Below are 54,710 nucleotides of genomic sequence, written 5' to 3' on the forward strand. Positions count from 1 at the left end.
CCGGTGTCGCGGTGGGCGCGGCGGTGTCGGCCGGCCGCCGCGGCGGGTGACGCCGCCGGTACACAGGGCCTGCGTCTTGCCTGCTCGCAGGCCCAGGATCGCGCCGTGCCCGAGCTGCCGGCCGCAGCCCTGACCGGCCGCAGTAGGTCGGCCGCGACCCGCAGGCCGTCCACAAGACCGGCGTGCGCCGCTTCCCCGTTCTCCGCCCTGACGACCACCACGTCGGGGCGGACCACGCGCAGTTCGGCCGCAAGCCAGGGCCGGCACGCTGTCATCTCCTTCAGCGACGACGGCTCACGGATGCGGCGCCCGCCCTGGCGGCAGGTATCAGCGGCAGTCCGCCGCCTCGGCGCGGTGGGCGTACTGGAAGACCAGGCCTCCGACGCCGGCGGTGATGATGCCGAAGCCGATCAGGAAGAGCCAGAGCCCGTAGACGATGCCCACGGCGCTGACGGCCGCTCCGAAACCCGTGATCACCGGGTAGGGGCTGTGCGGGGGGAAGAAGTCGATGGGGCCGCTGCGGTCGGAGATCTCGCCCTGGCGGTCGTCCTCGGGCCGTGCGCCCTTCCTGCGGTAGTTCTGGGTGAAGAAGAAGCAGATGAGCGACGACATGAGGAAGGCGACCGCCAGCGCTGCGGTGCCGGCCGGCTCCAGGTCGGACCACCACCCATAACCCACACCGGTGACCAGGAAGAACGCGGCCACGCCGCCGAAGAGAAACGCCTCGGTCCTCATCCGGCGCTCTCCCGGTGCGTGCCGGGTGCCGGCCGGCGGGGCGGTGTGGTGGACGGGGGGAGCACCGCGGCCTCGGGGTGGTTCAGGTCGAAGGCGGGTGAGTCGGATCTGATCCGTGGCAGCGTGTGGAAGTTGTGCCGCGGTGGCGGACACGACGTCGCCCACTCCAGCGAGCGCCCGAAGCCCCAGGGGTCGTCCACCTCGACCCTGGGCGCGTACCAGGCGGTCTTCCACACGTTGTAGAGGAAGGGCAGGCTGGACAGACCCAGCAGGAAGGCACCGATGGAGGAGACGGTGTTGAGGGTGGTGAGACCGTCGGCGGCCAGGTAGTCGGCATAGCGGCGGGGCATGCCCTGCTCGCCGATCCAGTGCTGGACCAGGAAGGTGGTCTGGAAGCCGACGAAGAGTGTCCAGAAGTGGATACGGCCCAGGCGCTCGTCGAGCATCCGGCCGGTCCACTTCGGCCACCAGAAGTAGAAGCCCGCGAACATCGCGAAGACCACGGTGCCGAACAGCACGTAGTGCAGGTGGGCCACGACGAAGTAGCTGTCGGTGACGTGGAAGTCGAGCGGGGGTGAGGCGAGCAGGACCCCGCTCAGACCACCGAGCAGGAACGTGACCAGGAAGCCGATCGACCAGAGCATGGGGGTTTCGAAGGACAGGCTGCCGTGCCACAGGGTTCCGACCCAGTTGAAGAACTTCACGCCGGTGGGCACGGCGATCAGGAACGACATCAGGGAGAAGAACGGCAGCAGTACGGCCCCGGTGGCGAACATGTGGTGCGCCCACACCGCCGCCGACAGCATCGTGATGGCGATGGTGGCACCGACCATGCCGATGTAGCCGAAGACCGGCTTGCGGCTGAAGACCGGAATGACCTCGGTGATGATGCCGAAGAAGGGCAGCGCGACGATGTAGACCTCGGGGTGCCCGAAGAACCAGAACAGGTGCTGCCACAGGATCGCGCCACCATTGGCGGGGTCGAGGACGTGGGCGCCGAACTTTCGGTCGGCCTCCAGGGCGAACAGCAGGGCGGTCAGAACGGGGAAGGCCAGCAGTGCCAGGATCGAGGTGAGCAGGATGTTCCAGGTGAAGATGGGCATTCGGAACATCGTCATGCCCGGGGCGCGCAGGCACACGACGGTCGCGATGAAGTTCACCGAGCCCAGGGTGGTACTCAGGCCGGTCAGGACCAGCCCCATGGCCCACAGGTCGCCCCCCGCGCCGGGTGAGTGGACGGCGCTGTTGAGCGGGGCGTAGGCGAACCAGCCGAATGCCGCCGCGCCGCCGGGCACGACGAAGCCGGAGACGACGATGATCCCACCGAAGAGGTACAGCCAGTAAGTCAGCGCGTTCAGCCGCGGGAAGGCCACGTCGGGGGCGCCGATCTGCAGCGGCATCACGGCGTTGGCGAACCCTGCGAAGGTGGGAGTGGCGAACAGCAGCATCATGATGGTGCCGTGGATGGTGACCATCTGGTTGTACTGCGAGTTGCTCCACAGCTGCAGTCCCGGCCGGGCAAGTTCGGCCCGCATGCCCATGGCGAGCAGCCCGGCGAAGAGGAAGAAGCAGAACGCGGTCACCAGATACATCGCGCCGATGACCTTGTGGTCGGTGGTGGTGACATATCCCAGCAGCCGGCGCCCGAACGGGCTTCCCTGGTCCACGCCGACCGTCGGCTCCGGCACCGCTGCCCGGCTGTCGGTCCGCGTCATGGTGTCTTCCGTTCTGGTTGGGCCAGCACTTCCTCGATGTGGCGCCGCTGCTCCGGTGTGGCCGGCAGGGCCACCCGGTGCCGGAAATACCAGCTGTTCAGGGCCGCCCTCAACCGCTGGCGGCGCCGGGCGCCCGGACCCGGGGGCGGCTCAGGGGCCGGCAGGTCCCGTACCAGGAAGCGGTACAGCCGCCGGGGATCGGTGGGGGCGTGGCCGGGCCCCATGGCGCCGTGCACCTCCTGGGTCACCTCGCCGGTCTCCTCACCCTGCGTGAGAACCTGCCGCTCATGTGACTGCAGCGCGAGGCACAGCCGTTTGGTGACCGCGAACGCCACCACCGGGAAGACGAAGAACCCCACCCGGAAGAGCCACGTCAGCGTGTTGACGGACAGGCGGAAGGAGAAGGCCGTGACGTCGTTGCCGCCCGCCGCCAGCAGGACCGCGTAGGCGACGACGGCAGCCACCCCGAAGGCGGTCCGTACCGGCACGTCACGCGGACGGTCGCACAGGTGCCGCTCCCCCCGGTCGCCGGTGACCCACCGTTCGAAGAGCGGATAGCAGAAGAGCAGCGCGAACAGCACCCCGGGCAGCACCACCGTCGGCAGGAAGACGTTCCACATGACCGTGTGGCCGGCCGCCGACGTCTCCCAGCGGGGCGTGAGGCGCATCGCCCCTTCCAGGAACCCCACGTACCAGTCCGGTTGCGCGCCGGTGCTCACCTGGTCAGGACGGAACGGGCCGTAGGCCCAGACCGGGTTGATCTGCGCCACCGCCCCCAGTGCGGCTAGCAACGCCGTGACGAGGAAGAACAGACCGCTCGACTTCGCGACGAAGTGCGGGAACATCGGCTGGCCGACCACATTGCCGTTCGTCCGGCCGGGACCGCTCCACTGGGTGTGCTTGAGGTAGACCACCAGGATCAGGTGCAGGGTGACCAGGGCAATCAGGGCTCCGGGCACGAACAGCACGTGCATGATGTACAGCCGCTGGTTGAGCAGGTGGCCGGGGAAGGATCCGTCCCACAGGAAGAAGGCCAGATATGTACCCACGACGGGGATCGACATCACGATGGTGTGGGCGGTCCGCAGTCCCGTGCCCGACAGCAGGTCGTCGGGCAGCGAGTAGCCGCAGAAGCCTTCGAGCAGTGCGAGCATGAAGAGCAGGATGCCGATCATCCAGTTGGCCTCGCGCGGCCGGCGAAAGGATCCGGTGAAGAAGATCCGCAGCATGTGCACGCCGATCGCGGCGACGAAGAGCAGCGCCGCCCAGTGGTGCATCTGCCGTAGCAGCAGGCCTCCGCGGATCTCGAAGCTGATGTGCACCGTCGAGTCGTACGCCGCGGACACCGGCAGCCCAACGAGCGGCACGTAACTCCCCTGATAGGGAGCCTGCTTCGTACCCGGCTCGAAGAACAGCGTCAGCCAGGTGCCGGTGAGGAGAAGCACCACGAAGCTGTAGAGGGCGATCTCGCCGAGCAGGAAGCTCCAGTGGTCGGGGAACGCCTTGCGCAGCAGCACCTTTGCGGACTCGGCCACCGGCAGCCGCCGGTCCGCCACCGTGAAGCCTGTCCGGACCGCCTCCCGAACCAAGGCGTGCGCCCGCTCTCGTCGCCTGCGGAACAGGAGCATGCCTCACCACTTTCGACTTCACTGGAGTCGCAGGGCCACCGTCTGCGCTACACCCCACCGCAGACGCCCGCTCAGAGGCTCCATCTACACGTTCTTGAAGGGGACTCCACCCGATCGGACGCACCAGGCGTGCCCGAGGCCGGCCGCCGGCCTCCGGTGAGGCGGGTCGTGGCGGGGTGGTCGGCGCGGCGGGGGGTTGCGCGCTGCCTTCGCCATCGTCGCCGCCTGCGCCGCGTGGAGGAGCCCGTAGCCGAAGCTGTCCGCTCCCGCACCATGGGCCTCGCCGGCCAGCGACGCCGGCATACGGCTCCCGCAAGCCGGGCGGCCAGCCCCTTGACGGCGGCGCGGACGTCCGGGTCCGGGTCCTGCCGCCGCAGGCGGGCCACCTACGCGGGAAGCCGCCGGGCCGGTGGCGGGCAATCGGACACATCGATCCGGCCCGGCCGCCCGGGCGCGCCGGGCCGGCCGGGCCGGTGGATACGAGGGGGTCGGACCTGCTCCGGTCAGACCTGTCCTCGCCAGGCCCCGGACTCGAAGCCGCGGGACTCGATGTACTGCTTGAACCGCTTGAGGTCGCCCTTGGCCTGCCGGCGGACGAAGCCGAGCTTGTCGCCGACGGTCTCGGCGATGCCCTGCGGGTCGTGCTCCAACTGCAGCATGACCTTGGTGCGGGTGTCGTCGAGCCGGTGGAAGGTGACCACTCCGGCCTGACGGGCCTCGCCCTCCACGGTCGTCCACGCGACCCGCTCGTCCGGGATCTGCTCGGTGATCTCCGCATCGAACTCGCGCTTGGCGCCACCGATCGACGTCACCCAGTGGGTGAGGGTGGGCGTGCGCTGCTCGATGCGCTCGACGCCTTCCATGAACTGCGGGAAGTCCTCGAACTGCGTCCACTGGTTGTACGCGGTCGTCACCGGTACCTGGACCTCGACCGATTCCTCGACGACGGACATGTCCACGTTCCTTCCTGTCGTTCTGGATCCGTACCTGAGGCCGCGTGCCCGGGAAACACCGATCGACACAACCCCGGCCGGAGGGACCCGGAGACACCGCCCGACAGGCCGTCAGGTCGGCACCGTCACCGCGGCCGACGCCGTTTCGGGCACACGTGCTGCGGCGGTGACCGCACCGGCGCAGTGGATCTGATCCCGATCATTCCTTTTGTGGTTGTCTGGAAGGAGGTGGTGGGGTCGGCGCGGAAGGCGGGAGCGCAGCGTGGGCCAGGACAGGGATGCGGGCGGGCGGGCGATGCTCGCAGGGCTGCTGGACGCCAGTCACCTGATGCCGGTGGAAGCTCTCGCGGACAAGACCGCGGAGGAGGTCCGTGCGGCGGGGTTCAGCGAAGTGCTCATCTACGTCGCGGATCTCACCGCCAGAGGCCTGCACCTGCTGCCGGGCCGCCGGGGAGCGGGGGCGCAGGGCGAGCCCGCCATCGCGATCGACGGTACGGCGGCCGGAAGGGCCTTCCAGTACGGCGACCTCGTCCCGGCCGCACCGGCGGACGCGAGCGGTGCCCACTGGTGGGTGCCGCTGGTGGACGGCACCGAGCGGGTCGGGGTGCTGCGCGTCACTTCGCGGAACGACGACGCCCGCGCCCGCCAGGACGCCAACCGGCTGGCCGCGCTGCTGGCGCTGATCATCGTGGGCAAGCAGGAGTCCAGCGACACCCTGGCCCGGCTGATGCGGAACGAGCCGATGACCGTCGCCGCCGAGATGCAGTGGAACCTGATGCCGCAGCGGACCTACGCCGACGGGCGGGTCGTGATCGCCGCGTCCATGGAACCGGCCTACGAGATCAGCGGCGACGCCTACGAATACGCCCTGGACGGTCCGCTGGTCCACCTGACCATCTTCGACGCGATGGGTCACGACACCGCGGCGGGCCTGTGCGCCGGGCTGGCACTGGGGGCCTGCCGCAACGCGCGTCGGCAGGGCGCCGACCTGATCAGCAAGGGCGAGGCGGTGGAGGCCGCCCTGATCGGGCAGTACGGCCGGGAACGATACGTCACCGGGATCCTGGCCACCCTCGACACGCGGAGCGGTCTGCTCGCTTGGATCAACCGCGGGCATCTGCCGCCGATCCTCATCCGCGACAACCGCTGGACCAGCCACCTGGACTGCACGCCGGCTCATCCCATGGGCACCGACCTCGGTCTGGACACCACGGTCTGCCGCGCGCAGTTGCAACCCGGGGACCGCATCGTCCTGTTCACCGACGGCATCACCGAGGCCCGCCGCCCGGGTGGGGCCGAATTCGGCCGGGACCGCTTCACCGACTTCCTCATCCGCCACCACGCCGACGGCCTCCCGCTCCCGGAGACCTTGCGCCGGCTCGTCCACGCCGTGCTCGACTACCACCAGGGACGGCTTCAGGACGATGCCACCGTCCTGATGTGCGAGTGGCTGGGTGCGTCGTCGGACGACACCGCGCCGGCCGCCGCTCTGACCGGTCTTCCCGACACCACCACTCCGTCGGCAGGCAGGCGATCGTGAGCTGCGCCCTGCCTGTCCGCAGAGCTGCGGCCCGGCCTCCGGCTGCAGGAAGGCCGCGCGGTCAGCTTCCCGCCGCGTAGCAGCGCACCGTGACGGTCTGCTGCGGGCTCCACCGCTGCTCGACGGTGCCGAGCAGTTCCCAGCCGAGGCGCTCGTACAGCGCCACGGCCGAACTGTCGGAGGCCACGACGTCCAGCACGGGGTGCAGACCGTGCTCCCGGGCCTCCGCCACCACCTGCGCCATCAGGAGAGCTCCGATCCCGTGGCCGCGGGCGGCCAGAGCGACGAACAGCCGGCCGACGACCGCCGCCTCGCCGGCGCCCGCTCCCCCGCGGCGGTTCCACAGGGCGGCAGCGGCGTCACCCTCCTCACTCCGGGACAGCCCGGCGTGGCCGACGACGCGCCCGTCCAGCTCGGCAACCCATGCCGCGAGCTGCGCGGGCGGCGCCAACCACTGGGCGGGGCGGTCCGGCCAGTTCACCGGATAGCCGTCGCCCCTGTGGACCTCGCCAAGACTCCTGACGCAGGCGTCGAGGTCGGCGTCGGTCCTCCGGCGCACCCGGGGGCTCTCGGCGATGCTTTTCGGGGCGTTGCCACGGCTCATCCGGCCAAGTAAACACCGCCTGCCCTGGCCGGACGTGTGTGCGTGCGTGCGCGGCACAGCAATGGGCAGGCGCAGCAGGGACACGCCCGCGGCCAGGGAAGCGGGTGCGGTCCGTCCACGGCTCAGAGAGGCGACCACCATGCCCAGGGGATCGAGCGCCAAGCGCGAGCGGCAGTACGAGCACATCAAGGACAGCGCCAAGGAGCGCGGCGAGTCCGACAAGCGGGCGGAGGAGATCGCCGCGCGCACGGTGAACAAGGAGCGTGCCCGGTCCGGTGAGTCCAGGACCGCGAGCCGCACCTCGACCCAGGACATGTCCTCGTCCAAGCGTGGCGGGCAGCGCTCCCACTCCGGCTCGCAGGGGCCGACGAAGGACCAGCTCTACAACGAGGCCAGGCAGCGCAACATCAAGGGCCGCTCCCAGATGAGCAAGTCCGAACTGAGCAAGGCGCTCGGCCGCTGACGGGCACGCCGTCGCCGCCGGCCCGGAACGGAACGCCTGAGGAGGAACCGCCGTGCTCGGACTGTTCACACCGTCCAGGAAGCAGTCTCTGACAGGTCTGTCAGCAGTGGTGACCGGCGGTTCGCGCGGGCTCGGCCTGGTCATCGCCGAGCAGCTGGTCCTGCGAAGGTGCGCCGTGACCATCGCCGCGCGCGACGGGGAGGAGCTGGACAGGGCGCGCGAGTACCTGACGCGCGGCCGCACCGGAGCCGCCGTGCGGACCGTGCGATGCGATGTGACCGAGCGTAGCCAGGTGTCCGCCCTGATGGGGGAGGCGGCGCAGGCGCAAGGCGGCCTGGACGTGGTCGTGGCGAACGCCGGAATCATCCAGGTCGCGCCGCTGGACGCACTGGGTCCCGAGGACTTCGCGTCGGCGTCCGGCACGATCTTCATGGGTTCGGTGCACACCGCCCTGGAGGCGTTGCCCTGGCTACGGCGCAGCCCGGCCGGAGGGCGCCTCGCGCTGGTCGGCTCGGTGGGCGGCCTGGTCGCCGCACCGCACCTGCTGCCGTACTCGTGCGCCAAGTTCGCGGTGGCGGGGCTGGCCGAGGGGTTGCACGCGGAGTTGGCAGGCAGCAGCGTGAGCGTCACCGCCGTGCATCCCGGGCTGATGCGGACCGGCTCGCACCTGGCTGCCGAGTTCGGCGGGCAACACCGGCGGGAGTTCGGATGGTTCTCGGCTGCGGCCGGCAGCCCGCTGCTGTCGATGGACGCCCGCAGGGCCGCCGCGCGGATCGTCACGGCGGTCGAGCGTCGCAGGACCCGTATCGTGCTCACGCCCGCCGCGAAAGCCGCGGACCTCGGCCGTGGAGTGGCCCCCGTGCTCACCACGAAGCTCACCGGGCTCATGTCCCGTGCCCTGCCCTCCGCGCCCTTCGAGGGCGACGCCTCCCCGATGACGCCGGGTCGCGAAGTGGAGGAGGAAGCGGACCAGGGCCTGCCTCCCGTGTGGCGCCGGCTCCGGACCTGGGGCAGCGCCCTCAACGACCGGGCGTCGGCACGGCTGAACCAGCGCGGCCCGCGGCCCGGTCACACCGCAGGGTGACCTCGCCGCATACGGGCAGCGCTCGCGGGTACCCGTAGACGACCACAGCCAGGAAAGGAGCAGCCCATGGCAGGGAACGATCTCCAGGGGCGCAGGGTCCTCACGGTGGTGACCAACTACGGAGTCGAGCAGGACGAGCTGGTCGTGCCCGTCGAACGCCTCCGCGACAAGGGTGCCCATGTCGATGTGGCAGCCGTGTCGGAGGAGCCGGTGCAGACGCTTGTGGGCGACAAGGACCCGGGCCGCTCAGTCGATCCGGATACCACCATCGACGCGGCCGACACCACCTCGTACGACCTGCTGCTGGTGCCGGGCGGCGCGCTGAACGCCGACCACCTGCGGATGGAGCGTACGGCCGTCGCGGCGGTCCGCGCCTTCGCGGACTCCGGGCGCCCGGTCGCGGCGATCTGCCACGGCCCGTGGGCGCTGGTGGAGGCGGACGTGGTGCGCGGCAAGACCCTGACGTCCTACCCGTCGCTGCGCACGGACATCGGCAACGCCGGGGGTCAGTGGGCGGACCGCGCCGTCGTCAGCGACGCGGGCGGATGGACGCTCGTCACCTCCCGCACACCCGACGACCTCGACGACTTCCTGCGCGAGATCGGAGCGGCGCTGCGCGCCTGAAGGGCGCTCGAGCGGGGACGTCCGGATTCCGCTGTCCTGCGCCGTCTACGACACGGTCCTGCGGACCCGGGGAGCTGGGTTCAGACACGCGAAGGCGACACGAGATGGCGGGTCCTGGCCCCCGTCGCCAACCGTGCCGACGCCCTGCGCCTGTCCGTCACCGACGCCATGGACACGACGTGGACACCGCGCTGATGGCCACCCTGCTGTTCCACGCCTCCGTGGAACCCGCCGCGCCGGAGCGGACCTCGCCGAACAGGTGGGCCGAACCCACGAGACCCTCCTCGACCAGGGCGGCCGCCCCCACGGCCACCGGCCTGCTCGTGCGGATCGCACTCGACCGAAGCCGTGTCCGACTCGTCAATGCACCGGCCCGCCTCACCAGGGATTTTCTGCCAGAAGCGGTCCCAGGGGGCCGAGGTGGAGGTTGAGGTCCTCGCGGCGCAGGTCGTGGTGGGCGCAGAGGTCGGTCATGGCCTGGTCGAGGTGCATCAGGGCGGTCCCCAGGCGCTCCTCCTGCTCGGGGGTGAGGTCGGCCTGGTCGAGGCGGCGGACGGCCTGGCGTTCGAGCAGCTGGCGGATCAGCTCGATCAGGGTGAGCACCAGGGAGACCAGGTCACGGGCGGCGTTGTCGGCGTCGAGGTCGACGCGGCTGCCGGTCACAGCGGTCCTCCGTCGCCCCAGGGGGCGGGAACGCGTTCGCTGACCGAAGCGAGCAGGGCGTGCAGGGAGAGCCGGACGAGCGGCACGTCGGCGATGGCGATGACGAGGTCGCCGCTGATGACGACTCCGGTGGCGAGGACCCGGTCGAGCAGGTCGACGAGGGGCACACCGAGCGGCGCACCGCTGTCGGGACCCAGCCATGGGACGACATCGCTGCCGGCGGTCACAGCCCCGTCCCCTCGCCGGAACGGGTGAAGGAGTACGGCACCCACGGCCCGGACACCTCGATGTGGACGTCGAGTCCGGTGTGGGTGCCGTCGAGAGCACGGACGGCGGCGACCAGCTCGGCTGCCCTGGCGTCGTCCACGAGGTAAGCCGCGTTGAGCACCTGCGGCCGGTCCTTGCCGGTGATCTCGGTGCTGTGCGGTGTCCGGCGTACGGCGGCCACCGCGAAGGCCGCGGCGACCTCGTGGACGTGCCCTGCCACGCGCAGGACCGCCTCCTGGCGGGCTCGGCGGTCCCTTTCCCTGCCGCGTACCCGGGCCAGATACGCCGCTCCCGCGCCGGTCCCGACGGTCGCCGGGTCGGTGCCCTCGTCCGGGGCGGCCCTGGCGGGTTCGCTCGGCTCCACGTGGACCTTGACCGCCCATTCCGCGCGCCCTGTCACCCGGTCGAGCGCCGCGAGAAAGTGCGCCCGCTGGTCGGCGAGAGCGGCGACGGCCCGGTCGACGCCGGTGAAGAGGGTGGCCAGCGGCAGGGGGACAACCGGGCCGTCGGCGGCGGCCGCGGTGATCACCGCATGGTGGGTGCGGGCGCAGCGTTCGAGTTCGACCGGGTCGCTGAGCCGCCGGCGCAACGCCTCTTCTGTGAAGTCCGCGGCGGCCACCGGCTGGACGACGGCCTGCAGGCCGCCGCCCGGGAGTGCCAGCAGGCCGACGGGACCCCCTCCGGCATGGCCCGGACTCTCCGGCAGCCATTCCGGCGCGTCGTCTCTCCGCACAGCGAAGACGCAGGTGGCCGTCGCGTCCCCGCCCGCAGTGCCGGCGTGGGGCAGGCTCAGGTCTGTGGCGGTCATGCGCCCGCCTTGGCCCGGGTACGCCGCGGTGTGCCGGCCGGCCGGCCCTCCAGCTCGGCCAGCCGGCCGCGCAGATCCTCGTTCTCCCTGGCCAGTGCATTTTCCGCGGCGCGGGACGAGAGCGCGGGGTCGGTCTCCCACCAGTCGATACCGGCCTTCTTCGCCGTCTCCACGGATGAGATGAACAGCCGCAGCCGGATGGTGAGCAGCTCGATGTCCAGGAGTTCGATCTTGATGTCCCCTGCGATGACGATGCCCTTGTCCAGGATGCGTTCGAGGATGTCGGCGAGGTTCGCCGTGGAGGGCGTCGGGCTGTAGGTGCCGGCTGTCCCGGGGAAGTCGAGCGTGGTCATCTCCGGCTCCGCCGGCTCTTGCGAGGCTCGTCCTCTTCTTCGTCCTCGTCCTCTTCTTCCTCGTCGAGCTCCTCGTCCACGTCCTCGCCGTCCTCGCCGTCCTCGCCCTCGGCGTCCTCCTCGCCCTCACCGTCCTCCTCGTCCTGGTCGTACTCCTCGCCGTTCTCGTCGGTCTCGTCGTCCTCCAGGCCTTCCTCGTGGGAGCGCACGACCTCGCCGTCGCGGACCTCGCCGCGCCAGCCCTCCAGCTCCTCGTCCGCGTGGAGGGTGATGTGCCGCCCGAAGTGCTTGAGGTCGAGACGGAGCCGCCGGCCCTGCGCCCGCCACAGGTTGCCGGTCTTCTCGAAGAAGCCGGCGGGGCTGTACTCCACCACGACCAGGATCCGGGTCAGGCTGGGGCCGAGCTCGTGGAAGCTCACGCAGCCCGTCGTGCTGCCCTTGGCGCCCTCCGACGTCCACACGATCCGCTCGTCGGGGATCTGCTCCTGGATGGTCGCCTTCCAGCTACGGCTGGAGGGACCGACCTTGAGGTTCCAGGTGGTCTCGGTGTCGTCCTCCTGCGAGACCCCGCGCACGCCCTTGGTGAAGTCGCTGAAGTCCTCGAACTGCGTCCACTGGTCGTACGCCGTGCGCAGGGAGACCCCGACGTCGAGGGACTCGACGATGTTGACGGCCTTGACGTTGCCGCCCTTGCCGGCACCGCCTCCTCCGCCGCCTCCGAACGCGTCCTTGACCTTGCCGACCACCGAGTCCTTGGCGTCCTTCGTCTTCTGCCCGACCGCCGCCTTGAGCGGCGACTCGCCGTGCAGGACGCGGCTGCCGATGCCCAGCAGGCCGCCCGCGCCATCGCCCGTGCCTTCGGCCGCGTCGGACAGCCGGTCGGTCAGGCCCGACACCTTGTCGCTCGCCTTGTCGATCCACCCCTGCGTCATACCGGACAAGAAGTGGCCGAACTCCTCGCGGAGGTCGTCCAATCCCGTGGGAGCGCTCGACTTCTCCTTCTGCTTGGCCATGTCTGCCTACCTCCCGCGCCGGCTCGTCGTGGACCGCGACCGGCTCGGCGCGGTCTTCTTGGCCGCGGCCTTCTTGGCGGGCGCCGCCTTCCCGCGGGCGGCGGCCTTCTTCGCCGGGCCGGTCTTCTTGGCCGCAGCCTTCTTCGCGGGCGCCTTCTTCCGTTCCCTGGCGGGTGCCTGGCGGCGCTCGGAGGACTCCTCCTCCGGCTCGTCCGGCTCGTCCGGCTCGTCCGGCTCCTCCGACTCGTCCGGCTCCTCCGGCTCGTCCTCGTAGTCCTCGTCCTCCAGGTCCTCGCCCCCCGTGTCCTCGCGCCCGCGCTCGCGGAGGGTGTCGGCGAAGGCGGAGAAGCGGCGGTCGGCGGACGCGGAGGCCGCCGCTCGTGCCGCCTCGACGAGGTCTCCGCCGATCTGCTCGCGGAGCCCGGCCAGGTGGGGGGTCTCCCGGAGCTGGCGGACGCCTTCGGCGGCGAGGGACGCCGGGTTGAGTCCGAAGCGGCGGCCGGCGAGGAGGGTGCCGATGGCGAACGCCATCTTCGCCTTCCGCGTACGCCCGAGGACGTATCCGCCTGCCACTGCCGCGGCGATCGCGGTCCTGCACGTGCTGTTCATCAGCGAGCACCTTTCGAGGGGTGAGCCGTCGTCTACCGCCCGGGAGCGGGCCGTTCGAGCAGGTCGAGCAGCTGTTCTTCCGCGGCCTCGAACCGTTCGTCGTCGATCTCGCCCTCGTCGTAGGCACGGTGGAGGGCAGCCAGCCGTGCCCGCAGCACGGCAGGGTCGTACATCTCGGCAACCGCTGCGTCCTGCAGGACGCCGGTGATCCAGCTGACGCCCTGGACGGGGGCGAGCGGCAGGAACAGCAGGGCCTTGAGTACGCCCATGTCAGGCACCGGCGGGGGCGGGCAGTCCGGAGAAGCTGTAACAGGGCAGCGGTCCGGTCAGGCGGAGTTCGGCGCGGCCGGCGACCCGGTCGGCGGCGCCGTCGAAGGCGGCACGGCATTCGGCCACCCGGTCGGCGGCCACGAGGAAGGAGACGTTGAGGACGCAGCCCGGCACTTCGGGGCCTGCCTGCACCTCGTCGGCGAGTCCGCTGAGCACCGACGCCACCTGCTGCGCGGCGCCGACGGCCCGGCGCCGCAGCCCGGTCTCGACGGCCTCGCCGAGCCGGATGCTCACGTCGTATCCGGGACGCCGCCGGCTCTCCTGCCGCAGCCGCTGCAGGCGCGGGTCCTCGCGGACGAGGTCGGCGACCCCGGCTTCCACCGGCGAGGCCTTGAGGTTCATCTCGCAGCGGCCGGCCACCCGGTCCAGGGCCGCCGCGTAGCCGTGCGCGTCGGCGTGCAGCCTGCCGGTCACGGCCTCGTCGTCCGCGACGACGACGCCGAAGCGTGTGGGCAACAGCGGGCCGCCGGCGGCGAGCGCGAGCAGCACCTCCTGGTGGGCCTGCACATACCGGCGGCGGGCACGCAGGCCCTCGGGGGCGTCGCCGACCACGGCGGCCAGCCCGCCCGCAACCAGCTTGCGCAGCTTGCCCGGGGGGTCGCCGACGCCGCGGACGCCGCGGGGTACGGGCACCTCGGCCCGGGTCACTCCGTACAGATAGATGCTCACAGCTGCTCAGCCTTCGTCGTCGCGGTGCCGGGAGCGGGTGCGGCTCCCCGAACTGCGGGAGGCGGTACGGCGCCGGGGCTGCTTGTCGTCGTCCTCGTCGCGCTCATCGCGTTCGTCGTCCTCGTCGTCGTGTCCGTCGCCCATGCCGAGCGCGTCCTTGACCTTGCCGCCTACCGAGGTCGCGGCCTTCTTGGCGCCGACTCGGGCCGCAGAACCGGACGCGCCGCCGAACAGCTCCGGGACGGTCCTGCTCGTGGAGTCGTGGTCCAGGTCGAGCCTGTTGCAGATTTCCGCGAAGCGCAGATAGGTGTCGACGCTGGCCACGACGATGCGGGCGTCGACCTTCAGGATCTCGATCCCGACAAGGGACACCCGCAGGAAGACGTCGATGACGATGCCACGGTCGAGAATGAGGTCGAGGACGTCGTAGAGAGTGCCGGCGCGCGGAGCGCAGACGACTTCATCGGTTATGACGGTCACGGCGGCACGCTTCTTTCGGTCGGGGGGACTTCGCAGGGAGCACGAGCGGCTCGGGTCACGTGTCGACGGCGCCCCGTCGGTACCGGCGGACACGGCGGTAGCCGCGGAGCGTGCCGTCGTCGGCAAGGTCCACCTCGTAGGTCGCCAGCAGGCTCGTGGTGTCGGGGATGCGTGGGACCTCCACCACGTCCACGGCCACACGCCAGCCGTGGTCGTCTGCCGGTGTGACCTCCGAGCAGCCTTCGGTCTCGTGGCCGATCAGTTTGCTGAGACCGCGGGACGCGCGCAGGGCGGCGTCCTCGGCGCCCTTGACACGCGTGGCACGGCTGCCGCCGCGACCGGCGGTGGGCTTGGACGAGCGGGCACGCTGTTCTGCCATAACCCCAGCCTCAGGTGTCTCTCGGCAATCCGCACTCGTGAGTGGTCCACCCGGGGGCCGGGCGGGGCGGGATAGGGTCGGCGGGGGCGGCGCTGCGCATCGTGGAGCGCACGCAAGGGCGTCCACCTGACGGAGGTGGACGCCAAGCGGTGGTGACCGCCGCGGACCCCGGCGGCGAGCCGAACGGCTCAGTGGCGCACGGGCGGCGGGGTGCGCAGGCGTACGTACAGCCGGCCGTCGTCGACGCGGGTGTCGAAGGCCGGCTGGGGGGCGGTGGCGGGCCCGGTGGCGTTCCAGCCGTCGGCGAGACGGAAGGAGCTGCCGTGCCAGGGACACAGCAGGCAGCCGTCCTCGACGTGCCCCTGCGACAGCGGGCCGCCGTCATGGCTGCACACGTCGGCCAGCGCGCGGCAGGAGCCGTCGCCGTCGCGGACCACCGCGACCGCCACCTCCCCCACCATGCGGCGCACGGGCTGCTCGTGCGGAAAGTCCTCCAGCGGACCGACGGAGTGCCAGCCGGGCGGCACCAGATGGGGCACGGACTCGGCATGGTTCGCGCCGGCCGCCTGGCGGTAGGCCAGGTGGCCGCCCACCGCGGCGGCGGCGCCCATGGTGCACAGCCCTACGAGCGCGTAGGCCCGCCCGCGCAGGCCGTGGCCGGTGAGCCGCGCCGCGAAGGACGCCGTGTAGCAGGCGACGGCACTCACGTTGAGCGTGGCGTGCAGCAGGCCGACCCGCGCCTGCGGCCGTTCCAGCTCGGCCCAGTCGACGAGCCCGGCAACCGCGGCGGGCACGGCGCCGGCGAGCCCCACTCCGACGAGGAGCCCCGCGGCGCGGCCGCCGCCGGGCACGGTGTCCAGCACGGCTGCGGAGATCCAGGCGCCGACCGGGACCTCCACCAGCACCGGGTGCACCGGATGTCCCAGCCAGCGGCCGTGCAGGAGGTCCCTGCCCCTGCCCAGCGGAACCGCGCGCACCGCTTTCCTGAGCGCTTCCGCGAGACCGTCGAGTGACTCGGCCCGCTCGACACCGCTCATTAGCGCGAGGACGCGCCCGGGCTTCTCGGGGTCCGGCAGGACGCGCCGCAACAGCGTCCCAGCCGTCGATGATGTCTGCATCGGCCTTCACCTCTCTCCCGTTTCGACCATCGCACGGCCCCGCTCCCCCGGCGCGTCCGATTCGGCGCCGCGGGACCCCGGAAGGGGCAGGGCGTTCGCGCGCGGGCGGCCGCACGGGTGGTGTCAGCCGTCCCCGTCGCCGGAGCGGCCCGTCGCCGGGGCGGCCTCGTGCCGGTGTGTCCTCTCCGGCTTGCCGCCTGTGGTCTGCCGGCCGGCGGACCCGGGGCCGCCCTGGCCCTGCAGATCAGGTGTCACCACCGGCGGCGGCAGGTCGGGGGTCACGTGCGCCTCCCGGTACGCGCTCACCGTCTCACCCCGCCCCTTCAGTGGTGACCGTGCGCGGTGTCCGACGCACCGCCGAACAACCGTGCCAGGGCTCGGAAGGGCAACGTGACAACGGTCGCCACGGCCCCGCCGATCGATTTGAGAATGTCCGCAACGGCTCTCAACATGTGGGCTCCCTCGTTCCGGAAAAGGTCTTCGGCCGATCTGTCCTCGGCCGGCCCCCGACACCGTTCGCGTACCCGGCATGTGCAGGACCATGGGTCCTGCTGCCCTCCACAGGCGAGGCCCCAGGTCTGTTTCACGAACTATGTGCCGGGCACCCGCAGTGGAGGCCGCCGGAGTCCGGAGACGGGCCGAGCGGCCGGGAAGGCCGACACAGGCACGTCCGGAGGAAGGTGCAGGTATGCGCGCCACCGTATGGCACGGCAAGCGGGACGTCCGGGTGGAGCACGTCCCCGATCCACGCGTCGAGGAGGACACCGACGCCGTCATCCGCATCACGTCGTCCGGGCTGTGCGGCTCCGACCTGCACCTGTACGAGGTACTGACACCGTTCATGACGCCGGGGGACATCCTCGGGCACGAGCCGATGGGCATCGTGGAGGAGACCGGCAAGGCGGTGACGAACCTCAAGGCCGGCGACCGGGTGGTCGTCCCCTTCCAGATCGCCTGCGGAAGCTGCTGGATGTGCTCCCGCGGGCTCTTCACGCAGTGCGAGACCACGCAGGTCACCGAACACGGCATGGGTGCCCAGCTGTTCGGCTACACCAAGCTCTACGGGGCGGTGCCGGGCGCGCAGGCGGAGTATCTCCGGGTCCCGCAGGCGCAGTTCGGCCCGATCAAGGTGCCGCACGGCCCGGACGACGACCGCTTCGTGTACCTCTCGGACGTGCTGCCGACAGCCTGGCAGGCGGTGCAGTACGCCGACACGCCCAAGGGCGGCAGCCTCGTGGTGCTCGGGCTCGGCCCGATCGGCGCGATGTCCTGCCGGATCGCGAAACACCTCGGCGTCGGCACGGTCATCGGCATCGACCTGGTGCCGGAGCGGCTGGAGCGGGCGCGGACCGACGGCGTGACGGTGCTCGACCTGAGCGAGCACACCTCGCGGGACGCGCTGGTGGACGCCGTCAAGGACCTGACGGACGGGCGCGGCCCGGATGCGGTCATCGACGCGGTGGGCACAGAGGCGCACGGCAGCCAGGCCGCCCGCCTGGCGCAGAGCGCGGCCGGTCTGCTGCCCTCCTCGTGGGCGGAGAAGCTCATGCAGGTGGCCGGTGTCGACCGGATGGCCGCACTGGACCTGGCCATCGCGCTGGTGCGGCGCGGCGGCACCATCTCCGTCAGCGGTGTGTACGGCGGTGCGGCGGATCCGCTGCCGCTGCTCACGATGTTCGACAAGCAGATCCAGCTGCGCATGGGGCAGGCCAACGTGCGCCGGTGGACCGACGACATCCTGCCGCTGCTCACCGACGACGATCCGCTGGGCGTGGACGGTTTCGCCACGCACCATGTGCCGCTCGACGAGGCGCCGGACGCGTACGCGACGTTCCAGAAGAAGGAGGACGGCGCCATCAAGATGCTGTTCCGGCCCTGACCGGGGCTCGGCCGGCTGTCAGCGGGGGAGCTCCCCCGCTGACAGCCGGCCGAGCGGGCTGTCGTCGAGGTGGTCGAGGAGGTCGGCGGGCGAGCGGTAGACGCGCGCGGCGCCGGCGTCCAGCAGTTCCTCGCGGGAGAAGCCGCCGCCGGCGAGGACCCCCAGGCCCGTCACGCCGGCCATGCGGGCGGACTGCAGGTCCCACACCGCGTCCCCGACGAAGACGGCACGCTCGGCCGGGACGCCCGCCCGGTCGAGGGCCTGGCGCACGATGTCGGGCGCGGGCTTGCTGGACCCGACGTCGTCGGCGGTGGTGACCGCGTGGACGGCGTCGCCCGCGTCGAGTGCGCTGATCATCACATCGGCCTCCTTGCCCGACGCGGAGGAGGCGAGGACGACCCGCATGCCGCGGGCCGCGCAGGTGCGTACGAGGTCGGCGGCATGCTCCAGCGGGGAGAGGCGCGACCAGAACTGGGCGTAGAGCGCGTCGTGCGCCGCCGACAGGCCGCTGTCGCCCGAGCGGTCGCGGTCCTCGCCGGCAAGGGCGTCGAGCAGGTGGTCGCTGCCCATCCCGATGGCCCGCTGGATGTCGGTCATCCCGACGGTCCGCCCGCTCTGACGCAGCGCCTCCCACCACGCGACGGTGTGCAGCTGGACGGTGTCCATCAAGGTGCCGTCGATGTCGAAGAGCGCCGCGCTTGGGCCGGAAGGCCTGTCGCCTGCCATGTGCGCCTCCCTGGTTCGCCCGGTGTGCCGGGCCGTTTCCCGGCACACCGCTCTGTCCGCCGGGTACCCGTTGAGCAGGGCCGCATTCCCGTTCGGCATCCCGCGCCCGGGAACCCGGTGAGTCGGTAGTGGTGCCGGAAGGAGCGCGGTGAGCGTCGGCTCCTGCGCCTGCTGACGGTACGGACCGCAGCCTGCCGCTCAGCAGCGCAGCGCCGAGCGCCCGTCGCGCCAGGCGGCCAGCAGGTGGGATGACAGGCGGTCCTCGAGGAAGGTCGTGGCGTCCGCGCCGAAGGCGACGTCGGCGGACAGTGCGGGCTCGTCGGCGAGCAGGCCGTCGACGACCTGGTGCCGCACCACCTGCTCGTGCACCGCGTCGGCCTCGACGTGCTCGTCGTAGAAGTGCTGCGCCGCGCGCCCGGCGCCCACGCGGCGCAGCCCGGCGGCCAGGTGGCGTGAGGCGGGCGAGGAGGTGACCTCGACCCAGGCGAAGTGCCCGACCAGCGCGCCGCGCAGGTCGCGGTGGAGGCCGAGCAGCGACATCAGGTCGACCACCGCGAGCATCTGGGCCGGTGCCAGGTCCAGGTAGCGGCCGTACGAGGTGTCAAGGCCCAGGTCGGCCATGAGATCGGCGAACAGCCGCGCGTGCACCTGGTCGGCCCGGCCCGCGCCGAACTCGTCGTACTCGATCGCGGCCATCGCCGCCTTCGCCTGTCCGTGCAGCCGCGGGAGTACCCAGGCGTGCGGGTCGGCCTCCTTGAGGTGGTAGAGCGACCGCAGGGCGGCGTACTGACGGAAGTGGTCCAGGTCGCCGCGCCGCCTGAGGTGGTGGGAGACGGAGCCGGAGGGGTCGGCGGGCTCGGTGAGCAGTTCCGCGAAGACCTCCGCGGGGGTGCGCGGGCCGGGCACGTCCAGGCGCAGCGCGGTGAGGAAGCGGTCCTCCAGGGCGCGGCGCAGGGTCAGCAGGGCCGGGTCCCACTCGCGGTCGCCGCCGACACCGGCGAAACCGCGGTAGTGCAGCTCGTACAGCACGTACAGCGAGAGATGGAGGTCATCGCCGTACGGCTCGGCGTCCGCGGTACGCCGCCACAGGGCCGGGTCGGGCGCACGGGCGGTGCGCAGCGCATGCACAACGCCGTGGGAGAGCGGCCCGCGGGCCGTCGGCAGCACGGGGCCGGCGCGGCGGGCCGTCGCGGTCACCGCCCGCGGTCCTCTCCCCGGCCGCGTGATCGCGGAGGGCGCGCGCGGTGGCTGGTGTCGCACCACGGGTAGGCGGCACTGCGCCGGCAGGTGCAGACGGCGACGGCGAAGCGCCGCGACACGGCCACGGTGCCGTCCTCGGTGACGACCTCGACAGGGCCTTCCACCACCATGGGACCGTCGCGTTCGACGGTGATCCGGCGCGGTTGCGGGGACTCGGCGTACTCATCGGCGTTCTGCACGTATCACCACCAGCTCCTCCTGCTCGTCAGCGGCCGCCATCAGACCGCGGGCGCGCAGCCAGGGCAGCCGGGAGCGCAGCACCGGCCCGAGCGGGACGCGGGCGCGGCAGCCGACGCCGGCGGACAGGCCGAGGCCGGTCAGCAGGTCGACCGTGGCCTGCGTCCCGCTCATGGCGGAGTGCACCATCAGCAGGACGCCGCCGGGACGCAGCAGCTCCGCGGAAGCGGCGCACAGCGGGTCCAGCACCTGCCGGCCGTCGGGGCCGGCGTCCCACGCCCGTGCGCCCCGGTGCGCCGGGCCGGGGGGCGCGGGGACGTACGGCGGGTTGCTGACGACCACGTCGTAGGTGCGCCGGCTCGCGCGGCCTGGGGGGTGGCGGATGTCGCGCCGGTGCACCTCGATCGGGTGTCCGGCGCGCAGGGCGTTGAGGCGGGTCACCGCCACGGCACGCCACGAGATGTCGACGGCCTCGACGCAGCCGCCGAGGCGGGAGGCGTACAGCGCGAGCGCCCCGCTGCCGGTGCCGACATCCAGCACGTCGCTGCCCGGTACGACCTCGCGGCTCAGCGCGGCGGCCAGCAGGGCGGTGTCGGCCTGCGGACGGTAGACGCCCGGCAGGCGCCAGACCCGGTCGAGCGCAGGCGACGGGGGCGGCGTCGGGGCGGTGGAAGTCCGGTACAGCACGGCGGCTCCTGTGGTCTTGCGTGGGTCCCGGCACGGTCAGACGCGGTACTCGCCCAGCGCCTCGGGCACCTGCTCGGCCGGCAGCCGGGAGCAGGAGGCAGCGGGGCCGGGTACCAAGGGGCATATCCGGACAAGAGCCGATAATTCGTCCACATGGGTCATATCTCGCGGGTAACCGCAGCGCCGCGCACGAAACATCCGCGTGAGGCGGGCGGGCGCCGCGGGACGCTCACGCCGCATCCTGGAGCGCGGGCAGCACATGGCTGCGGTAGGCGTCGAAGAACTGCCGCTGGTCGGGGCCGACCTGCCCGACGTACACCTCGTCGAAGTCCGCCTCGGCGTAGGCGCGGATGGACGTCACGTGCTCGTCCGGATCGTCGCCGAAGGTGCCGGCCGCGGCGACGGTGTCCCGGTCGACGAGGGTGCGGGCCTGCTGGAAGTGCTCGGGTGTGGGCAGGATCTGGTTGATCTCGCCGGGCAGCTGCTCGGTGGCCCACAGCCGGTGCACGGTGTCCACCGCACGGTCGCGGTCGGTGTCCCAGCACACCTTCAGGCCGCCCACGGCGGGCTTGTCGCCTCCGCCGCCGCGCCGGAAGCCCGCCACCAGGTCGGCGTCGGGCCTCATGGTCACGAAGCCGTCGCCGACCCGGCCGGCCAGGGCCGCCGCCAGCGGGCCGAAGCCCGAGACGTACAGCGGCGGCGGCTCGTCGGGGAGGGTGTAGAGGCGGGCGTTCTCCACGGTGTAGTGCGCCCCGCGGTGGGTGACCTGCTCGCCGGTGAAGAGTTTGCGGATGACCTGCACCGCCTCCTCCAGCATCTGCATCCGGACCGGCGCGTCCGGCCAGGTTTCGCCGGTGATGTGCTCGTTCAGTGCCTCGCCGGTGCCGATGCCGAAGCGGAAACCGCCCTCGAGCATGGCTGCGGAGGTCGCCGCGGCCTGCGCGTTGACCGCGGGGTGGACGCGTACCGTCGGGCAGGTCACCAGCGTGGTCACCGGCAGCGACGTGACCTGCGAGAGCGCGCCGATCACCGACCAGACGAAGGCGCTCTCGCCCTGCTCGTCGGTCCACGGATGGTAGTGGTCGGAGATCGCCAGCGCCGTGAAGCCGGCCTGCTCCGCCATCCGCGCCTGTTCGAGCAGTTCCCGCGGGGTGAACTCCTCGCAGGACAGGAAGTAGCCGTAATGCGTCATCGGGGGCCTCCTTCGGGGTATGCCCGGCCGGTACTGCCCTGCGGGTGCCCGGTCGGCGGGTGGTCATGCGCCGGGGCGGTTCGTACCACCCGTCACACCCGTATTCCCCCGGCGATCTGATAGGGCCGATTACCTCGTGGGCCTTCGGGCAGCCGACCCTGCATGAGCATCGTCGAACGCCCCACTCCCGCAGCGGCCGCCGGCACCCCCGACCTCGCGGCGCTGGAAGCCGCTCTGCGTGCGGAGGTGGACGGCGAGGTGCGTTTCGACGCCGGCAGCCGCGGGGCCTACGCCACGGACGGCTCCAACTACCGGCAGGTCCCGCTCGGCGTGGTCGTGCCCCGCGACGTCGAGGCGGGCGCGGCGACCGTCGCGGTCTGCGCCCGCTTCGGCGCACCGCTGCTGTCGCGCGGCGGGGGGACGAGCCTGGCGGGGCAGTGCACGAACACCGCCGTCGTCGTCGACTGGACCAAATACTGCGACGGCCTGGTCTCCGTCGACACCGAGGCCCGCACCTGCGTCGTCGAGCCGGGCGTCGTGCTCGACGACCTGAACCGGCAACTGGCCGCCTGCGGGCTGATGTTCGGCCCGAAGCCGTCGACACACAGCCACTGCACCATCGGCGGCATGGTCGGCAACAACTCGTGCGGGGCGTCGGCGCAGGCGTACGGCAAGACCGTCGACAACGTGCGGCGGCTGGAGATCCTGACCTACGACGGCACGCGCTGCTGGGTGGGGCGGACCTCGCCGGAGGACTTCGACGCCATCGCGGCTCTGGGCGACCGGCGCGCGGAGCTGTACGCGGGTATGCGCGGCGTCGGCGACCGCCATCTCGCCGACATCCGCCGCGGATTCCCGAAGATCCCGCGCCGGGTGTCCGGTTACAACCTCGACGACCTGCTGCCGGAGAACGGCTTCCATGTCGCGCGCGCCCTGGTCGGCAGCGAGGGCACGCTGGTGACGGTGCTGCACGCCGAGCTGGAGCTGGTGCCGGTGCCTGCGGCGGACGCGATGCTGATCCTCGGCTACCCCGACATCTGCGCCGCGGCCGACGACGTCCCGCGCGTGCTGGAGCACAGCGCGCCCGCCCAACTGGAGGCCATGGACGACCGCATGGCGCAGCTCATGCACGAGGAGGGCAGCCATCTGGAGTCGCTGCGCGCCTTCCCCGAGGGCGGCAGCTGGCTGCTGCTCCAGTTCACCGCGGACGACCAGGAGGCCGCCGACCGGCAGGCCGAGCTGCTGCTGCGGGCGCTGGGCCGGGGCAGGGACGACCCGGACGTGGCGCTGTCCGACGACACCGCGCGCGAGCAGCGCATGCTCAGGGCACGCGAGGCGGGCCTCGGCGTGACCGCCCGCCCGCCGGACGAGCGCGAGACGTGGGAGGGCTGGGAGGACTCCGCGGTGCCGCCGGAGCGGCTCGGCGACTACCTGCGCGACCTCAAGGGGCTCTTCGACCGCTTCGGCTACGACCACCCGTCCCTCTACGGGCACTTCGGGCAGGGCTGCGTGCACACTCGTATACCCTTCGGACTGCGCACCGCCGAAGGTGTGGCGCGCTTCCACGAATTCCTGCGGGCCGCCGCCGGCCTCGTGGCGTCCTACGGCGGTTCGCTGTCCGGCGAGCACGGCGACGGGCAGGCGCGCGGCGAGCTGCTGCGCACCATGTACGGCGACGATCTGATGACCGCTTTCGGCGAGCTCAAGGCGCTGTTCGACCCGGGTGACCGGATGAACCCGGGCAAGGTCGTCGCGCCGAACGCAGCCGACCGGAACCTGCGGCTGGGGGCGGACTGGCGCCCGCGCGACGACTCCGACGCCCGCTTCGGCTATCCCGAGGACGGCGGGTCCTTCAACCAGGCCGTCATGCGCTGCGTCGGCATCGGCAACTGCCGCAGCCACCAGGGCGGCGTGATGTGCCCCTCGTACCGGGCGACGGGCGAGGAGGAGCACTCCACCCGAGGCCGGGCGCGGCTGCTGTTCGAGATGATCGGCGGCCACGAGGACTCCCCGGTCACCGGCGGCTGGCGCTCCACCGAGGTCAAGGACGCCCTCGACCTGTGCCTGGCGTGCAAGGGCTGCAAGTCGGACTGCCCGGTGGGCGTCGACATGGCCACGTACAAGGCGGAGTTCCTGTCCCATCACTACCGGGGCCGGCTGCGTCCGGCCGCGCACTACGCGCTGGGCTGGCTGCCGCTGTGGGCCCGCGCGGCCCAGGTCGCGCCGGGCGTGGTGAACGCGGTGCTGCGCGCGCCGGGACTGGCCGGGCTCGGCAAACGGCTGGCCGGGGTCGCCGACCGGGACGCGCCGCTCTTCGCCGGCGAGTCCTTCGTGCGCTGGTGGCGCGAGCGCGGCACCCCGCAGCCCGAACCCGGCGACGAGCGGGCGGTGCTGCTGTGGCCCGACACCTTCAGCACGTACTTCCACCCGGCGGTGGCCCGCTCCGCGGTGCGCGTGCTGGAGAGCGCCGGCTTCCGCGTGGCGGTGCCCGAGGAGGGTGTGTGCTGCGGGCTGACGCTGATCTCGACGGGGCAGCTGGACCGCGCCAAGCGGGTGCTGAAGCAGACCACGGAGAGCCTGCGGCCCTGGATCGAGGCCGGCACCCCGGTGGTGGGCCTCGAACCGTCGTGCACGGCCGTCTTCCGCGCGGACGCACCCGAGCTGATGCCGGACGACCAGGACGTGCAGCGGCTGGCCGGGCAGTTCCTGACTCTGTCCGAGGTGCTGCTGCAACGGGCGCCCGAGGAATGGTCGCCGCCGGCCCTGACCCGCGCGGCCACCGTGCAGACGCACTGCCACCAGCACGCCGTCACCGGCTTCGACGCCGACCGTGAGCTGATGCGCAGGGCGGGCCTGGACGCCGACGTCCTCGACGAGGGCTGCTGCGGCCTGGCAGGCAACTTCGGCTTCGAACGCGGCCACCAGGAGCTGTCGGAGGCGATCGGCGAGCTGGGCGTGCTGCCCGCGGTGCGGGAGGCCGCGCCCAGCGCGCTGGTCATCGCCGACGGCTTCAGCTGCCGTACCCAGATCGAGCAGGGCGGCACGGGCCGCCGCGCCCTGCACCTGGCCGAGGCGCTGGCGCTCGGCCTGGACGGTCATGCACCCGCCGACCACCCGGAGAAGGCCGCCGACCGGCCGGAGCCGCCGAGCGCGGCCCGCGCGCGGCTGGCAACCGCGGCGGCAGCGGCTGCCGCCGCCGGGACCGCCGCGGGCGGACTGTACGCCCTGCACCGGGCTCGGCGCTGAGCCGCACACATCCCCTGTACGCCCTTGCACGGCGCGACGACGAGAGGAACATCCCGTGTCGATGAAAGTGTCGGACTACGTACTGCACCGCCTGCGCGAATGGGACGTCGACCACGTCTTCGCCTACGCCGGCGACGGCATCAACGGGCTGCTCGCCGCCTGGGGGCGGGCCGGCGACAAACCGCGCTTCGTCCAGGCACGGCACGAGGAGATGGCCGCCTTCGAGGCGGTCGGCTATGCGAAGTTCTCCGGCAAGGTCGGGGTGTGCGCGGCAACCTCGGGACCCGGTGCCATCCACCTGCTCAACGGGCTGTACGACGCGAAGCTCGACCACGTGCCCGTCGTCGCGATCGTCGGCCAGACCAACCGCAGTGCCATGGGCGGCAGTTACCAGCAGGAGGTGGATCTGGCCGCCCTCTACAAGGACGTCGCGTCGGAGTTCTGCGAGACGGTCACCGTGCCCGAGCAGCTGCCGAACGTGCTGGACCGCGCGCTGCGCACCGCCTACGCGCGGCACACCGTCACCGCCGTGATCATTCCCGCCGACGTCCAGGAGCTGGAGTACAGCGCGCCGACGCACGCGTTCAAGATGGTCCCCTCCAGCCTGGGCGTCGCCCACTACGCGCCGGTGCCGTCGGACGACGACCTGCACCGGGCCGCCGGGATCCTCAACGCCGGCGAGAAGGTGGCGGTCCTGGTCGGCCAGGGCGCGCGCAACGCCCGCGCGGAGGTCGAGCACACCGCCGACGCGCTGGGCGCGGGGGTGGCCAAGGCGCTGCTGGGCAAGGACGTGCTACCCGACGACCTGCCGTACGTCACCGGCTCCATCGGCCTGCTCGGCACCCGGCCCTCGTACGAGATGATGCGGGACTGCGACACGCTGCTCGTGGTCGGGTCGAGCTTTCCCTACACGCAGTTCCTGCCGGACTTCGGGCAGGCGCGCGCCGTTCAGATCGACGTGGACCCCTTCATGATCGGGCTGCGCTACCCCTTCGAGGTCAATCTGGTCGGTGACGCCGCCGGAACGCTGAAGCGGCTGCTGCCGCTTCTGGACGCCAAGAAGCACGGCAAGTGGCGCAAGACGATCGAGCGCAACACCGAGCGCTGGTGGGAGGTCATGCAGCGGCGGGCCGCCGTGGACGCCGACCCCATCAACCCCGAGTACGTGGTGCACGCCCTGGACGCGCTGCTCCCCCACGACATCATGCTCGCCGCCGACTCCGGCTCCGCCGCCAACTGGTATGCCAGGCACCTGCGGATGCGCGGCGCCATGCGCGGGTCGCTGTCGGGCACGCTGGCGACGATGGGACCGGGCGTGCCGTACGTCATCGGCGCGAAGTTCGCGCACCCTGAGCGGCCCGCGCTGGCCGTCGTCGGCGACGGCGCCATGCAGATGAACGGCATGGCCGAGCTGATCACCGCCGCCAAGTACTGGCGGGACTGGGCCGATCCGCGGCTGGTGGTCGCCGTGCTGAACAACCAGGACCTCAACCAGGTGACCTGGGAGATGCGCGCGATGGAGGGCGCACCGCAGTTCCTGCCCTCCCAGGCCCTCCCCGACGTCCGCTACGCCGACTTCGCCCGCTCCGTCGGCCTGGACGGCGTACGCGTCGAGGAGCCCGGCGGGGTGCAGGACGCCTGGCAGCGCGCGCTGGCCGCGGACCGGCCGTTCGTCATCGACTTCCGCACCGACCCCGCCGTCCCGCCCATCCCGCCGCACGCCACCTGGGACCAGATCGAGGCCGCGGCCTCCGCGGTGCTCCAGGGCGACACCGACCGCGCGGCGATGGTCCGGCAGGGCGTCAAGGCCAAGATCCAGGAGATGCTGCCGGGCCGGAGGCGCCGCGAGGACCGGCCCGGGGCCGGGGACGAGGGGTGAACACCGGCTCCCGAGCGGGCGGCGGCCCGCCACGGGTGGAGAGCCTGCGGACGGCCGTCTACACCGTGCCGACCGAGGAACCGGAGGCCGACGGCACCCTGTCGTGGGAGGCCACCACGCTGGTGACGGTGCACGTGTCGGCGGGCGGTGCCACCGGTCTGGGCTGGACGTACGGCTCACCGGCCGCTGCGGAGGTGGTGGACGCGCACCTGGTCGCCGCCGTCGCCGGCCGCTCCGCGTGGGATGTGCCCGCCGCCAACGAGGCGATGTCCCGGGCCGTGCGCAACGCCGCGCGGCCCGGCATCGCCGGGCACGCGGTCTCGGCGGTCGACATCGCCCTGTGGGACCTCAAGGCCCGCCTGCTCGGCCTGCCCCTGGTGGACCTGCTCGGCGCGGCCCGCGAGGACGTGCCGGTCTACGGCAGCGGCGGCTTCACCACCTACGACGACGCCCGGCAGGACCGGCAGTTGCGCACCTGGACCGAGGAGTACGGCATACCGCGCGTGAAGATCAAGATCGGCGGGTCCTGGGGCACGGAGGAGGACCGGGACCGGCGGCGGATCAGCGGCGCCCGCCGCTCGGCCGGCGCCGCCGAGCTGTACGTCGACGCCAACGGCGCCTACACCGCCAAGCAGGCCGTGCGGCTGGGCCGGCACCTCGACGCGGAGGACGTCACCTGGTTCGAGGAGCCGGTCTCCTCCGACGACCTGCCGGGCCTGGCCCGGGTGCGCGACGCGGTGCGCTGCGATGTCACCGCCGGCGAATACGGCTACACCCTGGCCTACTTCCAGCAGATGCTGGCCGCGGACGCCGTCGACTGCCTCCAGGCGGACGCCACCCGCTGCGGCGGCATCACCGTCTGGCTGCGCGCCGCCGCCCTCGCCGAATCCCGCGGCCTGACCGTCTCCGGCCACTGCGCACCGCACCTGCACGCCCACGCCGCGGCCGCCGTCCCCAACCTCCGCCACCTGGAGTGGTTCCACGACCACGTCCGCATCGAGCAGCTGCTCTTCTCCGGCGCCCTCGACCCGTCCGGCGGCACGATCCGCCCCGGCTCCACGGGCTCCCCGGGCCACGGCATGGACCTGCGCGCCCAGGACGCCGAGGCCTACAGGACCCGCTGAGCCGGTGCGGCCCGGCGGACGAACGGGCGGAGCGCATCCACCGGGCGCCCTGCGCCGGGAGGCGTCACCGCGAAGGTGTCCGGCGAAGCCGTCGGGTACGCGAATGCGGCCTTCCTCCCCGAGCACCCTGCCGACCACGCCGCGGCCGGCTCCTACCTGACCGGCGTCGCGGTCGACCCTGGGTGGCGCCGCCGCGGCACAGCGGGCCTACTGACCCGATGGCGCATGGAGCGGGTCGTGCAACGGGAGCCGGCCCTCTGGTGCTTGGTCTCGGCCGCGAACCGCGCCTCGGTGGACCTGCACCGTGAACCCGGTTTCGCGCAGGTGTCCGTCGGCGCCTCGTTCCAGGGCGCCGCCTTCACCGGCGGAGGAGGCCGGCTCCTGCGAGCCGGCTTGCCGCGGTTGTCACGGCACGGGTGCGGGGGGCGGCGATCGGAAGGCTCCGGTCAGATCTGGGCCGCCAAGGCCGCCAGGAGGCCCGCGAGGCCGACCATCAGCCAGGCGACGTAGTCGCCGAGGCGGCCCGAGTGGAGACGGCGCAGGGGCACGATCAGGTGGCGGTCGGCGCCGCGGGCCGCTGTGCTCAGGGGGCGGAGGACTGTGGTGGCGGGGTGGAGCGCTGCGAAGGCGAGGGCCACCGCTGCTGCCGTCGACAGCAGGCCGAGCAGGACGCCGGGAGCGGTCCAGGCCGCCTCCGGGGGCGGGGCGAGCGGCAAGGGGGCGGCCTGGCCGACGACTTGGGCCAGGTAGCCGTTGCGGTCGGTGAAGGCGGTGGCCGCGGTGGCGAGCGCCCGGGCGGCGGCCGGCCACAGGCCGAGGGCGAGCGCCCCGAGCAGCAGTGCCGCGGGCACGGCCGTCATGGTGCGCGGCACCGCCCTGCGGGGGTCGCGCACCTCGGGCTCCTCGCCCGATCCGCTCGTCTCGACGTCGGAGGCGCGGGGCTCGGGCCGCGGCCCGGCGCCGCGGAAGATGCGCAGGCCCGCGCGCAGCACGGCGCCGCCGGTCAGCGCCGACACCAGGACGTAGAGCGCGGGCAGCCACGGCAGATGCTGCGCGGCGGCGTCCTCGGCGACGGCCTTGCCCAGGGCGGTGCCGAACGGCGGGAGCCCGGCGAGCGCGAGGGCGCCGGTGAGGAAGAGCGCACCGGTGTACGGCGAGCCGCGCTCCGTGCCGTACAGACCGTGTTCGTCGACCGACCCGTGCCGGTCGAGCAGCACGCCGGTCAGGCCGAAGAGAGCGGCCTTGACCCCGGCATGCCCGGCGACGTAGAGCGCGGTGCCGGCGGTCGCAGAGCTGCCGGACAAGCTCAGGCCGAGCAGCCACAGCCCTGCGTGCCCGATGGTGGAGAAGGCCAGCATCCGCTTGAGGTGCCGCTGCTGCCAGCACATGACGGCGCCGGTGAGGGCGGTCAGCGCGCCGAGCGTGCCCAGCGTGCGGGTGACGGCCTCGGCGGGAATGCCGCCGGGTCCCGCGAAGACCGTGAGGTGGACGCGGGCGGCGCCGTACAGGCCCAGTTCGACCATCACGCCGGACATCAGCATGCACACCGGGGTGGGCGCCACGGCGTGCGCGTCGGGCAGCCAGAAGTGGAAGGGCACGATCGCGGCCTTCACCAGCAGCCCCGCCATGACCAGGACGAAGGCGGTGACGGTGAGGGTGTCGGTGCGGTGTCCGGCAAGTGCCGCGCCGATCTGCGCCATGCCCAGCTCCCCGGTGCGGGCGTACAGCAGCCCGATGCCGAGCAGCGAGCAGTACGCGGCCAGCGAGTTGACGACGCCGAAACTGAGTGCCCCGTGCAGCGGGCGCGGGTCCTCGATGCGGAAGCCCGTCAGGGCGTAGGCGACGACGCCCATCAGCTCGAAGAAGACGAAGGCGTCGAACAGGTCGCCGGTCAGCGCGAAGCCGCACATGCCGGCCTCGAAGAGCAGCAGCAGCGCGGGGAAGGTGCCGCGGTGCCGGGTGGGCGGCTCGTCGAAGTAGCGCCAGGAGTAGACGAGTACGGCGGCTACCAGGACGGTGACGAGCAGGGCGATCCCGGCGCCGAGCCGGTCGGCGACCAGCACGACGCCGACGCTGTGCCCGCCGTGCGGCGTCCAGCCGCCGGCCCAGGACACCGCGCGCCCGCCTGCGTCCCCCAGCCGCGCCCACAGCAGGGCGACCTCGGCGGCGGTGGCGGCGGCGAAGGCGGTGGCCACAGCGTCGACGCCGGTACGCGGCAGCAGCCGCCCTGCCAGCACCAGCACCACCGCGCCCAGCAGCGGGATCGCGACGGCCAGCGGCAGCAGGTCGGCGGTCTCCCCGCCGGCGGGCAGCACCTTCGGTCCTCAACCTTTCAGGTCGGTCAGCGTCTCGGGGTCCAGCGTCCCGGTGCGCTTGCGGATCTGGATGACCAGGCTCAGCAGCAGCGCGGTGACGGTCGCGCCGACGACGACGTCGGTGAGCACCAGGGCCTGCACGACGGGGTCGACGACCGGCGTGCCGACGGGGATGTCGGAGAAGACCGGTGCGGTGCCGCCGCGGCGGTAGCCGACGCCGAGCAGCAGCACGTATGTCGAGGACTGCGCCACCGCGAGGCAGCCCACGGCGTGCACGAGGTTGCGGCTGGTGACCATGCCGTAGACGCCGACCAGGAAGATCCAGCCGGCCGCGAGGAAGGGCAGGACGCTCACCGGTTGCTCCCTGCGCCGCCGCCGCGCCGGCCGCCCGCGGCGGGCTCGTCGATCTCCACGGCCTGGTCAAGGAACTGCGCGACGAGCATGATCACGCCGGAGGCGACCTCCACTCCGACGGCGGCGTTCACCAGCGGCACCAGGCCGCCCGAGGACACCTGGTTGAAGGTGCCCAGCGGCAGCACGTTCTCCAGGAAGGCGCCGCCGGCCAGCAGCCCGGCGAAACCGAGCAGGGTGAAGGCGCCGGCGCCCACCGCGTCGAGCGCAGCGAACACCGCGAGCGGCCGGATCCGGCGCAGCACCCGGTAGTCGGCCGCGACATACGCCAGGTGCAGCCCCGTCGCGAGGATCACACCGCCCTGGAAGCCGCCGCCCGGGCTGAGTTGACCGTGCGCCACGACGTAGCCGCCGACGAGCACCGTCACCGGCAGCAGGCCCGCGCCGAGCAGCAGCGTGGACGGGAGTACGGGCCGCGGTTCCGGTTCCGCGCGGTCCTCGTCGCGCGCCCGGCGCAGCAGGACGACGGCGCCGAGCACCGCACCGAAGAGGATGGACTCCTCCCCGAGGGTGTCCAGGGCGCGCTGGTCGAAGTTCACCGACGAGACCACGTTCGCCGTGTGCTGCCGCACGGCCGCCGCGACCGACCTGCTGCCGTACGGGTGGTCGGCCGTGCCGAAGTGCGGCAACTCGGTGCAGGTGACCGCGAAGAAGACCGCGAAGACGGCTGCGGCCAGCGCGAACACGGTGCTGCGGACCCGCCGGCTCACCGCCCGCTCCCCCGCTCACGCTTCGCGGCCCCGTCCCCGTGCCCTGCTCCTGCGCGCGGTCGGCGGCGGACCTTGCGGACCGTCAGCAGGATGAGCAGCGGGGTGATCGCGCTGCCGACGGCGAGCTGTGACAGCGCCACGTCGGGCGCCTGCACCAGCAGGAAGAGCAGTGTCAGGCACACCCCGAGGACGGAGAGCACCACCGACTGCCGTACCGGGTCGCGGGTCAGAGCTGCGGCGGTCGCCGCGGCGACCACAAGGACGAGGGCGACGCCGACGAGGAAGTCCACAGCTCCTGGTGCGGTGTTCATACCGGCGGCTCACCCCGCTCGGCGCCCGCGTCCTGCCCGCCGGTGCGGATCATCGTCCGGCCGATGACGACGGTCAGGACAGGGCCTGACACCGCCGTGAGAGCGCCGACGAACAGCAGCTTGACGGCCGCCCGGCCCGCGCCCGCGTCGACGGCGAGCCCCAGGCACACCAGCGGGACACCGAGGCTGGTCGCCGGGGCGAGGGCGTGCAGCCTGCCGTAGGCGGTGGGCAGCACGGCGAGCGCCATGGCGGCCAGCAGCAGCGCGGCGGCGCCGCACCACAGGAGCACCAGGGCAAGGACGTGGGTCGCGCTCATCCCGCCTCCTCCTCCCGGTCGGCGCCGCCGGCGAGGCAGCGTGCGTAGACGAGCGTCGAGGTCGGTGCCAGCACGGCCGCCACGAGGGCGACGTCGACGTACGAGGTGCGGTGCAGGCCGCGGGCGGCGAGCAGCAGGACGGCCACGGCCATCGTCGCGGCCAGCGAGGTGGCGGTGAGGCGCTGGGCGGGCTCGCCACGGCAGGCCCGCCACACGCACGGGCCTGCGCCCGCGGGCAGCAGCACGCAGGCGGCGAGCAGCCACGCGTTCACGGCAGCCGCCTGATGCCGAGGGCGCGCTCGACGGCCGAGGGCGCGCCGTCGGCGGCGCCGAGCAGATGGACGCGCAACTCCCGCTCCTCGCCTGCTTCCTGGTCCGCGGCCGGCCCCCGGTCCGCGATGTCGACGACGCAGGCCCCGGGCGTCGCGGACAGCAGCACCGCGGCAAGCCCGGCGTCGACACCCGCGGGGAGGCGTACGGCTACGGGGACGTCCGGTGTGCCGGCGACCTGCCGGCGGTGGCGCAGGGCGCGGACGACGGCGGCGGCCAGTCGGACCGTCTCCTGCAGCAGGGCCGCCGGCATGGCAGCCAGCGCCGCGGCGATGCGCCGCTCGGCGTGCACCGCTGGCCGCTCCGCGCGGCGTACGACATCCGCAGCGCACCCGCCGAGGACGGCGAGGCTGCCGCCGACGGCCCACTCCAGCAGGCTGACCGCGGAGATCAGTACGGCGTAGAGGGCCAGGAGCAGCACCGCCCACGCCGCAACAGTCACGGCCGAGGCCGCGGTGCCGTGTGCGCTGCGCGCCATCGCCTCCACCTCCCGTCCTCGCCGTGCGGGCCGCCGCCCGCCGACCCGCGTCCTCGGCTGCATCCGGTGTACCGGTTCGGCTGTCCGTACCGGGCCGATCCGGGAGACACGCCACGGCGAGCCACTCCTATGCCCTGCGCACCGCCTGTCCGGGCTGCCGCTCCGGAAACCCGACGATCCCTCGTGCGCACCCACGGCACAGGGAAGTCGTCGGCGACGGGGGCCGCCCGGAGGCGGTCCCCGTCGCCGACCTGCTGCCCGAGAGCTACGTGTGGGCCGACCACCAGCTCGACGCCGGGTAGGCCGGCGTCAGCGGTCGGCCTCCTCGGTGAAGTAGAGGAAGGCGCCCAGCCCGTGGAGGTCGTTCGTCGCCTGGGGGCGGGCGACGTAGTACGCGTAGTCGCCGACGTTCGTGCCGACGGACGTGGACGTCAGATACGTCAGACCGTCGCCGTGCAGGGAGATCCGGTCCAGTTCACCGCGCCTTCCCGCGTCCACCGCGGGCTGGTAGGTGTCACGCGGGACGTATCCGCGGGTGATCGCGGTGTCGATGGTCAGCGTGAACATCGCCGAGCAGGACGTCTCGGTCCAGTTCCCCGCGCTGCCGCCCTTGTCCACGACCTGGAACCACCGTCCGCTCGCCGGGTCCTGGTAGGCGGCCATGCCGCGCACCAGGTTGCGGACGATCGAGATCAGCTGCGCCCGGCGCGGATGGTCGGGCGGGATCAGGTCGAGGATCTCCGTGGCGGCCACGCCGTACCAGCCGACCGCGCGGCACCAGTACTCCGGGGAGAGCCCGGTGTCCGGGGCGGCCCACGACGCGACCCCGGACGCGTCGTACGCGTGCTTCATCAGGCCGTTCGGCTGCTGCAGATGGCTCGCGTAGACCACCAGCTGCCGCGTCGCGATGTCGAACGACCGGGTGCTGTCGCCGACGTACGCGCCGTACTGCGCCATGAAGGGGTCGGCCATGAACGTGCCGTCCGACCACAGTTGACTGGCGCGGTCGGCGCTGTCGGCGTGCCAGAACCCGCCGTCGGCGGTGGTCGGGTAGCCGGCGCCGGGAAGGAGGCGGTCGTGGATCTGCTTGGCGGCCAGGCCGTACTTCGTCTGACCGGTCTCGCGGTACAGCGCGATCATCACCTGGCCCGGCATCATGCTGTCCAGGCTGCCGAAGCTGTTGGCGATGTGCCCCGAGGCGTCGACGAACCGGTCGGCCCACGCCTTGACGTACGCGATCAGGGCGGCCCGCCGCACGGGGTCCGCCGTGGCTTGCGCGAGCTGGTACTGCCCCATCATGTAGAGGGCGACCGGGTAGCTCCAGCCGCCGATGGTGGCCGGGGTGTACCGGCGCATCGTGGAGTCGGCCACGGCGTCAGCCCAGTCGGTGCCCTGCTGGTCGGCGACGGTGAGCGAGTCGAGGTCGGGCAGGCCGCCGGCCGTCGTGGCGGCCACCCGGATCAGGTTGGTGCCCGCCCGCAGGGTCACGGGTAAGCGGGCCACCGCCCAGGTGTCCCAGTCCGCGGTCGGGCCGAAGTCCGGTGCGGGCGCGGCCGCGCTGTCGACGCTGACGGTGGCGCCGCGTGCCGCGGCCGTACCGTTCGCGTAGCGCAGGGACAAGGTGGCGGCCCCCGCAGCCGGCCGGTCGACGGTGAACTCGACGTAGGCGCCGGCCTCGTTGGCGCTGTTGACGAAGCCGGTGCCGGTGAAGCCCAGGTGGTCGGTGTCCACGGTGCCGTGGAAGACGGTCGCGTCCTCCGCCTCGTAGACCGATGGTGTCGCGTGCGCGGAGCCCGGGGTCACCGAGCACATCGCTGCCAGCATCCCGATCACTGCTGCCACTGCCGTCCTGCTCATGAGGAGCCTCCTATTCGGTGAACCGGGCGACGAAGGTCTTCCCCGCCGCTCCCCCGACGGCCACCGAGAGGCGGACGTCCGGGGTGGTGGCCAGCACGGTGACGCCGGGGTCGGCGGACGTCACCGCGGAGACGTCACCGTCGACGGTGACGGTCACCGTCCCGGTGAGCTGCTGGGTCGGGTCGCTGACGGCGACGCTGAGCGTGCCGTCCTTGCGCCGGGTGACGACCGAGGCGGTCCTGTCGACCTGGATCCCGGCGGCCTTGGGTGCGCCGGCCTGCCAGACGTTGGCCATGGCGACACCCGGTCCGGAGCGGCTGACGGCCTGCACCTGGGCGGTGTTCGCGGCGACGGTGACGTCGTTGGAGGCGGCGAAGGCCGCGGTCTGGGCGGAGGTAGCGGCCGGCAGCTGAATGTAGCGGTAGCTGCCGCCGGTCGGGCTGACTCCGTGGTCGACCCACAGGGTGACGAAGCGGCGGGTGTAGGCGGTGGTGTCGTCGTAGACGCCGCGGTGGTCCATGTCGGTCCACCTGCCGGTGCGGTCCTCGCGCACCATCGTGACGTGGCCGCCGGCCGGGAAGACGTACCCGCCGAGGTTGTCGACGTAGATCCAGCGCGGCTGGACGACGGTCGGGGTGCTGCTCGGCGTGGAGAGCACCACGCTGCCGTCGACGTGGATGTTCGCGCGCCCGTCGGGGCCGGTGTTGCGGTTCTCGATGACCGACTCGACGGTGTGGCCGTCGGTGCTGGTGATCCCGGCGCCGAGGCAGATGACGGCGTCGTCGATGCAGAACCACGACTTGCGGCCGGTGAGCGTCTGCACCGCGAAGGACAGCCCCATGCCGGCGGCCACGTTCCCGTCCAGCAGCGCGCCGCCGGCCCAGGTGTTGGTGGAGCCGCGGTTGGTGCCCAGCGCGAGGGTCTTGGTGTCGAGGGTGACGCCGGGCACCCGGTACTTGTTCGCGGCCGGCCAGTAGCCGTTCGTCCAGTGCCCGGGCTGCGTGGCCAGGTAGAGGTAGGTGGCGCCCTCGCCGGTGTACCAGCCCTGGAGGTTCTCCTGGTTGGCGCTCTCGTACGGCTTGATGCGCGTGCTGTCCATCGCGATGGCGAACGCGAACGCCGGCCGCCGGTGCACGATCCGGGCCATCGACGTCGCGACGACGGAGGTGGTGGACTCCGCTCCCGTCGGCACCTCGGTGTCCGCGAGGACCGCCCGGGCGAGCGCGATGGAGGAGACCCGCACCTGTTCGAGCGGCACCGGGTCGTAGCGGAAGAAGTCCTGGTAGGTGTCGGCCGCGATCCAGCCCTTGACCTGCGAGCGGACGGTGCGCGCCTGGCCGGGCGGGAAGACGCCGGCGAGCTGGAGCAGGGTGGCGCCGGTGAGCCGCCCGATGCGGTGGTCGGTCTCGTAGAAGCGCGAGAGCGCCCGCCCGCGCACCATGTCCATGAACGCCCCGCGGTAGATCCACGGCAGGTAGTCGGCCTGCGTCCACGTGTGGACCCGCTGCACCTGGTCGGCCGTCGCCGCCCACGGGGTGCCCTGGACGGCGACCAGCAGGTACGTCAGGTACTGGAGCAGGGACACGCCGTAGGAGCCGTTGTAGGCGTAGACCTTGTGCTGGATGAAGCCGCCGTCGGGGTAGAACCCGTCGCCGCTGGTGCTGTACGGGAAGAGCGCCGCGATCGCCGTCATGGCGCTCTCGATCGCGGCGGCGTCCTGGCTCAGCGCGCCGCGTACGGTCGTGATGGCGCAGGTCCAGTTGAGGTTCGCGCCGGTGGCCGTGGCACCGCCGACCCGGCTGGGGTCCGGCAGGTAGCGGGCGATCGCGGTCGTCGCGGTGGCGATCTCGGCCGCGGTCAGCTGCGGGTACAGGGCGATGCAGGTGTCGTTGAGCGCCAGCGGGATGCCGATCTGGAAGTCCCACCAGTTGTCGTAACTCCCGGCGACGCCGTACTTGTGGGAGAGGAACCAGTCCAGAGCGGACCGGATGTCGGCCAGCAGCTGCGGGTTCCCGGACAGCGACGACCCGGGTGAGGCGTAGCCGAGGGCGAGCTGGCGCAGCCGTCCGACCGCGTCGCGCTGGACGGCCGAGACGGTGCTGCTGTCCAGGTCCGCCCACAGGTAGGTGCGCGAGCTCGACGTGTCCAGCGTCGACCACAGGCCGCTCAGCGTGTCGGCCGTTTCCTGCACGTAGCCGGAGATCACCGGGTCGGCGGTGTCGTAGCTGCCGATCAGGGTGTCGTGCCACTGGCTCCTGACCTTCGCGAAGTCCTCGGCCGTCGCCGCGGCGGCGCGGCGGTGGGTGCCGAAGGCCGGGCCGAGGAACCACGCGGGGGCCAGCGCGGCGCCGGCCAGCAGGGTGGAGCGGCGGGTGACGCCACGGGAGATGTGCTCAGCGGACATGGAAGGACCCTCACGGTAGGCGGAGAGGAGCGCGCGGGAGCGGCCGCAGCGGGCGGTACCCGGGGGCGTGACGGATGGTGGCGCCGTGCGCCCATGGAAGTCAAGCGGTAATACGTATTACCATGGGCTCCGGCAGAGACCGGCCGGATCGCACCGGCCGGGAGTTGATCGTCCGGAGGGCAGGGTGGCACTACGATGCGACACGTGACGCAGCGCCGGAAACGGGTGACCCAGGCCGAGGTGGCCCGCCTCGCGGGCGTCTCGCAGGCGATGGTCTCCCTGGTGCTCAACGACTCGGAGGGCGTACGCGTCGCACCCGAGACCCGCCAGCGCGTCGTGGAGGCGCTGCGCCAGACCGGCTACACCGTGGACATCATGGGCCGGCGCCTGCGCGGCAAGTCGAACCAGATCATCGGGGTGTTCACCTACGAGGCGGTCTTCCCCTCCGGTTCGGCCGACTTCTACGGCCCCTTCCTCGGCGGCATCGAGGAGGAGTCCGAGGCGCAGGGCTTCGACCTGCTGCTCTTCACCAGCCCGGGCCGCCGGCAGGGCCGGCGCAAGGTCTACGAGGAGGGGTCGAACCGGCTCGGCATAGCGGACGGCTGCATCCTGCTCGGACGGCACACCGACCGAGCCGAGCTCGACCGCCTGGTCGACGAGCGGTTCCCGTTCGTGTTCATCGGCCGGCGCGAGTCGTCCGCCGGGCCGGTGAGCTACGTCGGCGGCGACTACGCCGCGGCCACCGCGGCCCTGTACGAGCGGCTGTGGTCGCTCGGCCACCGCCGGGTGGCGCTGGTCGGCTACCACGAGGAGAGCGAGTCGACGGCCGACCGCCGCTCGGGATACCTGCGCGCCTGCCGGCGGCACCGCAAGACGCCGCTCGCCCTCACCGACGGCGATCCGCCTGCGGTGTTCGAGCGGCTGCGCGCAGACGAGGTCACCGCCGCACTGGTGGAGACGACGGAGATGGCAGCCGCGCTGCGCGCGCTGGCCACCGGCTCGGGCCTGCGCGTGCCCGAGGACCTGTCGATCGGCGTGCTCGGCGACACCGACCCCACGCAGACCTCGGCGTGGCCGCTGCGGACGGCGCCGGAGGCGGACTGGACGACCTTCCGGATCCCCCGCCGCGAGATGGGCGCCCGCGCGGTGCGCATCCTGGTCGCAATGCTGCGCGGCGAGATGGAGCCCGGCCGCAGGACGCAGGTCCTGCTCCCGTGCGAGCTGGTCGACGGCGCCACCGTCACCGACGCACCCCGCGCCCCGCGCCGCTGAGGCGGCCCGCCCGCGCGCAGGACCATGAGCTGAGCACGTGCGGCGGCGGCGCGAACCCGCCGTCCCGCACTTCCTCGAAACTTCTCGTTGACTTCTCCGTGATCCTTCCCTAGCGTGCGCTAATACGAATTATCAAGGAAGGACTCGCGGGTGAAGGAACTACGCACGGACGTGCTGGTCGTCGGCGGAGGGCTCGGCGGCATCGCCGCCGCCCTGGCCGCGACCGAGCACGGCGCACAGGTGGTGCTCACGGAGGGCCCGCGGTGGCTCGGCGGGCAGCTCACCGCCCAGGCCACCCCGCCGGACGAGCACCCGTGGGTCGAGATGCTCGGCGTCACCGCCTCCTACCGGTCGATGCGGGAGGGCATACGCGGGTACTACCGGCGCCACTACCCGCTGACGGCGCAGGCGCTGCGCGCCCGCCAACTGAACCCGGGCGCAGGCCTGGTGAGCCGGCTCTGCCACGAGCCGCGGGTCGCCGTGGCCGTCCTGGAGGCGATGCTCGCCCCAGCCCGCAGCTCCGGCCGGCTCACGGTGCTGCGGCCCTACCGCGCGGAGGCGGCCGCGGTCGACGGCGACACGGTCACCGCGGTGACCCTGGTGCCGGCGGGCGACACAGCGGACGGCCCGGTCACGGTGCACGCCCGGTACGTGATCGACGCGACCGAGACCGGCGACCTGCTGCCGCTGGCCGGCGCCGAGTACGTCACCGGCGCCGAGTCCCGGGACGAGACCGGCGAGCCCAGCGCGAAGGACACCGCGCAGCCGCTGAACATGCAGGCGGTGTCCTGGTGCTTCGCCGTCGACCACGTCGACGGCGACCACACCATCGACCGCCCGGCGACCTACGACTACTGGCGGTCGGTCCGCCCGGACGTCTGGCCGGGGCCGCTGCTCGCGTTCCGCTGGCCCAACCCGCGCACCCTGGAGCCGTCGAACGGCTGGCTCGACCCGAACCCGGACGACGACCCGCTGGCCGTCGAGGCGGACCAGAGCAAGGACGCCGGCACCGACGACCTGTGGCGCTTCCGCCGTATCGCGGCCCGCAGGCTGTTCGAGCCCGGCGCCTACGCCAGTGACATCACCCTGGTGAACTGGCCGATGATCGACTACATGGACGGCCCGCTGTTCGAGGTCTCCGAAGACGAGGCGGCCAAGCACCGCAACGGCGCGCGGGAGCTGGCGCTGTCGGCCCTGTACTGGATGCAGACCGAGGCGCCGCGGCCCGACGGCGGAACCGGCTTCCCGTCCCTGCGGCTGCGCGGCGACCTGCTCGGCACCGACGACGGGCTGGCCCAGGACATCTACGTGCGCGAGTCCCGCCGTATCCGGGCCGTCACCACGATCCGCGAGGACGACGTCTCGCTGGAGATCCGCGGCGAGCACGGCTCGACCCGCTACCGGGACTCGGTCGGCATCGGGATGTACCGGATCGACCTGCACCCCTCGACCGGCGGGGACACCTACCTCGACGTGGCGTCGGCGCCGTTCCAGATCCCGCTCGGCGCGCTGCTGCCGCAGCGGGTGACCAACCTGCTGCCGGCCGCCAAGAACATCGGCACCACGCACATCACCAACGGCGCCTACCGGCTGCACCCGGTCGAGTGGAACATCGGCGAGGCCGCCGGCGCCCTCGCCGCCCACTGCGTCGCCACCGGCCGCACGCCGCACGGCGTGCACGCCACACCCGAGCACCTCCACGACTACCAGTCCCTGCTGTCCCGGCGCGGCATTCCGCTGGCCTGGCCCGAGATCCGCGGCTACTAGAACCGAACCCTGTGGAGCAACGATGAGAACCAGACGCCTCCGGCTCACCTCCCTCGCCCTGTCCGCCGCCTCCCTGCTGGCTCTCTCCCTCGCGGGGTGCTCGAACGGGTCGGGCTCGGGCGGCGACGCGAACGTGTCGCTGCGGATGACCGTGTGGAGCAACGACCCGTCGCAGACGGCGCTGTTCAACAGCATCGCGGCGGACTACCGCAAGACCCACCCGGACGTCGCGTCGATCGCCTTCGACTACATACCGATCGACAACTACACCACCGCCCTGACCACCCAGATCGCCGGCAGCAACCCGCCGGACATGGCGTGGGTCCTGGAGCGCGACGCCCCCGACTTCGTCTCGTCGGGCGCGCTCACCGACCTCACCCCGACCCTGCAGAAGGCGGCCGGCTACCAGTACGACGACCTCACGCCCGCGGCCACCAAGCTGTGGAAGCAGGGCGGGGACCTGTACGCGTACCCCTTCTCCACCTCGCCGTTCGGGATGTTCTACAACAAGGACCTGCTCACGAAGGCGGGGGTGGCCCAGACCCCTGACCAGCTGCTGGCAGCCCACCAGTGGACGTGGCAGAACGCGGAGAAGATGGCCGCCCAGGTGGCCGCGCACACCGACAAGCAGGGCCTGGTGGTCCGGGACTGGGACTACAAGACCTGGGTCCAGCTCGCCGGCGTGTGGCGCGGGTGGGGCGCCGACGCGTGGTCGGCCGACGGGAAGACCTGCGGGTTCGACTCGCCGCAGATGCAGCAGGCGATGGCCTTCCTGCACGACGCGATCTTCCAGGACAAGGCGCTGCCGGGACCCGGCGAGACCGCCGACTTCTTCGCCGGCGAGTCCGGCCTGACCATCACCCAGATCAGCCGTGCCACGCTGCTGGCGACCCACCCGTTCGACTGGGGGATCGTCCCGCTCCCGTCCGGCCCGGCGGGCGCGTCGCAGGTCATCGGACAGGCCGGCATCGGCGTGATGACGAAGGGGTCGCACAAGCAGCAGGCGGCCGACTTCCTCGCCTACTTCTCCGATGCGGCCAACTCCACCAAGCTCGCCCGCTACTTCCCGCCGGCCCGCACCAGCCAGCTCACCACCGCCACCCTCGCCAAGGCCAACCCCATGTTCACTCCCCAGCAGTTGCAGGACGTGGTCATCGACGGCATCAAGACCGGCTCGGTCCTTCCGTCCCACAAGAACAGCGCAAAGATCGCCAACCTCGTCCAGAACGCGCTCGACCCGATGTGGAAGTCCGGCGCGGACGTCGACGCCGTCCTTTCGGGCGTGTGCAAGGCGATCGCACCGGCCCTGTCCGAATGACGACCGTGCACGAGACCGAGCCCACTGGCGAGCGGGCGAGCACCTCTCGCCCGCCGGCCGGGTCAGGGCGGTTCTGGACCCTGCGGCGGCAGGACACCCTCAGCGGCTGGCTGTTCGTGCTGCCGCAGGCCCTGGGGTTCCTCGCCTTCGTCCTCTACCCCCTGATCGCGGTCGTCTACTACAGCTTCCACACCTCCAACGTGCTCTCCGGTGTGACGAAGTACGCGGGCACCAGGAACTACTCGCAGCTGGTGCACGATCCGGCCACACCGTCGGTGGCGCGGGCGACGGTGCTGTTCTGCATCGGCCTCGTGGTGATCAACATCGCCCTGGCGATGTTGCTCGCCGTGCTGCTGAACCAGCGGCTGCGCGGCACCACGGTGTTCCGCACGCTGTTCTTCTCCCCCGTCGTCGTCTCGCTGGTGGCGTGGACGATCACCTGGAACTTCCTGCTGCAGAACAACGGCGGCATCAACTCGATGCTGCACGTGGTCGGAATCGAAGGACCCAACTGGCTGCGCGGTGACAACTCGGCACTGGTGTCGGTGGTGATCGTCCAGGTCTTCAAGAACGTCGGGCTCAACATGGTGCTGTTCCTCGCGGCCCTCCAGGGCGTCCCGCGGTCGCTGCTGGAGGCCGCCGAGATCGACGGTGCGGGCGCGTGGCGCCGGTTCCGCTCGGTGGTCCTGCCGTTGATCAGCCCCACGACGCTGCTCACCACGATCGTGACGATCAGCGGCTCCCTGCAGGTGTTCGCGCAGATCCAGATCCTCACCGAAGGCGGCCCGAACAACCGGACCAACGTCCTGGTGTACTTCTTCTACCAGCAGGCCTTCGACAACCACGACTTCGGATACGGCAGCGCCGTCGCCGTCGTGCTGTTCGCCATCATCCTGGTGCTCACCCTGGTTCAGTGGCGCCTGCGCAAGAAGTGGGTGTTCTATGAGTCTTGAGACAGCCGCCCGCCGGCCGGTCACGCTCCGGGACGCGGCCGCCGCACCCCGGACCCCGGGGCGGCGCCCCGGCAGCCGGTGGCGGAAGCCGCTGCTGTACGCGGCCATGGTCGTGCTCGCGATCCCGTTCGTGTTCCCGACGTGGTGGATGATCACCTCATCCCTGCTGCCGGAGAACGAGGTGCTCAGCTATCCGCCCAAGCTGCTGCCGCTGCACCCGCAGTGGTCCAACTACAAGACCGCGTTCGCGAACTACCCGCTCGCCCACCAGTACCTGAACAGCCTCTACATCGCGCTGCTCGTCACCGCGGGCACGATGCTGGTCGCGTCGCTGTCGGGGTACGCGTTCGCCCGAATCCCCTTCCCCGGCAACAAGGTGCTGTTCCCGCTGATCCTCAGCGGCCTGCTGATCCCGACCGAGGTCACCGTCATCCCGCTGTTCAAGATGGTCGACCGGCTGGGCCTGACCAACACCCACTGGCCGCTGATCGTCATCCCGATCCTCGGCGCGCCGAGCGTGCTCGGCACGTTCGTGATGCGGCAGTTCTTCCTGGCGATCCCCGACGAACTCGAGGACGCCGGCCGCATGGACGGCCTGGGCCGGTTCGGCCTGTACTTCCGGGTGGCACTGCCGCTGGCCCGGCCCGCGCTGGCGTCGGTGGCGATCTTCACCTTCCTCAACAGCTGGAACATGTACCTCGAACCGCTGGTCTACGAGACCGACAAGCGCAACTACACGCTCCCGGTGGCACTCACCCAGTACACCGACGCGTACGGCTCCCACCTGTGGAACATCCAGCTCGCCGCCTCCGTGACGACGGTGGTCCCCGTCCTGGTCGTCTTCATCGCCGCCCAGCGCCACTTCGTCGAAGGCCTTGCCCAGACCGGGCTGAAGGGCTGACCCATGCGTCCGGTGCTGCCAGGTGGGTGCCCGCGTTCAGTGCGCGTAGGGCCAGCCGGCGGAGTCGTAGTCGAGCCAGTTGACGCCCAGCAGGGGCGTGCCGTTGTCCGCGTAGTAGTGGTAGACGAGGATGTCGTGGTCGGTGTCGGTGAAGACGCCCTCGCCGCCGGGGCCGTGGATGCTGCCGTGGCCTGCCAGGATCTCGGTGCCGCCGCCGGAGGTCATCGCCGTGCCGTTGCGGTCGGTGTACGGGCCGGTCACGCCGGCGGAGCGGCCCACCATGATGCGGTAGGTGCTGGACGCGCCGCGGCAGCAGTAGTCGAACGAGACGAACAGGTAGTAGTAGCCGCCGTGGTGGAAGACGTACGGCGCCTCGATCGGGCCGCCGCCCCGGCCGGCCGTCGAGCGCAGCGAGGTGTCGGCGCGCAGGCCCGTGGCCGGGTTGAGCGCGATCGTCTTGATGCCGGACCAGAAGGACCCGAAGTCCAGCCACCAGTTGCCCTGCGCGTCCACGACGAGGTTGGGGTCGATGGCGTTGAAGTCGTCCGAGGTCTGCGAGGCGACGACCAGGCCGCGGTTGGTCCAGGTCCCCGGGTCCCCGCTGGGGCTCGTGGCCAGGAAGATCGCCGAGTGGTTGGAGCCGAACGTGGAGGCCGCGTAGTACATGTAGTACTGCCCGTTGCGGTACGAGAGGTCCGGCGCCCACAGGCTGCGGCCGTTATCGGTGTACGGGTACGTCCACGACGCGCCGCCGGGGAAGGCGGAGCCGGTGTTGTGGAAGGCGGTGCGGTCCTGCGAGGTCTTCAGCCCGATGTTGTCGCCCGTGTAGGCCACCAGGTAGCCGCCGTTCGGCCGCTTGACCATGGTCGGGTCGTGGACGCCGGTGTCACCGGTGACGGCCCCGGGATTCGGGTAGGAGGCAGCCGCCACCGGCGAGGGCTGCGCGAGGGCGGCCGCCAGCGCGGCGGTCACCACAGCGGCGAGAAGGGTGCCGATCCGGCGGCGGGAGGAGGCGGTGGGCGTTGTGCGGATCAGTCGCATCACGGTGGTGTCTCCTGGGCGCGGGGGCGGTTACCGGACCGGGTTCCAGCCGTCACCGCCGGCCAGATAGGCGGTGGCGGTGTACGAGGCGGCGGTGGCGGACGACAGTTGCGGCCGGGCGGAGGTGACGGTCGCACCGGGGCCCGTGTTGCCGTACTCGCCGTAGCGTCCTGAGGTCCAGGTGGCGCCGGAGATGCCGGTCCACGGCCCGGCGCTGCTGATCGCCGCGGGCAGCGAGGTCTGGCGGACGACCATCTGCGGGACGGCGTCGCCCGAGGGGGTCCAGGCCCGGCCGAGGTAGAGGCGTCCGGCGGCGAAGGAGCTGGTGACCGTGTCGCCGGTGAGCAGGATGCCGTACGGGTTGCTGCCGAAGGTCGCGGGGGCGGCCAGGTAGCCGCTGGTGAAGCCGTCGTCGCTGAGGACGTTGATGTGCGAGCGGTCCACGACCAGGGTGCCGTTGCCGAAGATGAAGTCGACGTCGCCGTCGATCTCGCCGCCGCGGACGTACTGCCGCAGGCTTCGCGACGAGGTGGAGTTCCAGGACAGCAGGGTGTCCTGGTGGCCGTAGAAGTCGCAGTCCACGTAGGTCTGCCGGTCTCCCTCCATGGCCAGCGCCACGGACTGGGTGCCGGTCACCGAGGGGTTGGCGAGCCGGCTGAACAGGTTGCGGAAGGTGAGGTGCTCGGCGGTGAAGTCGTTCGCCTTGACGTGCACCGTCGCGGAGCCCTCGGTGCCGTAGGTGCCGCCGCCGGGCTTGGCCAGGCCGTTGTAGCGGGACCCGTCGACCCGTACGTCGGCGGGGTTGCCGGTGGCGCCCGCCAAGGTCAGGTGCAGCTTGCCGGCGGGCACGGTCAGGTACTCGGCGTAGGTTCCTGCGGCGATGGAGATCGTGTACGCGGTCGCCGAGTCGTCCGGCACCGCGTTGACCGCGGCCTGGATGCTGGAGTACTGCGCGCCGCTGTGCGCCACGGTCAGCGTGACGGCGCTCGCCGCGGCGGCGGGCACAGGACAGCCGGCGGCCGGCCCGGCGGTGCACAACGCGCCGGCCAGGGCGAGGCCCAGGGTGCGCTTGCGGGGTGTGGGGTGCATCGGACCGTCCTCAGTGTGTGGGGGGTGAGGAGTGGTGCGTCATCGAAGCGCTTCGCCTAGGGCGTCCACCGGACGCCGGGGTTGATGTGGCCCGTCCAGTCGAAGACGGCCATGTTGTCCCAGCCGTCGCCGCTGTGGCTGATGTCGGCCGGGTCCCAGCCGTTGCCGGGGACGGCGTACCAGGTGGGTTCCCAGTAGAAGACGCCGACCGCCCCCGCGCTGCGGGCCGTGCTCTGCACGGCGTCGAACTCGGCGGCCTGGCCCTGCCAGGTGAGCGGGTAGCCCGAGCACCCGGAGGTGACCGAGTTGCCGGTCCCGTCGGCGTCCGCCGCGGTGAACGGATAGGCCGTCTCGGCGATCACGACGTCCTTGCCGTAGCGGGCCTTCATGTCGGAGACGACGCCGCCCATGGTGGACGGCGAGCCGTGCCACATGCAGTAGTACGAAAGACCGGTGACGTCCCAGGCGACGCCCTTGGCCCTGATCCCGTCGTAGAACCAGCGGGCGTGGGCGTCGCTGTCCGCGTCCGCCGTGTGGATGACGACCTGGGTGCTGCTGCTGCACGCCTTGGTCGCGTTGTAGCCGGACTTCAGCAGCAGGCCGATGTTCGTGAAGTCGTTGTTCACCACCTTGCCGTCGTTCCACAGCATCCCGGTGTTGATCTCGTTGCCGATCTGCACGCTGTCCGGTGTCGTGCCCTGGGCCTTGAGGCTGTTGCAGACGTCGTAGGTGTAGTCGTAGACGTCCGTCTGCAACTGGCCGATGCCGTGGCTCGCCCATGCCGCCGGCTTGTTCTGCTGCCCCGGGTCCGCCCAGCTGTCGGAGTAGTGGAAGTCGACCAGCAGCTTCAGCCCCTTGGCCTTGGCCGTCCTCGCGTACTGCAGCACCTTCGCCTTGTTGTTGTAGCCACTGGCCGGGTCGTTCCAGACGCGCAGGCGCACGTAGTTGACGCCGGCGTCCTTGAGGATGTCCAGCGGGTCCCGGGCGGTGCCGCTCGCGTCGTAGTACTTCGCGCCGAGGTCCAGTGCCCGCTGCGCCGTCGAGACGTCCGCGCCGCGCATGCTGAGCGAGTTCGCCGCGGACGCGGTCGTGGTGCCGCCGAGCATGGCCGCGGGCAGGACGAGGCCCGCCGCCAGCAGGATCGACCACGCTCTCCGGCCGGGTCGGTACGTCATCATGTCCGATCTCCCTTCAGCGATCCGACGAGAGGCAGTGCACGGGAAGCTTGTGGACGTGGGCGGGGGCAGGCCGGTCATCTGACGGCGCCCACGGCTATGCCACGGGTCAGGGTCCGTTGGAAGACCAGGAAGAAGGCGAGGGCGGGGAGCGCGCCGAGCAGGCCGGCCGCGTTGGTCATCGTCGCGTCCATCAGTCGCTGCCCCTGGAGGACGCCGAGTGCGACCGACACCGTCTGGTTGTCGTTCGACGGCAGCATCACCAGCGGCAGCAGGAACTCGTTCCAGGTCCAGACGAAGAAGAAGACGAGCAGGACGCCCAGGGTGGGACGGCTGACCGGCACCACGATCCGCCACAGCACCTGCCAGCTGCCGGCGCCGTCGATCCGCGCGGCCTCGATGATCTCCCGGGGGAAGGCCCCCAGGACCGAGGAGAGCAGATAGGTGCCGAACGCCGCCTGGATGACGCTGAAGACGATGACCAGGCTGAGCCTGGTGTCGTACAGGCCCACCTGCTTGGCCAGGTAGTACAGCGGGTAGACCAGCGCCTCCTGGGGCAGCACGTTGGCCAGGACGAAGAAGGCGAGCACCCAGGTCCTGCCCCTGATCCTGCCGATCCCGATCGCATACGCGTTCAGCACCGAGAGCACCACGCCCGCCACCGCCACCGAGCCGGAGATCAGCACCGAGTTGAGGAGCACCCGGCCGAAGTCGACCCGGTTCCAGAAGTCCTTCAGCGCGTCCAGGTGGATGCCGTGGGGCAGGCTGAGCGGGCCGTGGGCCGAGTAGTCGGCCGGCGACTTCACCGCGTTGTCCAGCACGATCAGAAGGGGCAGCACCATCAGGACGGCGCCCAGGACGATCAGCGCGAGCGCGGGAAAACGCCTGGCCGCGGTCACTGCGCCTCCTCCGCCCGGGTCTGGAAGCGCAGGCCCACCACGGCGAGCGCGAGGATGATCAGCGTCATCACGGTGGCGATCGCGGATCCGTACCCGACCTGGGTCTTCTCGAAGAACGTCGCGAACGAGAAGTACGAGGGCACGTTCGTGGCATCCGCGGGTCCGCCCTTGGTCAGGACGTAGACCGCGCCGAACACCTTGAGCGCCGCGATGGTGCACCAGAGCATCACCACATGGATCTCCGGGCGGAGTTGGGGCAGCGTCACGTGCCAGAACCGCCGCCACCAGGACGCCCCGTCGAGCTCCGCGGCCTCCTGCAGGGCCGGGTCGATCCGCTGCAGGCCCGCCATGAAGATCACCACGGGGAAGCCCAGTTGGACCCAGACCATCACCGCCATCACGCTGTAGAGCGCGAACTTCGGGTCGCCGAGCCAGTCCTGCTGCAGGGAGCGCAGGCCGACCGACTTCAGCAGGTCGTTGAGCGAGCCGTTGTCGGGCGCCAGTATCCAGCTCCAGACGATCCCCGCGACCGTGATCGGCAGGACCTGCGGCAGGTAGAAGCACGCCCGCAGCACGGAGGCGAGCCTGGTCCCGAAGTGCCTGGCGACGAAGTCGAAGAGCGCCGCCGCCAGGACCAGGCCGACGGCGGTGGGGATCACCGCCATGGCCAGGACCATGGAGAGGCTGTGCCGGAAGGACGCCCAGAACTGCGAGTCCTTCATCAGTGCGCGGTAGTTGTCCAGGCCGGTCCAGGTCGGGGTGCCGACCCCCTGCCAGCTGGTGAAGCTGTAGTAGAGGTTCATCGCGAGCGGGACGACGATGACGGCGAGGAAGGCGAGCGCCCCGGGTATCAGGTAGAGCACGTAGGTGTTGCGGGGATGCGGCGTCCGCGCCCTCATGACGTCGGGACGCCCGCGTCGTAGGCCTTCTGCAACTGGTCGAGGACGGCGGCCGGTTCCGCGCTGCCGGTGATGAGCTTCTGGACCGCGGAGACCAGCACGTCGTAGAAGCCGGGGACGGGCCAGTCCGGGTAGAACGCGAGGCCGTCGGCGGCGGTGACGGTGGTGAAGTCGTCGATCAGCGTCTTGGACTGCGGGTCGGTGATGGCGGCCGGGTCGGCGGCCACCGGTATGCCGCCGTTGTTGCCCAGCGCGTTCTGGATGCCCTTCTTCATCGTGATGTCGATGAAGTCGTAGGCGAGCTGCTTGTTCCTGGCGTTCTTCGGGACGACCCAGAGGTTTCCGCCGGAGCCGGGGGTGAGCTTCGATCCGGGCCACAGGAAGGTGCCCCAGGCGAACTTGTTCTCGGTCTTGAATCGCCCGTACCACCAGCTACCGGAGAAGAAGATCGGGGACTTGCCGCTGATGAACGAGACGCCGGCGTCCTCGGCCTTGGCGCCGCTCGAGGTCTTGGCGATGTAGCCCTTGTCGACCCAGTCCGCGAAGGTGTCGGCGGCGTAGGTCCAGGCGGCGTCGTGGAAGTCGGCCTTGCCCTTGTAGAGCTCGAAGGCGTCGACCCAGGCCCGGTCCGCCTTGCTCAGGGCCAGCTGGTAGAGGTACTGCTGGGCCGGGTACTCGGCGCCCGCGTCGGCCAGCGGGGTGATCCCCTTGGCCTTGAAGGCGGCCAGCGCCGCGGTGAACTCCTCAGGTGTGGTCGGGACCTTGACGCCGTTGCTCGCGAAGAGGCCCTTGTTGTAGTAGACCATCGCGTACTCGCCGAAGTTGGGCACGCCGTACCAGTTGCCCGAGCCCATGACGCCCGCGGTGTCGTACCGGCTCGTCGTGGTCACGCTGGGGCTGAGCAGCTTGTCCCAGCCGTACTTCGTGACCTCGGGCGTCAGATCGGTGAGCAGTCCCTGCTTGGCCAGCAGGCCGGCCGTGGCGTTGCCCTTGTTGTACTCCATGACGTCGGGAGCGCCGTCGGAGTTGAGGACCATGGAGGCGGTCTTCTGGATCTGCTCGAAGCCCTTGGCCTCGAACTCGACCTTCACGCCGGGGTGCGTCTTCTTGAACTCGGCGATCGCCTGGTTCCAGGCGATCCCCATGGCGCTGTCGGGAGCCTCGTAGTGCCAGAGCCGGAGGGTCCTGCCGTCGCCTGCACCGCCCCCTGAGCTCCCGCAGGACGCGAGCAGCAGGGCACCTGCCAGTGCCGTCGCGGTCATGGCTATCGGTTTGCGCAGCCTCGCCATTGCAGGCCTCCATGGGCTCTGACGGATGGAGATACGCACATCGAAGCGCTTCGACGCATCGGCCACACACGCTAGGAGCGGGGTGAGTGCATGTCAATGGCGAGGAAGCGCTTTCCGCGGGCGGGCGCGTTACCGGTCGCGCTCCCCGCCGACGGCCCGGGCTGCCGGCTTCGAAGCGCTTCAACTCCGCAGACCTCCTGCGTACCGGCCCCGCCAGCCGTGAGACCGCGCAGATTCACGGGCCGTGGAGTGACGTCGGGTTCACCGCGACGTACCGCGCGAGCAATGCGGCGCCGAGCGCCTTCACGCTGAACGGAGCCGGCTGCACCACCTGAGTGCCGGCCGGTCCGGCCCGCCGCCGCGCGGGCCGGACTCAACTGGACTCGCGCATCACCAGCTTGCAGGGGACCGTCTGGACGCCGGTGGTGGGGGTGCCGTCGATGGCTTCGAGGAGCCGGAGGGCGGCGACCCGGCCGATCTCGCCGAGGTTCATGTCGATGGTGGTCAGCGGGGGGCGGGAGGCCAGGGCCATGGTGTCCCAGTTGTCGTAGCCGACCACGGCGACGTCGTCGGGGACGCGGTGGCCCTCCTCCCGCAGGGTGTCGGCGACACCGCGGGCGATCTGGTCGTTGCCGCAGAAGAAGCCGTCGGTGTCCGGCGCGGTGCGCAGCACCGCGCGGGCGGCGCGGCGGCCCCACGCCTCGCTCCAGTCGCCGAACTGCACCCGGCCGCCGCACAGTTCGAGGTCCGCCTGGGCGAGCAGGTCCTCGGTCAGACGTGCCCTGTGCTGGGCGGCGGCGTGGTGGGCCGGCCCGGTGATGTGCGCGATGCGGCGGCGGCCGGAGCTGATGAGGTGCTCCACCGCCAGCCGGGCGCCGCCCTCGTCGTCGGACGCCACGGACATGTCCGCCGGGTCGCTGGAGGGGGACAGGGCGTAGACGGTGGGGACCCCGCCGAGGCCGGCCAGCGGGGCGCGCGGGTCGGTGCGGCGGCCGGTGACGATGATGCCGTCCACCCGGCGGCCGAGCAGGGTCTGCACGTAGTGGCGCTCCCGGATCGCGTCGCCGCGGGTGTCGCAGAGCAGGACGGAGATCTTGCCCGCGCCCAGTGCGTCCTCCGCGCCGAGCAGCACCGGGGTGCTGAACCGCCCGATGCCGTCGGTGGTGATCAGCCCGACCGTCCAGCTGCGGCCCGCCAGCAGGCTGCGGGCCTGCTCGTTGGGCTGGAAGTCCAGCCGCTGGGCCGCGTCCAGGACCCGCTGGCGGGTCTCGGGCCGCATGCGTCCGTTGCCGCTCAGCGCCTTGGACGCGGTGCCCACGCTCACGCCTGCCAGGTCGGCCACGTCGGTCAGCGTCACACGGGCGGCGGGGTGACGGCGGTCGGTCTCTGTCATGGACAATCCCTTGTTCAATCGCACTGCAGCTTCCATCCTGCCAGGGCACGGCCCTGAAATTCCCGTGCTCCGGTCAGAAAAACCATTGCGCAGGTCGGCGGTCCGCAGGGCGCGCGCCTGGTCGCCGGCACTGCCGGCCCGATGGCGTTCGACGGCGTTCAGTCCTTGACGGCTCCGGCGGTCACTCCGGCGGCGACGTAGCGCTGGGCGAGGACCAGCAGGACGGCGGCGGGGATGGAGGCGACCACGGCGGTGGCCATGATGGCGTTCCACTCCTGGTTGTTGTTGCCGATGTACTTGTAGATGCCCAGCGTGATGGGCCGCATGTTGCCGCCGGCGTCCAGGGTGTTGGCGAAGACGAAGTCCGACCAGGCCCACAGGAAGCTGAACAGCGACACCGTCACGACCGCGTTGCGGGAGACCGGCAGGACGATGGAGGTGAAGGTGCGCCACACGTTCGCGCCGTCCACCTTGGCCGCGGACAGCAGCTCGTCGGGGATGCCGGACATGAAGGCCGCGAAGATCATCACCCCGAAGGGCACCGCGATGGTGGAGTCGGCGACGACCAGGCCCCACCAGGTGTTCATGATGCCGAGGTTGAGGAAGATGCCGTAGAAGCCCATCGCCATGACGATGCCGGGCACCATCTGGGCGATCAGCAGCAGCAGGCCGAGCAGCCCGGCGCCGCGCGGGCGCAGCTTGGCCAGGGCGTAGCCGGCGGGTGCGGCCAGCACCAGGGTCAGCGCGACGGTGCCCAGCCCGATCAGCAGGCTGACCCACAGGTACGGCAGCTGGTCGTCGAGCACGGCCCGGTAGCCGGTGAAGGTCGGGTGCAGCGGGAAGAGGTCGGGCGGGGACTTGCGCATGTCCTGCTGCGGGGTCAGGGACACGTTCAGCATCCAGTAGACCGGGAAGAGCATGACCGCGGTCAGCACGACCCCGATGACGGTGTTGCGGCGGGAGCGGAGGACGCGGGAGGTCATGCCGGCTGGCTCCTCTGGAGTCGGATGTAGAACAGCCCGAAGGCCAGGGCGATGAGGATCAGGATGTTGCCGACCGCGGCGCCGGGGCCGAAGTCGGGCAGCAGCGAACCGAAGCCGTAGCGGTAGGACCAGGTGGACAGCGTGGTCGAGGAGTCGCCCGGGCCGCCCCTGGTCATGATCCAGATCAGGTCGAAGACCTTGAGGGTGTAGATCAGCCCGAGCAGCACGGTGATCGCGGAGACCGGCCGCAGCAGCGGGAAGGTGATCCGCCGGAACTGCTGCCAGCCGGTCGCCCCGTCCAGCGACGCCGCCTCGTACAGCTCGGCGGGGATGTTCTGCAGCCCGCTGTAGAGGATCACCAGGTTGAACGGGATGCCGATCCAGATGTTCGCGATGATCACCGAGGTCAGCGCCCAGTGCGGCGAGGTCAGCCAGTCCACCTTGCCCACGCCCACCAGGTGCAGCCCGTAGTTGACCACGCCGGACTCGCTGTTGAACATCCACGACCAGGTCGAGGCGGACACGATCAGCGGCAGCAGCCACGGGATCAGGAACAGCGCCCGCAGTGTCGGCGCCAGCCGGAAGCCGCGGTGGAAGAACACCGCGAGCGACAGCCCCAGCACGTACTGGAAGAGGATCGACACCAGGGTGAAGACCATCGTGTTGCGCAGCGCGGTGTCGAAGGTCGGGTTGTCGATCACCTGCCGGAAGTTGTCCCAGCCGGAGAACGGCGCCCCGCCCTGCACGAACGACCGCACCGTGTAGTGCCGCACGGACAGGTCCACGTTGCGATAGAGCGGATAGGCGTAGAAGGCCCCCAGGTACACCACGACCGGCGCGAGGAAGGCCCACGCGGCCAGTTGCGACCCGCGCGGCACCCATCGGCCGCGGCGGGCGGTTGCCTGCGGGGGGTCGGCGTCCTGCGACGGCGCCCGTGAGGTGGCCGCGGACCGGTGCAGGTCGTCGGCATGGGCGGTGGACATGCGGGGCTCCTTGGTCGGGCGGGTGCGGGAACGGGCTGCTCGGGGTCGGGGCGTGCGCACGGCGCAGAGGTTCTGGCCGTGCGCACCGGGTGGGCGGCGGTCAGGACTTGTGCGCGTCGGCGGCCTTCTGGGCGTCCTCCATCGCGGACTGCGGGTTCTTGCCGCCGGACAGCGCCCCCTGGACGGCGGTCCACATCTGCTCGGAGATCACCGGGTACTTCGTCCCGAGACCACCGCTGGTCCTGCCGCGCGCGGCGGCCAGCGCGGAGACCCACGGCTTCAACGCGGGGTTCTGCTGCACCTGCTGGTCCTGGACCGCGGGCACCGGGGCGATGTACGACAAGGTGGTGTCGGTCGACAGCAAGTTGGTGTTGCTGGTCAGGCACTCCATGATCTTCTTGTCCACGGCGTAGCGTGCCGTGTCCTTCTGCACCGGCACGGTCACGAACTCGCCGCCCGTCGGCACGGGGGCCGAACCGCCGTTCTGGCCGGGGATGTTGATGATCCCGTAGTCGAAGCCGACCTTCGCGGCGTTCGCCAGCTGCCAGGTGCCGTTCTCACCGAAGGCGTACTGCCCGGTGGCGAACTCCTGCCAGCTGGTCGTCTGGGTGTTGCTCAGCACGTCGTTGGGTGCCAGGCCCTTGGACACCCAGTCCTTCCACAGCGACAGCGCCGCGACGCCCTGGGCGCTGTCGAGCTTGGTGAGGTCGCCGCCTGCACCCCAGAACCACGGCAGGAACTGGAAGCTCCCCTCCTCGGTGCCTATCGCGCCGAAGGTGATGCCCTTCTTCCCCGCCGACTTCGCCTTCTCCAGCGCCGCCGTCAGCGACGCCCAGTCCTTCACGGTGCCGGGGTCGATGCCCGCCTGGGACAGGATCGCCTTGTTGTAGTACAGCGCCAGGGTGTTGGCGCCGATCGGGATGCCGTAGGCCGCTCCGTCGGTCGTGCCCGCGCCCACGATGTTCTTCTGCAGCGCCGAGGTGTCCAGGCCGAGGTCGCTGGTCTTGGTCAGGATTCCGGCCTGCACCAGCGTGGACACGAACGGGTTGTCCACCATCATCAGGTCCGGCAGGCTCCCCTGCTGACCGGCCAGCAGCGCCTTGTTGTTCAGGTCCGTGGTGTCCATCGCCGTCCGCTTGAGGGTCACGCCGGCCTGGGTGCCGCAGGAGGCGACCAGCTTCGCCCACGCGTCGGAGGAGTCGAACTGCGGGTACGGGTCCCAGAACGTGTACGTCCCCGAACCCGAGGAGGAGCCGCCCCCCGACCCGGAGCCCGAGCACGCGCCGGTGCCCACCAGCGCGCAACATGCCACCACGGCCGAAACAGCGGAACGCGAGATTCTCATGGCTTTGTCCTTGGGCTGTACGGAGTGATCCGGCGGCGGCGGATGTGCCGCGCCGGGCGGTTCGC

At 71.7% G+C, this 54,710-nt stretch carries 56 protein-coding genes and 1 pseudogene; 14 read left to right on the top strand and 43 right to left on the bottom strand.

Annotation, left to right across the window (positions count from 1 at the left end):
- The 5 genes and pseudogenes from NFU81_RS41025 to NFU81_RS26345 form a co-directional block, all read right to left on the bottom strand.
- A pseudogene (locus tag NFU81_RS41025) lies at nt 1-275 on the bottom strand (hypothetical protein); the annotation flags it as partial.
- Nucleotides 276-327: 52 nt separating this feature from the next.
- Nucleotides 328-735, bottom strand: coding sequence for a cytochrome c oxidase subunit 4 (locus NFU81_RS26330; protein ID WP_251494624.1), 408 nt, complete (start codon nt 733-735; stop codon nt 328-330).
- Nucleotides 732-2,450, bottom strand: a complete 1,719-nt coding sequence (ctaD, locus tag NFU81_RS26335; RefSeq protein ID WP_251494627.1) for an aa3-type cytochrome oxidase subunit I — start codon at nt 2,448-2,450, stop codon at nt 732-734. Before ctaD ends, NFU81_RS26330 begins: the two co-directional genes overlap by 4 nt.
- Nucleotides 2,447-4,078 (bottom strand): cytochrome bc1 complex cytochrome b subunit, encoded by a 1,632-nt coding sequence (gene qcrB / locus NFU81_RS26340; RefSeq protein WP_251494631.1) that lies wholly within the window; start codon nt 4,076-4,078, stop codon nt 2,447-2,449. Before qcrB ends, ctaD begins: the two co-directional genes overlap by 4 nt.
- 503 nt (nt 4,079-4,581) lie before the next feature.
- The gene (locus tag NFU81_RS26345) at nt 4,582-5,031 is read right to left on the bottom strand and encodes an SRPBCC family protein (protein WP_251494646.1); all 450 of its coding nucleotides are present in this window, start codon (nt 5,029-5,031) and stop codon (nt 4,582-4,584) included.
- Between the two features lie 295 nt (nt 5,032-5,326).
- Between NFU81_RS26345 and NFU81_RS26350 the strand changes: the two genes are divergently transcribed.
- Nucleotides 5,327-6,571 (top strand): PP2C family protein-serine/threonine phosphatase, encoded by a 1,245-nt coding sequence (locus NFU81_RS26350; protein WP_251494799.1) that lies wholly within the window; start codon nt 5,327-5,329, stop codon nt 6,569-6,571.
- A gap of 61 nt (nt 6,572-6,632) precedes the next feature.
- Here the strand turns inward: NFU81_RS26350 and NFU81_RS26355 are convergent, their stop codons facing one another.
- Nucleotides 6,633-7,175: a GNAT family N-acetyltransferase gene (locus tag NFU81_RS26355; protein WP_251494649.1), complete on the bottom strand. Its 543-nt coding sequence runs from the start codon at nt 7,173-7,175 to the stop codon at nt 6,633-6,635.
- Between the two features lie 139 nt (nt 7,176-7,314).
- On the opposite strand from NFU81_RS26355, the gene NFU81_RS26360 reads away from it, so the two are divergent.
- The 3 genes from NFU81_RS26360 to NFU81_RS26370 all read left to right on the top strand — a co-directional run bounded on the left by NFU81_RS26360 (nt 7,315) and on the right by NFU81_RS26370 (nt 9,346).
- Complete coding sequence (locus NFU81_RS26360) at nt 7,315-7,638, top strand: plasmid stabilization protein (RefSeq protein ID WP_251494652.1); 324 nt, start codon at nt 7,315-7,317, stop codon at nt 7,636-7,638.
- 52 nt (nt 7,639-7,690) lie between these two features.
- Nucleotides 7,691-8,722 carry an SDR family NAD(P)-dependent oxidoreductase gene (locus NFU81_RS26365; RefSeq protein WP_251494655.1) on the top strand — a complete coding sequence of 344 codons (1,032 nt, stop codon included), beginning with the start codon at nt 7,691-7,693 and terminating at the stop codon, nt 8,720-8,722.
- A gap of 66 nt (nt 8,723-8,788) precedes the next feature.
- Nucleotides 8,789-9,346 carry a type 1 glutamine amidotransferase domain-containing protein gene (locus NFU81_RS26370; RefSeq protein WP_251494658.1) on the top strand — a complete coding sequence of 186 codons (558 nt, stop codon included), beginning with the start codon at nt 8,789-8,791 and terminating at the stop codon, nt 9,344-9,346.
- Nucleotides 9,347-9,724: 378 nt separating this feature from the next.
- Here NFU81_RS26370 and NFU81_RS26375 read toward each other — a convergent pair whose 3' ends face one another.
- The 13 genes from NFU81_RS26375 to NFU81_RS26435 form a co-directional block, all read right to left on the bottom strand.
- Complete coding sequence (locus tag NFU81_RS26375; RefSeq protein WP_251494661.1) at nt 9,725-10,009, bottom strand: gas vesicle protein K; 285 nt, start codon at nt 10,007-10,009, stop codon at nt 9,725-9,727.
- Nucleotides 10,006-10,236: a gas vesicle protein gene (locus tag NFU81_RS26380; RefSeq protein ID WP_251494664.1), complete on the bottom strand. Its 231-nt coding sequence runs from the start codon at nt 10,234-10,236 to the stop codon at nt 10,006-10,008. The genes NFU81_RS26375 and NFU81_RS26380 overlap by 4 nt, the downstream gene beginning before the upstream one ends.
- Nucleotides 10,233-11,084: a GvpL/GvpF family gas vesicle protein gene (locus NFU81_RS26385; protein ID WP_251494667.1), complete on the bottom strand. Its 852-nt coding sequence runs from the start codon at nt 11,082-11,084 to the stop codon at nt 10,233-10,235. The genes NFU81_RS26380 and NFU81_RS26385 overlap by 4 nt, the downstream gene beginning before the upstream one ends.
- Complete coding sequence (locus NFU81_RS26390) at nt 11,081-11,437, bottom strand: gas vesicle protein (protein WP_251494670.1); 357 nt, start codon at nt 11,435-11,437, stop codon at nt 11,081-11,083. Before NFU81_RS26390 ends, NFU81_RS26385 begins: the two co-directional genes overlap by 4 nt.
- The gene (locus NFU81_RS26395; protein WP_251494673.1) at nt 11,434-12,450 is read right to left on the bottom strand and encodes an SRPBCC family protein; all 1,017 of its coding nucleotides are present in this window, start codon (nt 12,448-12,450) and stop codon (nt 11,434-11,436) included. The genes NFU81_RS26390 and NFU81_RS26395 overlap by 4 nt, the downstream gene beginning before the upstream one ends.
- Before the next feature lie 6 nt (nt 12,451-12,456).
- Entirely contained in the window at nt 12,457-13,059 is a 603-nt protein-coding gene (locus NFU81_RS26400) for a hypothetical protein (protein WP_251494676.1), read from the bottom strand.
- A gap of 32 nt (nt 13,060-13,091) precedes the next feature.
- Entirely contained in the window at nt 13,092-13,328 is a 237-nt protein-coding gene (locus NFU81_RS26405; protein WP_251494679.1) for a gas vesicle protein GvpG, read from the bottom strand.
- Nucleotide 13,329: 1 nt separating this feature from the next.
- Complete coding sequence (locus NFU81_RS26410) at nt 13,330-14,058, bottom strand: GvpL/GvpF family gas vesicle protein (RefSeq protein ID WP_251494682.1); 729 nt, start codon at nt 14,056-14,058, stop codon at nt 13,330-13,332.
- Between the two features lie 6 nt (nt 14,059-14,064).
- The gene (gvpJ, locus tag NFU81_RS26415) at nt 14,065-14,538 is read right to left on the bottom strand and encodes a gas vesicle protein GvpJ (RefSeq protein ID WP_251494685.1); all 474 of its coding nucleotides are present in this window, start codon (nt 14,536-14,538) and stop codon (nt 14,065-14,067) included.
- A 55-nt stretch (nt 14,539-14,593) separates the two neighbouring features.
- Complete coding sequence (gene gvpO, locus NFU81_RS26420; RefSeq protein ID WP_251494688.1) at nt 14,594-14,917, bottom strand: gas vesicle protein GvpO; 324 nt, start codon at nt 14,915-14,917, stop codon at nt 14,594-14,596.
- Nucleotides 14,918-15,105: 188 nt separating this feature from the next.
- The gene (locus tag NFU81_RS26425) at nt 15,106-16,035 is read right to left on the bottom strand and encodes a Rieske (2Fe-2S) protein (RefSeq protein ID WP_251494691.1); all 930 of its coding nucleotides are present in this window, start codon (nt 16,033-16,035) and stop codon (nt 15,106-15,108) included.
- A 123-nt stretch (nt 16,036-16,158) separates the two neighbouring features.
- Nucleotides 16,159-16,341, bottom strand: a complete 183-nt coding sequence (locus NFU81_RS26430; protein ID WP_251494694.1) for a hypothetical protein — start codon at nt 16,339-16,341, stop codon at nt 16,159-16,161.
- 17 nt (nt 16,342-16,358) lie between these two features.
- Nucleotides 16,359-16,487, bottom strand: coding sequence for an LPFR motif small protein (locus NFU81_RS26435; protein ID WP_251494697.1), 129 nt, complete (start codon nt 16,485-16,487; stop codon nt 16,359-16,361).
- A 236-nt stretch (nt 16,488-16,723) separates the two neighbouring features.
- On the opposite strand from NFU81_RS26435, the gene NFU81_RS26440 reads away from it, so the two are divergent.
- On the top strand, nt 16,724-17,914 hold the full coding sequence (locus tag NFU81_RS26440; RefSeq protein ID WP_251494699.1) for a zinc-dependent alcohol dehydrogenase: 1,191 nt from the start codon (nt 16,724-16,726) through the stop codon (nt 17,912-17,914).
- Between the two features lie 18 nt (nt 17,915-17,932).
- On the opposite strand, the gene NFU81_RS26445 is transcribed toward NFU81_RS26440, so the two are convergent.
- The 5 genes from NFU81_RS26445 to NFU81_RS26465 form a co-directional block, all read right to left on the bottom strand.
- Nucleotides 17,933-18,640, bottom strand: a complete 708-nt coding sequence (locus NFU81_RS26445) for an HAD family hydrolase (RefSeq protein WP_251494701.1) — start codon at nt 18,638-18,640, stop codon at nt 17,933-17,935.
- A gap of 198 nt (nt 18,641-18,838) precedes the next feature.
- Entirely contained in the window at nt 18,839-19,837 is a 999-nt protein-coding gene (locus NFU81_RS26450; RefSeq protein WP_251494703.1) for an iron-containing redox enzyme family protein, read from the bottom strand.
- Nucleotides 19,834-20,010 (bottom strand): CDGSH iron-sulfur domain-containing protein, encoded by a 177-nt coding sequence (locus tag NFU81_RS26455; RefSeq protein WP_251494802.1) that lies wholly within the window; start codon nt 20,008-20,010, stop codon nt 19,834-19,836. The genes NFU81_RS26450 and NFU81_RS26455 overlap by 4 nt, the downstream gene beginning before the upstream one ends.
- Nucleotides 20,011-20,062: 52 nt before the next feature.
- Nucleotides 20,063-20,761 carry a HemK2/MTQ2 family protein methyltransferase gene (locus NFU81_RS26460; protein WP_422665294.1) on the bottom strand — a complete coding sequence of 233 codons (699 nt, stop codon included), beginning with the start codon at nt 20,759-20,761 and terminating at the stop codon, nt 20,063-20,065.
- A gap of 232 nt (nt 20,762-20,993) precedes the next feature.
- Nucleotides 20,994-21,956: a TIGR03557 family F420-dependent LLM class oxidoreductase gene (locus tag NFU81_RS26465; RefSeq protein ID WP_251494707.1), complete on the bottom strand. Its 963-nt coding sequence runs from the start codon at nt 21,954-21,956 to the stop codon at nt 20,994-20,996.
- A 162-nt stretch (nt 21,957-22,118) separates the two neighbouring features.
- Here NFU81_RS26465 and NFU81_RS26470 point away from each other — a divergent pair, with 162 nt between their 5' ends.
- From NFU81_RS26470 to NFU81_RS26485, 4 genes are all read left to right on the top strand, one after another.
- The gene (locus tag NFU81_RS26470; RefSeq protein WP_251494709.1) at nt 22,119-25,202 is read left to right on the top strand and encodes an FAD-binding and (Fe-S)-binding domain-containing protein; all 3,084 of its coding nucleotides are present in this window, start codon (nt 22,119-22,121) and stop codon (nt 25,200-25,202) included.
- 61 nt (nt 25,203-25,263) lie between these two features.
- On the top strand, nt 25,264-27,081 hold the full coding sequence (locus NFU81_RS26475) for a thiamine pyrophosphate-requiring protein (RefSeq protein WP_251494805.1): 1,818 nt from the start codon (nt 25,264-25,266) through the stop codon (nt 27,079-27,081).
- The gene (locus NFU81_RS26480; RefSeq protein WP_251494712.1) at nt 27,078-28,205 is read left to right on the top strand and encodes an enolase C-terminal domain-like protein; all 1,128 of its coding nucleotides are present in this window, start codon (nt 27,078-27,080) and stop codon (nt 28,203-28,205) included. The genes NFU81_RS26475 and NFU81_RS26480 overlap by 4 nt, the downstream gene beginning before the upstream one ends.
- A 75-nt stretch (nt 28,206-28,280) precedes the next feature.
- The gene (locus NFU81_RS26485; RefSeq protein ID WP_251494715.1) at nt 28,281-28,715 is read left to right on the top strand and encodes a GNAT family N-acetyltransferase; all 435 of its coding nucleotides are present in this window, start codon (nt 28,281-28,283) and stop codon (nt 28,713-28,715) included.
- Here NFU81_RS26485 and NFU81_RS26490 read toward each other — a convergent pair.
- From NFU81_RS26490 to NFU81_RS26535, 9 genes are all read right to left on the bottom strand, one after another.
- On the bottom strand, nt 28,652-30,520 hold the full coding sequence (locus tag NFU81_RS26490) for a complex I subunit 5 family protein (RefSeq protein WP_251494716.1): 1,869 nt from the start codon (nt 30,518-30,520) through the stop codon (nt 28,652-28,654). The two genes, NFU81_RS26485 and NFU81_RS26490, sit on opposite strands and share 64 nt — an antisense overlap.
- Nucleotides 30,521-30,529: 9 nt before the next feature.
- The gene (locus tag NFU81_RS26495; RefSeq protein ID WP_251494718.1) at nt 30,530-30,874 is read right to left on the bottom strand and encodes a sodium:proton antiporter; all 345 of its coding nucleotides are present in this window, start codon (nt 30,872-30,874) and stop codon (nt 30,530-30,532) included.
- Nucleotides 30,871-31,641, bottom strand: a complete 771-nt coding sequence (locus NFU81_RS26500; protein ID WP_422665292.1) for an MnhB domain-containing protein — start codon at nt 31,639-31,641, stop codon at nt 30,871-30,873. The genes NFU81_RS26495 and NFU81_RS26500 overlap by 4 nt, the downstream gene beginning before the upstream one ends.
- Nucleotides 31,638-31,952 (bottom strand): Na(+)/H(+) antiporter subunit B, encoded by a 315-nt coding sequence (locus tag NFU81_RS26505; protein WP_251494720.1) that lies wholly within the window; start codon nt 31,950-31,952, stop codon nt 31,638-31,640. Before NFU81_RS26505 ends, NFU81_RS26500 begins: the two co-directional genes overlap by 4 nt.
- On the bottom strand, nt 31,949-32,269 hold the full coding sequence (locus tag NFU81_RS26510; protein WP_251494722.1) for a monovalent cation/H(+) antiporter subunit G: 321 nt from the start codon (nt 32,267-32,269) through the stop codon (nt 31,949-31,951). The genes NFU81_RS26505 and NFU81_RS26510 overlap by 4 nt, the downstream gene beginning before the upstream one ends.
- Nucleotides 32,266-32,541, bottom strand: coding sequence for a monovalent cation/H+ antiporter complex subunit F (locus tag NFU81_RS26515; RefSeq protein WP_251494724.1), 276 nt, complete (start codon nt 32,539-32,541; stop codon nt 32,266-32,268). Before NFU81_RS26515 ends, NFU81_RS26510 begins: the two co-directional genes overlap by 4 nt.
- Entirely contained in the window at nt 32,538-33,077 is a 540-nt protein-coding gene (locus tag NFU81_RS26520; RefSeq protein WP_251494726.1) for a Na+/H+ antiporter subunit E, read from the bottom strand. Before NFU81_RS26520 ends, NFU81_RS26515 begins: the two co-directional genes overlap by 4 nt.
- 309 nt (nt 33,078-33,386) lie before the next feature.
- Nucleotides 33,387-34,934 carry a glycoside hydrolase family 88 protein gene (locus NFU81_RS26530; RefSeq protein WP_251494728.1) on the bottom strand — a complete coding sequence of 516 codons (1,548 nt, stop codon included), beginning with the start codon at nt 34,932-34,934 and terminating at the stop codon, nt 33,387-33,389.
- 10 nt (nt 34,935-34,944) lie between these two features.
- Nucleotides 34,945-37,338, bottom strand: coding sequence for a polysaccharide lyase 8 family protein (locus tag NFU81_RS26535; RefSeq protein WP_251494730.1), 2,394 nt, complete (start codon nt 37,336-37,338; stop codon nt 34,945-34,947).
- A gap of 204 nt (nt 37,339-37,542) precedes the next feature.
- Here NFU81_RS26535 and NFU81_RS26540 point away from each other — a divergent pair, with 204 nt between their 5' ends.
- From NFU81_RS26540 to NFU81_RS26560, 5 genes are all read left to right on the top strand, one after another.
- Nucleotides 37,543-38,610, top strand: a complete 1,068-nt coding sequence (locus NFU81_RS26540) for a LacI family DNA-binding transcriptional regulator (protein ID WP_251494732.1) — start codon at nt 37,543-37,545, stop codon at nt 38,608-38,610.
- A gap of 150 nt (nt 38,611-38,760) precedes the next feature.
- The gene (locus tag NFU81_RS26545) at nt 38,761-40,377 is read left to right on the top strand and encodes an FAD-dependent oxidoreductase (protein ID WP_251494734.1); all 1,617 of its coding nucleotides are present in this window, start codon (nt 38,761-38,763) and stop codon (nt 40,375-40,377) included.
- A gap of 22 nt (nt 40,378-40,399) precedes the next feature.
- Nucleotides 40,400-41,695, top strand: coding sequence for an ABC transporter substrate-binding protein (locus NFU81_RS26550; protein ID WP_251494736.1), 1,296 nt, complete (start codon nt 40,400-40,402; stop codon nt 41,693-41,695).
- Nucleotides 41,692-42,648, top strand: a complete 957-nt coding sequence (locus NFU81_RS26555; protein WP_251494738.1) for a carbohydrate ABC transporter permease — start codon at nt 41,692-41,694, stop codon at nt 42,646-42,648. The genes NFU81_RS26550 and NFU81_RS26555 overlap by 4 nt, the downstream gene beginning before the upstream one ends.
- 106 nt (nt 42,649-42,754) lie before the next feature.
- Nucleotides 42,755-43,549, top strand: coding sequence for a carbohydrate ABC transporter permease (locus NFU81_RS26560; protein WP_251494808.1), 795 nt, complete (start codon nt 42,755-42,757; stop codon nt 43,547-43,549).
- A 36-nt stretch (nt 43,550-43,585) separates the two neighbouring features.
- Here NFU81_RS26560 and NFU81_RS26565 read toward each other — a convergent pair whose 3' ends face one another.
- The 10 genes from NFU81_RS26565 to NFU81_RS26610 form a co-directional block, all read right to left on the bottom strand.
- Complete coding sequence (locus NFU81_RS26565; protein WP_251494740.1) at nt 43,586-44,590, bottom strand: arabinan endo-1,5-alpha-L-arabinosidase; 1,005 nt, start codon at nt 44,588-44,590, stop codon at nt 43,586-43,588.
- A 30-nt stretch (nt 44,591-44,620) separates the two neighbouring features.
- Nucleotides 44,621-45,679 carry a pectinesterase family protein gene (locus NFU81_RS26570; protein WP_251494742.1) on the bottom strand — a complete coding sequence of 353 codons (1,059 nt, stop codon included), beginning with the start codon at nt 45,677-45,679 and terminating at the stop codon, nt 44,621-44,623.
- Nucleotides 45,680-45,735: 56 nt separating this feature from the next.
- Nucleotides 45,736-46,857 carry a glycoside hydrolase family 53 protein gene (locus tag NFU81_RS26575; RefSeq protein ID WP_251494744.1) on the bottom strand — a complete coding sequence of 374 codons (1,122 nt, stop codon included), beginning with the start codon at nt 46,855-46,857 and terminating at the stop codon, nt 45,736-45,738.
- Nucleotides 46,858-46,931: 74 nt separating this feature from the next.
- Nucleotides 46,932-47,696 carry a carbohydrate ABC transporter permease gene (locus NFU81_RS26580; protein ID WP_251494811.1) on the bottom strand — a complete coding sequence of 255 codons (765 nt, stop codon included), beginning with the start codon at nt 47,694-47,696 and terminating at the stop codon, nt 46,932-46,934.
- A 53-nt stretch (nt 47,697-47,749) separates the two neighbouring features.
- A complete protein-coding gene (locus NFU81_RS26585; protein ID WP_251494746.1) occupies nt 47,750-48,652 on the bottom strand; it encodes a carbohydrate ABC transporter permease in 903 nt (300 codons plus the stop codon).
- Nucleotides 48,649-49,941 (bottom strand): ABC transporter substrate-binding protein, encoded by a 1,293-nt coding sequence (locus tag NFU81_RS26590; protein ID WP_251494749.1) that lies wholly within the window; start codon nt 49,939-49,941, stop codon nt 48,649-48,651. Before NFU81_RS26590 ends, NFU81_RS26585 begins: the two co-directional genes overlap by 4 nt.
- Before the next feature lie 373 nt (nt 49,942-50,314).
- Nucleotides 50,315-51,334 carry a LacI family DNA-binding transcriptional regulator gene (locus NFU81_RS26595; RefSeq protein ID WP_251494751.1) on the bottom strand — a complete coding sequence of 340 codons (1,020 nt, stop codon included), beginning with the start codon at nt 51,332-51,334 and terminating at the stop codon, nt 50,315-50,317.
- Between the two features lie 158 nt (nt 51,335-51,492).
- Nucleotides 51,493-52,317 carry a carbohydrate ABC transporter permease gene (locus NFU81_RS26600; protein WP_251494753.1) on the bottom strand — a complete coding sequence of 275 codons (825 nt, stop codon included), beginning with the start codon at nt 52,315-52,317 and terminating at the stop codon, nt 51,493-51,495.
- Complete coding sequence (locus NFU81_RS26605; RefSeq protein ID WP_251494754.1) at nt 52,314-53,300, bottom strand: carbohydrate ABC transporter permease; 987 nt, start codon at nt 53,298-53,300, stop codon at nt 52,314-52,316. Before NFU81_RS26605 ends, NFU81_RS26600 begins: the two co-directional genes overlap by 4 nt.
- Before the next feature lie 100 nt (nt 53,301-53,400).
- The gene (locus NFU81_RS26610; protein WP_251494761.1) at nt 53,401-54,645 is read right to left on the bottom strand and encodes a sugar ABC transporter substrate-binding protein; all 1,245 of its coding nucleotides are present in this window, start codon (nt 54,643-54,645) and stop codon (nt 53,401-53,403) included.
- Between the last annotated feature and the right edge of the window lie 65 nt (nt 54,646-54,710).

It is taken from the genome of Actinacidiphila cocklensis (assembly GCF_907177275.1).
Lineage (GTDB): Bacteria > Actinomycetota > Actinomycetes > Streptomycetales > Streptomycetaceae > Actinacidiphila > Actinacidiphila cocklensis.

What these genes read in the sequence shown, in the direction of transcription:
- NFU81_RS26330 (WP_251494624.1), bottom strand. Translation starts at nt 735, where the DNA reads ATGAGGACCGAGGCGTTTCTCTTCGGCGGCGTGGCCGCGTTCTTCCTG.
- ctaD (WP_251494627.1), bottom strand. Translation starts at nt 2,450, where the DNA reads ATGACGCGGACCGACAGCCGGGCAGCGGTGCCGGAGCCGACGGTCGGC.
- qcrB (WP_251494631.1), bottom strand. Translation starts at nt 4,078, where the DNA reads ATGCTCCTGTTCCGCAGGCGACGAGAGCGGGCGCACGCCTTGGTTCGG.
- NFU81_RS26345 (WP_251494646.1), bottom strand. Translation starts at nt 5,031, where the DNA reads ATGTCCGTCGTCGAGGAATCGGTCGAGGTCCAGGTACCGGTGACGACC.
- NFU81_RS26350 (WP_251494799.1), top strand. Translation starts at nt 5,327, where the DNA reads ATGCTCGCAGGGCTGCTGGACGCCAGTCACCTGATGCCGGTGGAAGCT.
- NFU81_RS26355 (WP_251494649.1), bottom strand. Translation starts at nt 7,175, where the DNA reads ATGAGCCGTGGCAACGCCCCGAAAAGCATCGCCGAGAGCCCCCGGGTG.
- NFU81_RS26360 (WP_251494652.1), top strand. Translation starts at nt 7,315, where the DNA reads ATGCCCAGGGGATCGAGCGCCAAGCGCGAGCGGCAGTACGAGCACATC.
- NFU81_RS26370 (WP_251494658.1), top strand. Translation starts at nt 8,789, where the DNA reads ATGGCAGGGAACGATCTCCAGGGGCGCAGGGTCCTCACGGTGGTGACC.
- NFU81_RS26385 (WP_251494667.1), bottom strand. Translation starts at nt 11,084, where the DNA reads ATGACCGCCACAGACCTGAGCCTGCCCCACGCCGGCACTGCGGGCGGG.
- NFU81_RS26390 (WP_251494670.1), bottom strand. Translation starts at nt 11,437, where the DNA reads ATGACCACGCTCGACTTCCCCGGGACAGCCGGCACCTACAGCCCGACG.
- NFU81_RS26395 (WP_251494673.1), bottom strand. Translation starts at nt 12,450, where the DNA reads ATGGCCAAGCAGAAGGAGAAGTCGAGCGCTCCCACGGGATTGGACGAC.
- NFU81_RS26400 (WP_251494676.1), bottom strand. Translation starts at nt 13,059, where the DNA reads ATGAACAGCACGTGCAGGACCGCGATCGCCGCGGCAGTGGCAGGCGGA.
- NFU81_RS26405 (WP_251494679.1), bottom strand. Translation starts at nt 13,328, where the DNA reads ATGGGCGTACTCAAGGCCCTGCTGTTCCTGCCGCTCGCCCCCGTCCAG.
- gvpO (WP_251494688.1), bottom strand. Translation starts at nt 14,917, where the DNA reads ATGGCAGAACAGCGTGCCCGCTCGTCCAAGCCCACCGCCGGTCGCGGC.
- NFU81_RS26425 (WP_251494691.1), bottom strand. Translation starts at nt 16,035, where the DNA reads ATGCAGACATCATCGACGGCTGGGACGCTGTTGCGGCGCGTCCTGCCG.
- NFU81_RS26435 (WP_251494697.1), bottom strand. Translation starts at nt 16,487, where the DNA reads ATGTTGAGAGCCGTTGCGGACATTCTCAAATCGATCGGCGGGGCCGTG.
- NFU81_RS26440 (WP_251494699.1), top strand. Translation starts at nt 16,724, where the DNA reads ATGCGCGCCACCGTATGGCACGGCAAGCGGGACGTCCGGGTGGAGCAC.
- NFU81_RS26445 (WP_251494701.1), bottom strand. Translation starts at nt 18,640, where the DNA reads ATGGCAGGCGACAGGCCTTCCGGCCCAAGCGCGGCGCTCTTCGACATC.
- NFU81_RS26455 (WP_251494802.1), bottom strand. Translation starts at nt 20,010, where the DNA reads ATGGTGGTGGAAGGCCCTGTCGAGGTCGTCACCGAGGACGGCACCGTG.
- NFU81_RS26465 (WP_251494707.1), bottom strand. Translation starts at nt 21,956, where the DNA reads ATGACGCATTACGGCTACTTCCTGTCCTGCGAGGAGTTCACCCCGCGG.
- NFU81_RS26470 (WP_251494709.1), top strand. Translation starts at nt 22,119, where the DNA reads ATGAGCATCGTCGAACGCCCCACTCCCGCAGCGGCCGCCGGCACCCCC.
- NFU81_RS26475 (WP_251494805.1), top strand. Translation starts at nt 25,264, where the DNA reads ATGAAAGTGTCGGACTACGTACTGCACCGCCTGCGCGAATGGGACGTC.
- NFU81_RS26505 (WP_251494720.1), bottom strand. Translation starts at nt 31,952, where the DNA reads ATGAACACCGCACCAGGAGCTGTGGACTTCCTCGTCGGCGTCGCCCTC.
- NFU81_RS26510 (WP_251494722.1), bottom strand. Translation starts at nt 32,269, where the DNA reads ATGAGCGCGACCCACGTCCTTGCCCTGGTGCTCCTGTGGTGCGGCGCC.
- NFU81_RS26520 (WP_251494726.1), bottom strand. Translation starts at nt 33,077, where the DNA reads ATGGCGCGCAGCGCACACGGCACCGCGGCCTCGGCCGTGACTGTTGCG.
- NFU81_RS26530 (WP_251494728.1), bottom strand. Translation starts at nt 34,934, where the DNA reads ATGAGCAGGACGGCAGTGGCAGCAGTGATCGGGATGCTGGCAGCGATG.
- NFU81_RS26535 (WP_251494730.1), bottom strand. Translation starts at nt 37,338, where the DNA reads ATGTCCGCTGAGCACATCTCCCGTGGCGTCACCCGCCGCTCCACCCTG.
- NFU81_RS26550 (WP_251494736.1), top strand. Translation starts at nt 40,400, where the DNA reads ATGAGAACCAGACGCCTCCGGCTCACCTCCCTCGCCCTGTCCGCCGCC.
- NFU81_RS26555 (WP_251494738.1), top strand. Translation starts at nt 41,692, where the DNA reads ATGACGACCGTGCACGAGACCGAGCCCACTGGCGAGCGGGCGAGCACC.
- NFU81_RS26560 (WP_251494808.1), top strand. Translation starts at nt 42,755, where the DNA reads ATGGTCGTGCTCGCGATCCCGTTCGTGTTCCCGACGTGGTGGATGATC.
- NFU81_RS26565 (WP_251494740.1), bottom strand. Translation starts at nt 44,590, where the DNA reads ATGCGACTGATCCGCACAACGCCCACCGCCTCCTCCCGCCGCCGGATC.
- NFU81_RS26570 (WP_251494742.1), bottom strand. Translation starts at nt 45,679, where the DNA reads ATGCACCCCACACCCCGCAAGCGCACCCTGGGCCTCGCCCTGGCCGGC.
- NFU81_RS26575 (WP_251494744.1), bottom strand. Translation starts at nt 46,857, where the DNA reads ATGATGACGTACCGACCCGGCCGGAGAGCGTGGTCGATCCTGCTGGCG.
- NFU81_RS26580 (WP_251494811.1), bottom strand. Translation starts at nt 47,696, where the DNA reads ATGGTGCTGCCCCTTCTGATCGTGCTGGACAACGCGGTGAAGTCGCCG.
- NFU81_RS26585 (WP_251494746.1), bottom strand. Translation starts at nt 48,652, where the DNA reads ATGAGGGCGCGGACGCCGCATCCCCGCAACACCTACGTGCTCTACCTG.
- NFU81_RS26590 (WP_251494749.1), bottom strand. Translation starts at nt 49,941, where the DNA reads ATGGCGAGGCTGCGCAAACCGATAGCCATGACCGCGACGGCACTGGCA.
- NFU81_RS26595 (WP_251494751.1), bottom strand. Translation starts at nt 51,334, where the DNA reads ATGACAGAGACCGACCGCCGTCACCCCGCCGCCCGTGTGACGCTGACC.
- NFU81_RS26600 (WP_251494753.1), bottom strand. Translation starts at nt 52,317, where the DNA reads ATGACCTCCCGCGTCCTCCGCTCCCGCCGCAACACCGTCATCGGGGTC.
- NFU81_RS26605 (WP_251494754.1), bottom strand. Translation starts at nt 53,300, where the DNA reads ATGTCCACCGCCCATGCCGACGACCTGCACCGGTCCGCGGCCACCTCA.
- NFU81_RS26610 (WP_251494761.1), bottom strand. Translation starts at nt 54,645, where the DNA reads ATGAGAATCTCGCGTTCCGCTGTTTCGGCCGTGGTGGCATGTTGCGCG.